The organism is Streptomyces sp. CA189 (assembly GCF_056428985.1).
The window spans coordinates 1-57,671 of record NZ_JBWJVM010000037.1; the positions used below are offsets into that span (position 1 = coordinate 1).

Sequence of the window (57,671 nt, forward strand, 5' to 3'; positions counted from 1 at the left end):
GCTCCCGCGCGGCCCTCTCGGCGTCGGTCAAACCGCCGCCCTGCGCGTACCTCACAGCATCAGGGCTACCGGAACGACCCGGACGCTGTCAGGCGAACAGCCCCGACATCACCCAATCAAGTTCAGTAGCCGACGGAAACAACCCGGTCGGGCCGACCGCCGTGGGCGATGGTCACTTCGTGGACCGCACCTCCCTCGGTCGTCATGCGAATCCGGTCGGGGCCCGTCCACACGGTCTCGCTGAGTTCGTTGTCCGTGGAGTCGCCGTTGAAGCAGCCGACACTCCGCCGGCGTTCCCGCGGTGGGTGCCCCTGATGGACGTAGACACACCAAACCGGGTCAAGGGAGCCGCTTTGTGTCACCACGACCAGCTTGCGGTTACCGCGGCCAGGGGCCGCTTCAGTCTTCAACGGCTCGTCCGAGCTACCGAACACCGCAGAGGCCCAGCCCCCCGATGAGCAGCATGGGGACACCGATGACGAGCAGCATGGTGACCAGGGGCACGCGCAGCGAGGACTCCGCCAGTCCCAAGAGGACCGACCCGGTTAGCGCGGCCAGGGCGAGCCATCCCAGCAGAAGGACGTATTCGTGGAGTCGGAGCAGTAGGACCAGCGCGCCGTCGTCCCCCGACGCAAGTCCGGCTAAGGCCGCGACGCCGAAGATGACTCCCACCGTCAGCAGCAGGAAGGCCGACGGTCTGCGATATCGAGTGAAGTTCATGATCCCCCGAACGATGTGAATCACGCAGTCTAAGGGGGAAGGCGGGGGCAGAGTTGGGTTGAAGGTCTCCGCATATCCCTTCAACGAGTCCGTCAATCCCGCTCGGTACAGCTGGATGCGGAAGTGCACCCGCACGAGCTAAGGGCTCGCTTCCATCCACTCGGCGGACGCACGGAACCGTGAGCTCCACAACGTCAGGCTTATCCACAGGCCGAATGGTCGGGTGCGTGTGGGGTGGGACGATCGTCCCCGATCTGGCAGAAGGAGGGTTGTTGATGTCTGCATCAGCGCTGATGGAGTTCGACCTTCAGTTGGACTCCGAGGACCCGGTCACGGTTCTGGCTGCGGCCTGGGACGTCTTTGGCATGACTACCAAGCTCGCAGACGACATCACGTTCGACGAGGGCAGTGACGAGCTGCAGGCGATGATCGCCGCACAGCAGTGTTCAGAGGGCCTCGATCGCCTTCCACTCCCGGAGACCGGAAGGCCAGTCACGACTCCGCCGCCAGAGCCGGGGGCCGCCGGTCTCACTCCGTACGTACGGCTGCTGGAGCACGTCAGCGCCGCGCTGACGCGACTGTCGGCCGGCCCAGTGGCAGACGAGGCATCGGCCCGCGCCCTGGTGAAGGGCGGAGAGCTGGCGTCCGGTGCGGCCGCGGCTCTGTCCTTCGTGCGGGAACAGTGAGCCGCATAGCCCGACGCCTGCCGCAGCCGTGCCGGCGAATGACTATCTGGCGGTGGTCTCCTCCACGACCCACGCGCTGTAGCCATCGGAGGCAGCGATCACGGGGAGCACGATCCACTCCGGTACGTCGTAGGAGTGCGTCTGCCCGACCCACTCCGCCAGAGCCGTCAGGCGGTCCTTCGTGGTCTTGAAGGACACGCGCCACTCTGTGGCCGTCTCGATGTTCTCCTTCCAGCGGTAGACCGCGGTGAGAGGAGCATCGATGTGCGCACACGCTGCCAGCCGGGCCCCCTACCGCGCCCTGCGCCAGTGCCCTCGCCCCTGCCTCGTCATCGATGGTGGTCTGTGCGATCACGATCTCGGTCGCCACGATGTCCTCCCGTGTCGTCTGCGTGTTGTGGTGTCCAAGGCCTACGACATCACAGGCTGCGGCCCGGCAGGGGTCGTGCGCAGATCACGCTCAACGTCCTGCCTGAACTCACTCAGTACGAGTTGTCGAGTTGGTCTACGAAGAATCGAAGCTCGCAAGCTCGGCGCCGGGACATGCCGTGTATCACGGCATCCAGGAACTCGCGTGCTTCGAAGGGGCTGCCGCAGCATTCCCACACACCGCAGCCGCCGTCCTCGTACTCACTCCAGAGGTTGCGGTACGGGTCCCGCACGAACTCGCGCCAAATCCTCACGGACTCGGCCGTGACGCCAGGCCACAGGTAGTTCCGGCTCCTCTCGACCCTGGCAACTTCGGCGAGAGCAGGCGGGGACAGGCCAGAAATAGGGGGTTGATAGGTGAGCCGGTGCCGCGGCCACTGCTCGGCGCGGACACGCCCGGGCCGTCTACGCGGCATGGGCCTTTCTGCAGAACATCATGGGGGTGATCCTGCCAGGACGGTTGCTCCAGGGCACCTGACTTGCAGCTCAGTCCCCGTTCGTCACGGCTTCGTCCCCTTCTTGTGGTGTGCGGGGCGGCTGTATGCCTCACCGGTGACGAGGACTCGTAGATGATCTTCCGATATGTCCCCTTCAACGAGCCCGTCGATCCGGCTTGGTACGGCTGGATGCGGAAGTGCACCCGCACGAGCGAAACGGCGCGCGTCCGCCAGCCGGCTCACGCGAGGAAGGGGCAGCTCCACAGCGCCGCGCTTATCCACAGGCGTGCCCACCGGGTGGTTGCGAGGTGGGACGATCGTCGCCATTCCGACATGAGAGAAGGGCTGTTGATGTCTGCATCGGTGCTACTGCGGCTGGACGAGCAGTTGGACTCGGAGGATGCCAGCGTCGTGCTGGCGGCGGCTTGGGACGTCTTCGGCATGATCAGCAAGCTCGCCCACAGCATCACCTTCGACGAAGGCAGTGACGAGCTGCAGGCGATGATCACCTCGCAACAGTGCTCGGAAGGACGCGACCGCCTTCCGCTGCCCGAGACAAGCCTGCTGGTCACGGCGCCGCCACCGGAACCGGGGGCCGCCGGTCTCACTCCGTACGTACGGCTGCTGGAGCACGTCAGCGCGGCCCTGACGCGGCTGTCGCGCGGCGAGGTGGCGGACGAGGCATCGGCCCGTGCCCTGGTGGAGGTCGGGGAACTGGCGTCCGGTGCGGCCGTGGCTCTGTCCTTCGTGCGGGGGCAGTGAGGTGGCGACGCTCGGGGAGCTGTTCGACGCCGCGATCGCACACCTGCAGGAGGTGGCGCAGACCCCGCTCGCGTCCGTCGCCTCCGATGAGCGTGCCGCTCTGGCCGACGAAGTCGACGGCCTGCTGTTACAGATGCAGAAGGGCCTTGGCCCCAGGGCGTACACCCCTGCTCCGACGACCTACGAAGACCAGCGGCGCCGGCGGGACCTGACCCAGGCGGAGCAGAACTTGGAGGACTGCCTGGGCGATGCGCGGAAGTCCCTGGGCACGGCGCGCCGGTACCTGGCCCCGCAGCCGGGGGAGGGCGGGCCGGCCGGCGAGCGGATCGCCTTGGCAGCACAGGCCGTGGGCGCCGTACGCGACACGATCAGCAGCCATCTCGGTCCCGACCGGGCCCCGCTGACGCCGTACGCCTACCTGCTGCGGCACCAGAAGGCGTTCGACTACCTCGCGCGGCGGTACTCCGAGGTCGCCTGGGAGGCAGGCCACGTCGTGCACCGGCTCTCCCAGGGCGCCGAGCATCCCGGCGCGGTCGACGCCTTCCAACAGGCCAGGACATCCCTCGACCACGCCTCCGTCTACGCGCGGGCGGCGACCCGCGACGCCGATCACGACCTGGCCTCCTTCCCTACGGCGCTACCCGTCGAACCGGTCCAAGCGGCGGCGACGGACGAAACCAGCGCCATCACCACCCGCCTCGCAGAGGACAGCGAGCGCCTCTCCCGCGCCGCGTACACCGCCCTGCACGACAGCGCGGAACACCGGCTCAGCGGCGCGGACCTCACCCAGATCTCCTCTTGGAACGCGATGAGCCGGCTGCTCGCTGGGCGGACCCTGATGCACGTCGCCGGGGAGATGACGGACGGCGCCGCAAAGGACGGTCTGAAGAGCGCTGCCCTGGCGCTTCGGGAGTCCTCGAGGGGCTGGGACAAGGCCGCCGACGCCTGGGGCAACGTCGTCGATACGGGCGATCCCCGGGAACACCCGCCGCTCCCGCCGCCGGGCTACGCGCAGGTCCGCCAGGGCAAGGCGGTGAAGATGCCGTCGACCGATCCCCATCCCGCGGTGGTGATCTCCCGTACCAGCGCGGTGCGCCTGGGCCAGCTGCTGTTCGGCCCCCAGTGGACGCCCAACCAGCCGCCGGGGCCGGCCAGGTCGGCCGCCGACATCGTCGCGGACGCCGGGGGAGCGGGAGCCCTCGCCGCGACCGCGTACCGGCTCTCCGCCACCGGCTGGCAGATGGCGGGCGCCGCCCCCTGGGTGGTCCGGCGCGCCGCGGCCGGCCTGGTGACCAACTCCGATCAGTACAGGCCCCGGGCTCTCGACAAGAGCCGGCCCTTCTACCCCGTCCACTCGCGGCAGGTCGAATCGCTGACCGGGGCCTACGCGGCGGTGATGGCCGCGGAGCAGAAGAGCGCAGCCGCGCTCCTGTCCGCCGCGCAGAGCGCGGGCACGCCCGTGCCGCGGGCGATGCTGGACGCTGCCGCGCACCGGTCGATCGCCCAGGAGCAGAAGTGGGCTCCCACGCAGCCGGTGCAGGCTCGGCAGCGGGTGCTGCCCCGGGCGTACGTCCCCACCGACCTGGCGATCGGGCGCCGTCCGGGACTGCGGCAGTGAGCCCGCTCGCGCACATGGGCAGTTCGGTGTCCGGACCCGCGAGAATCACCTCGTGAGTACACCAACGCAGTCCCAACGGATCGTCGGACGCGGCGTCAGCACCCTTATCCCGCAGAGCGCTACCGATCAGGCCATGGCCGCGCTCACCGGACTGGAGACCGTGCCCGTCCACATCGGACTCCTCCAGGCGGCCGCGCTCCTGCTGGAGGACGCCGCACGGACCGCTGCCGACGAGTCGACGAAGGCCGCCATGGCCAAGACGGCGGGGATGCTGCGGGCCGCCATGTAGCTATCCGTCGCTCGGGCACAGGTGTAGCCGTACCAGGTGGCAGGGTGACCGATAGGCGAACGGCGTGGTGGTCTGCGGTCTGGGCCAGTGCCTGGAAGGCCTGGACGTGGCCGGGGGCGAAGCGGGCGGCGCCGACGGCCGCCGTGACGAGGGCCTTGGCCCGCCCGGCAACGGTGCAGTACGGCCTACGGCCGGGCCCGGCTCGATGCCGTGCGGCAGCAATTGCTGCCCGGCGTCCCGGACCGACGTCATCCTGCGGTGGCGGGAGTAGGCCAGCTCCTGGCGGGACTGGTGATCCGCACCCGGAGGCGCGTCGCCACCTCCTCTGCGGCACGTACGGAGTCCTCTCGGGTGGCGTACGCCGTGCTGGAGTCATCCCCGCGTTCGCGGGGAGCAGGATTCGACGTCCAGGAGCGTGGTCCCGGCCGTGGAGTCATCCCCGCGTGCGCGGGGAGCAGAACCGGATCCGGTACAGCGCGCGGGCATCGGTGGGGTCATCCCCGCGTGCGCCGAGAGCAGCCGCAGTCGTAGCAGCGGGTCCGCTCGCGGGTGGGGTCATCCCCGCATGCGCGGGGAGCAGACCGTGACCGTCCGCGCCTCGTACACGGCGAAGGGGTCATCCCCGCGTGCGCGGGGAGCAGAATTGTCGCCTCTACGATGCGGCCTACTCCCCGGGGTCATCCCCGCGTGCGCGGGGAGCAGGGTCTTCAGGTCGCTGTAGCAGGCTTCGGTCGGGGGTCATCCCCGCGTGCGCGGGGAGCAGTGGTCCAGAGCCGCACCCAATTTGATGCACATGGGGTCATCCCCGCGTGCGCGGGGAGCAGTGCCCAAGAGCGTGGGGGCCAGCGCCGCCCGCGGGGTCATCCCCGCGTGCGCGGGGAGCAGCCGGTGAGTTCCCAGGCGGGCAACGGTTCGGGGGGGTCATCCCCGCGTGCGCGGGGAGCAGATCTGATCCGTGAGCGAGCGCGCCTGCACCTCGGGGTCATCCCCGCGTGCGCGGGGAGCAGCTCCGGCGCCTCTCGAACGAGGGTCACGTCCGGGGGTCATCCCCGCGTGCGCGGGGAGCAGTCCGTCCGAGTAGGACGACTTCCGCCACGTGCTGGGGTCATCCCCGCGTGCGCGGGGAGCAGGACGGCCTGGCATACGGCCGGTGGTCAGTGGAGGGGTCATCCCCGCGTGCGCGGGGAGCAGACTACGCACTCCAGGCCGGCCGCTCGGGATCCGGGGTCATCCCCGCGTGCGCGGGGAGCAGGTCACTTTCATGGCGACCGCTGACCTCGCGGCGGGGTCATCCCCGCGTGCGCGGGGAGCAGTGCACAGGGTGTGGTCGGCGGGTTCGGGGATCGGGGTCATCCCCGCGTGCGCGGGGAGCAGACTTACTGACCTGCGACTCCAGGTTGGCGGCAGCATGTTTTGAAGCACTTTCACCAACTCCGGCATATTTATCATTTTTCGCAATTCGGTCGACCAGGCCCACCGGGCCTCGCAATCAGGTTAGACACAGTGGGGGTCCTGGCCTCGGGTTGATTCGCATGACGTTGCCGCGACGGGTGCCAGCGGCCAACGATGGCTCCCCACCCCCTTCGGCAGCTTCTACAACACGCATTCCGGCCACTGCCTCGACCTGCCCGATGCCCGCCTCGACACCAGCACACAACTCCAACTGCAACGCCGTCAACGCACAAAGCCGACACCCCTCCGGCCTCGCCATACCCGTCGGAGCCACCGGCTAGCCCCCAGCCATTGACCCATGAACCTTTCTCCCTAGGAGAGGCCAGCGGTCTGCGTACCGGTGCCGGTGCCGGTACAGCATGTGCGCCACGTCCACCGAGGAGCATGCCGTTCTCCAGCTGGTGCAGACGATCACCTATGAAACATCGACATCGACGGCCGCTCCCTGCCGGCCCTGCGCGGCGGCGAGCCGGCGCTGGCCCGTGCCGGTGAGTTCTACGCTGCTCCAGGACCGTACGCTCCGGGCCAGCAGGCCGCCCTTCTCCAGCTGGGCAAGCTGGTACGCGACGGAGGAGCTCGAGCGAAGCCCGGCCATCACCCCGATCTCCCGGATGGTGGGGCCCCTCCCATGCGCCGCGATGTAGCCGGAGATGGACTCGAGGATCAAGATCCCGCGTCCTTTCAGCCGGATCACGCAGCCGCCTCCCAGTCGCACAAGCGGGCCCGACGCAGCAGCTCAGTGCGCGCAGCGGACGAGCGCCCGGGTACAGCCCAGTAGGGATGGGAGGCCAACGCGCCAGACAACTTGAGGAGCCGACGACGCAGCTCAGTAGAGCCCTGCCCGGGAACCAGCCGGGCGAGCGCCTCATAGGTGTGGATCCACTCGCTCTGGAGGCGGATCAGGTCGGAAGGGAAAAGCGGAGCCATTCCCTCAGTAGCTCACATGTTCGATTTTAATGCCAAGGCGAAGGCGACACCTCGACTGCACACCACTGTCCCGTCTCAGTGGTCCTTGACCGATCTCACCGAGGTTTGACCACCGGCCGGTTCGTCTCACCGAACTTTGGTCTCCTCGGAACCCTGCAGGTCAAATACGGTGCGGGCAAAGACGCCAGGACTGCCCTTCCCGACGTCGCCCTGACTGCTCAGGGCGCGGGCGAATCACGTATGCGCCCGGACCGGTGGGGTGCGAACATGCCGCATGAGCAGCTTCCTTCCCACCCTCACCGAACGCCGATCGCCCTGGGTCACCTTTACCTCCTCGGCCGATCCCTGGGTCGCTGCGGCCGAGGCCGAGCTGCGAGCCCGGGGTGGGATTGTGCTGCGGTTGGACGGCAAGGAGCTGCACGAGAAGGGATGCATGTTCCGGGCATTCGCCCGTGAGCTGGGCTTCCCCGGCTACTTCGGGCACAACTGGAACGCCTTGGTGGACTGCCTCGGCGACTGGCACGGGCCCGGGCACGGCAAACAGGACGTGGCGGTGTTGATCGACGGCGCAGACACACTGCTGGACGTGGAGTTCCTCGGTGTCCTCGTTTCGGTCTTGTGTGATGGCGCCTGGCGAGCCAACTTCATGGTCGACCTTGATGGTGAGCCGCACTCGTACGGTTCCCCTTTCGCGCTCCACTTCGTCTTCCTCCTCGACCACGTCGCGCCCGCCGATTTCACCGAGGCCGCAGCCGCAGACGAGGACGTGTCCGCGGCCGTAGTGGACGGCAGGCTGGTCCTCACCCTGACCGCGTGGGGCGGAGACCCTGTCTGGCCGCCGGCTGGTTACGACTCCCGGACGCCCTGAGCGGATACGGCGAAGCGCGCTGGCTGAAGCGCTACGTGCTCCGCTCGTAGACGCTGAACGACCCCGGTCTGGCGGTCAAGGTTCGGTGAGGGTTGCGACTCACACAATCACGGGGGTTTCTGCCACCCAGACCACCCGGCTGCCCCAGACAGCGGGGAAGCGCGGACAGGGAGGTCTCCACGCCACGGCCGTCGTTGTTCCAGTTCAGGCAAGGGCCTCTCGCCGTTGGGGACCAGCGGTGCAGCCGCCGGATCGACAGGGCGTGCCGGGGCAACTACTGCCCGGCACGGACAGGCTCCGACCTCTGAGGCCACGCTGAACGGCCGTGAACCGGACCGGCTACACCGCCGCCCGTGGGGTGCGGGTCGCTGTAGGCGGGGAAACCGCGACCCGGGGTACCGAGGACGCCGACTTCTGCGCCGGCGTTGCCGTGCCGGGTGGCAGGGTGACCGAGAGGCGGGCGGCGTGGTGGTCTGCGGTCTGGGCCAGCGCCTGGAGGGCTTGGAGGTCGCCGGGGGCGAAGCGGGCGGCGCCGACTGCTGCCGTGACGAGAGCCTTGGCCCGCTCGGCGACGTTGCCGTACGGGCCGACAGCCGGGCCGGGGCCGCTTCCGTGCGGTGGCAGCTGCTGCCAGGCGTCGCGGAGATCGGCCACTCTGCGGTGGTCGGAAGTGACCAGCTCCTGGCCCATGGGACTGGCGATCCAGTCCTGGAAGCGCTTCGTCACCTCCTCGGCCGCCCGTACGGAGTCTTCACGGGTGGCGTACGCCGTGGGGGGCTTCCGTTCGACGAGCCGCTGCATCGGCGCCTCGGCGGAGACGGCGGTCTCCTTGGCCGACGTCGCGGCGGGTGCCGGGGCGGGCTCGGCCCTGGCGGCGACGTCGCTGTAGGTGAGGGTCGCATCGGAGAGCTTGAGTAGGGCGTCGGCGGCGGGGAGGTCGCCCTGGAGGTGGCGGGCCAGTGCCGACGCGGAGGCCGAGATCGCCTCGCAGGCCCGGATGGACGCGGTCTTCCAGAAGCCCTGGAACCGGACGTCGGCCTTCAGGTTCTCCCAGTAGGGGCCGGCCTTCTCCTTCATCACGTCCCAGACGTGCCCCAGGGCACCTCGGACGGTCTGGATCCGCTGCCACTCCGGGTGGTTCTTGAGCCTGTCGGTGTGGGTGGCGGTGCCGGCCAGAGCCGTTGCGACGCCCGCTCCCGCCTCTGAAGCCGTCGGCGCCACAACCGGTGGTTCGGCAGGCGGCGCAGGGGCAGCTGCCGGCTTCGGAACTCCAGGGGCACCGGCGGCGGCCGGGTCGGACTCGGCAGCTGCCCGCGCACCGGGCTGCAGGACGGCCAGGTCTTTGGCTACGGCGGCCCGGATCTCGGCTGCGGGGACGGCGGGGACGAGGTCGTCCCAGGCGGCCATCGCCTCTTCGAACTCCGGCCAGTCGTTGGCCTCCGAAAGCTCGGACGGGTCGAAGCCGGCGGTGCCGCGTGATGCGAAGAGGACCTTGGGACTCACCTCCAACCCTTCCACAGGGTGGCCGGGCTCCACCCACAGGGGCATGGCGCCCGCTCCGGTATGGGCGGCGTCTGCGGCAGGGGTGGGGCCGGTTGCCTGGTCCGCTGGTGTTGCCATCGCGGGTACCTCCTTGGTGTCGTGTGGCGCCGCGGCAGGCGGCGGCGTAAGCAGCTGCTGTGCGGCGGGGCAGGGCCCTCTACAGCGGCTCGTTCAGTTCGGCTTCGCGGCGGCCGAGCTCGGCCGCCGCCGGGTGGACCGTGGCGGCGCTCGTCGTGTCGGAGAGCCTCACGTACAGGTCGAAGGCCTCGTCGCGGTCGGCCGGCGGCGGGACGATGAGCGGCGGCGGCTGGTGGGTGCCGGCCGCGCAGGCGGCGAGCTGGAGGCGGGGGATGAGGGCGTGGAGGGTGTTGATCCAGTCGGCTTCGGCGAGCTCGCGGCCGGGTTCTTCCTCCCCGGCGTACGTGCGGATCCAGCCGACGTAGAGGGCGGTGAGGTGTTCGACGACGGCGGAGTGCCGGTACCAGCAGTGCGTGATCGTGTTGTGGAGCTCGAACGCGGTACGGAGCCAGTCCACCCAGCAGCCGAGTTCCCGCATCCGCATCTGCCGCTCCTGGGGTTCCATGGCAACCCACACCCAGCGTTGCGGCTCGGCCTTCTTCGCGGCGGCGGCTCCGGGTGGTGACGGCCAGAGATCTGCCGGGTTCAGCGGGTCGGGCACGGATGCCTCCTGGGCTCGGTCATCGTCGTCTGTCTCCCTACTTCTTGGCGGGGGCGGCCTCGGGGGCCGTGAGGAGCTGCTTGAGGTCCTTGTCACGGAAGGTGAGGCGCATCTTCACCTTGATCGGCGGCAGGTTGGTGTACTGGGCGATCGCGGTGAAGTCGGGGAGTTGCTGGAGGGAGTGGACCGGGGCGAGGTCGGTCTCCGTGGCCTGGGTGTTCGTGGAGTGCTCGCCGCGGGAGCGGCCGTGGCTGGTCTTCATGACCTCGGTGCGCCCGTACAGCCCGGAGAAGTAGCGCAGGGTCTCCAGGTCTCCGCAGCCGGGCAGCAGCATGCGCAGGCCGCTCGCCGACAGGACGGTGTTGGCCTTCTGCACGCCGAGGGATTCGCGGAGCTGGGAGAGGTCGTGCCAGACCGTCAGCATGGCGATGCCCATGCCGCGGCCGGTGGTGAGGATGGCGGGCAGGCGCGGGTAGCGGAGCATGTTGCCGGCTTCGTCGACGAGGAAGCCGACGGCCGGGTCGATGGGCTTGCCGGTGGAGTTGTAGCGGGATTCGGCGGCGTGGATCGCGCCCGCGATCAGGGAACTGATCAGCGGGGCGAAACGGTCGGCGTCGGCTTCGGAGGCGATGACGCAGATGGTGCCCCGCCGTTCGAGCCACTCCTCGAAGGTGAAGTCGGAGCGGGCGCAGGTCTCGCGTACCTCCTCGTCGGCGAAGACGCGGGCCAGGACGTTGAGGCTGAACTGGATGGAGCCGACGCCGTCCTCGTGCAGCCGCAGCCAGGGGGAGGCGTAGTCCTCGGCCACGTCGGTGAAACCGTGCGCGAGGAGGACGGCGCGTACGTGGTCCACGGCGTCCTTGCCGAGGGAGATCCAGCGGCGCAGGTCGGCGATGCCGCCGCCGGAGAGGTGGGCGGCGAGCAGGATGCCCTTGAGGACGCTCTTGGCCTGGTCGACCCAGGGTGCCCCCCGCTTGTCGCCACCGGAGGCGGAAGCCTCGGCGAGCCAGGCCGCCATCCGGTCCGCGGCCTTCGCGTCGGCGCAGTACGCGACCGGGGACCAGTGGTCGCCCGCGCGGCCGGGGATGCCGGCCGGGGCGATGACCCAGACGGGGCCGATGGCCCGGCGGCGGGCGTGGATGACGTCCAGGTCGGCGGCCTTGGTCGTGGTCACCACCAGGGGGCCCTGCCACTCGGCGGCGTTCGGCAGGACCAGGCCGGTCGTCTTCGAGGAGCCGGGTACGCCGAACACGGTCGCGGAGATGTTGGGCTGTGCGGCGACGATGTTCTTGGTGCGCAGGCCTCGGCCGGCGGTGATGCGGTTGACCCGCTTGGTCGGCTCGTTCGCCGCGTACATCTTCCGCTCGACCTTCGCGCCGCCCCACTGGGCTCCGCCGGAGCGGGCGCCGAAACCCGACAGGGCGCTGGAGACTTTGACGATCACGGCGCCCAGGGCTAGGACGAAGAACACCGTGAGCGCGTAGAACAGCCACGTCGGAGGCGCCGGGTGGTAGACGGAGCCCGGGCCTTTGACGAGGGCCGACAGCACCGTGACGGGAACGCTGTCCGTGCTGCCGATCCAGCCGTTGCCGGACAGGAGTCCGGCGAGCGGGCCGGCCAGCAGGACCGAGCTGCCGACGGTGACGACCAGGCCGGCGCCGTACGCGGCGAGCAGCGTGTTGTCGTCCAGCCCCGGGGCGGACGGGCCGGAGCCGCGCTCGGGCACGTCAGATCACCATCTTCTCGTCGGTCTCGAAGAGGCGTTCCTCGGTGCGGGAGAGCATCAGTTGGACGGCGTGCGAGCCGCCCCCGCGCCCGACCTTCCACAGCGCGCGGCCGCGTTGCCCCGCGCCCCAGGAGCCGATGAGGCCGCATTCGGAGTCGGTCAGGCCGATGGCCTCGCGGGTGATCTGGAGGGGCCGGGTGTCCTGGGCGAGCTGGATGCGGGTCTCGCAGGAGGCGATGAGGTCGCGGGCGATCGCGACGGCCTCGGAGCCGGCCGCGCCCACACTTTCGAAGTCGGAGAGGCGGTGGGTGGCCAGTACCTGGATGGTGCCGGTCGCCCGGGACAGGCGCAGGTCGGCGTCGATCTTCTTCACCATCGTCGCGCCGCCGGATCGCATCTGCCGCCACAGTTCGTCGCGTACGACGATCCACGGCCGCTGACCGGGCTGGTCGATGGCCGACTGAGCCCACGTGGAGACACAGGACAGGACCATGGCGACGGTCTCGTCGCCGTACTCCTGGAGCGCCGAGATGTCGACGGACTGGATGGGGGCGTCCCAGTCCAGGTCGATGGAGGTGGCCTCGTCGAAGAGCCCGCCGAGGTGGCCGGTGACCATGCCGCCGAGGGCGGAGCGGATGGAGGCCATCTGTTCGCGGGCCCGCTGGATGTCGCCGTCGCGGATGCGGAGCTCGCGGGCCATGACGTCGGTGGGGTCGCGCAGGCGGTCGTAGACGAGGGGGAGGGTGGGGACGGCGAAGCGGGTGGTGCCGTGCAGCTCGCCCGTGACCTCGCGTACGGCTACGTCGAGGGCTTCCTCCTCCTGGGGCTGGAGGGTGCGGCGGAGCTGGAGTTCGAGGAGCGCCTTGAGGAGGGTCAGGCGCCGGCGGTGGATCTCGGTGAGGCGGGATTTGAGTTCGGCCGGGTCCTTGATGAGGTCGAGGCCGGCGCCGAGGGGTCCCGCGTCCAGGGGGTTGAGGCGGCCGGGGAGGCCGGGGCCGAGGCGTACGGGTTCCACGCCGAGGTGGCGGCACATCGCCTGGTACTCGCCCTTGACGTCCCCGGCGATGAGCGTGCGGTGCCCGAACGCCATCAGGCGCAGGGAGAGGGCTTTGACGTGCGCGGACTTGCCCGAGCCGGGGATGCCGGTCAGCATCACGTTGGGGTTGGTGCACAGGCCCTCCTTCACCCAGACCGCCGGGTGGGCGCTGAAGGCCTCGGTGGTCAGGACGTTGCGGCCGATGTACGCGCCGATGGGCGGCAGGCTCGCGGCGTGCAGGTACGGGTACATCCCGGCGGCGTTCGCGGTGTCCGCGCGGACGACCTCGGTACGGGGGAGGGCGGCGGCCCGGCCCGCGAAGGGCTGGGTCCAGCCCTTCCTCGGAGCCAGGCGCATCGCGGTGTCGGGGTCTTCGAGGAGGCGGGCCCGGCGCTGTTCTCGGGCGGTGCGCTGGACCGGAACGGGTACGGGCGGGCGGTCGGCGATGCCGGCGGCCTCCTCGATGCCGATGGCGTCGAGGAGGGTGTCCCCGGGGGAGCGGCGGCGGGAGAGGAAGCCCATCTCAGAACCCCATCCGGCGGTCGGGCAGGCCCTGGCCGAGCGGGAGGGCGCCGGTGGCGAAGCCGGTGTCCTGGGCGCCCCACATGCGGCGGACCTCCAGCCCGGAGGCGGCGGCGTCCGCCTGGAGTTCGGCGCAGGCGGTCTCCAGCTCGCCGAGCTCGGTGACGGTGACGGTGAGGACGGCCGTCATCCGCAGGACGCCCTGGCCGGCGGCGCGGGCTACGTCCTGCTGGCGGGAGATGGCCTCCTCGCGGCGCTCGTCCTCGCTCTCGTCGCGGCCCGACTTGGCGCGCAGGTGGCGGGCGGAGCTGCGCTTGGCCTTGTCGCGGGCCAGTTCCTGGCGGGCCCGGCGCGGGCCGATCGGCTCGTAGAGGAGGGTCATCGCGCGGCGGGCGTTCTGCCGGGGGCGCAGGAGCGGCTGGAGGATGGTCGCGTAGACGGCGGCCTGCGGCCAGGTGCGGACCTGGTACGAGACCGACCAGGCGCCGTCGTGCCGGTAGACGCCCCAGGCCGTCTCGGTCGCCGCCGGACCGGCGAGATCCACGTCGAGTCCGGGCTCGGTGCCCGTCCAGCCGGGTGCCTGGGCGGCGGCGCCCCGGGTGGCGAGCATCTGCTGGGCCTCGGGGTCGTACGCGGTGCGCACGGTCGCCGCCACCTTGCGGGGCGGCAGCCACTCGACGACCTGCAGGCTCGCGGTGGACAGGGCCTGGCCCATGGCGTGCAGTTCGCGTACGAGGACGGCCGCGGCGCCGACCTGGCCGCCTCCCGCGCCCTTGACCGCGAGGCGGGCCCGGGCTGCGGAGAGGGTCACCGTCAGGTAGGTCTCGCGGGTGGCCGCGGCCGGGCCCGCTCCGTCCATCAGCTCGGCCAGGGCCGTGACGGCCGCGGCCGGGGCGTCGGGGGTGACGTGGCGGGCGGTCCAGGAGGCGAGGGCCGCGCCGTCGTCGGGCAGGCACCGCTGGTGGACGGCGATGCGGGTGACGGGGGAGTCCTCGGTGCAGTACGAGCGCAGGAAGGCAGCCCAGGAGGCCACGCGTGCGGCCTGCTGGTCGGTGTCGACGAGGGCGAGGCCGGGGAAGGTGATGCGGGCGATCGCGCTGTAGGTGCCGGCCACGGGGTCGTGGACGACCCCGAGCTGCCCGCCGAGCCCGTCGGGGGCGTCGAGGATGCGCAGGCGGGCCAGGATGCCGGGGAGGTCCATCGGCTGGCGGCCGGTCTTGGCGGAGCGGGGGGCGAAGGCGCCGGAGAGGAAGAGGTTGCGTCGGGTGGCCACGGAGATCTGGTGCCTTACTGCGAGGGAGATCCATTCGTCGGCGCTGAGCCCCGCGACCCGGCCGAAGGCGAGGGCGAGCAGCAGCAGCGCGAGCGGCACGCATACGAGCGCCGCCTGCCAGCCGACGTTGAACGGCAGGAGCGCGAGGAGCGAGGCGGCGGCCACCATGGCGAAGCCGGGGCCCGAGAGGCGGCCAATGAAGCCGGTCGTCTCGGACTGCCAGCCTCCGTAGGAGACGGGTTGCGACATGTCATCTCTCGCTTCAGGGGGCCGGGTCGGTGGGGGCCTTGGGCTGGTCGGTCGGGGCCTTGGCCAGGGCGGTGGGGGCCTTGGCCGGGTCGGTCGGGGCCTCGGCCCGGTCGGTCGGGGCCTCGGCCGGCGCCCCGACGGGAACGGGCTCGGGGGCAGGTGCTCGACGCGGGGCGATCACGACGTGCCGTCCGCCGCCGCCTCCGCTCTGGTCGAGGCCGGCGTGGGCGGCCGTACTGGACAGCCCGGACTCCAGCGAGTCCTTGCCGGCGGCCACGACCTGCAGGCCGAAGGCGGCCACGCCGAGCGCCTTGCCGCCGAAGCGGGCGGCCGATTTGGCTGCCCCGCCGCCGCCACCACCGGGCGCCGAAGCGGCGGCCGTGGGCGTGGAGTTCTCGGACTCCAGGGCCTTGGTGTAGCCAGAGCCTCCACCGACGGATCCGGCGCCGCTGGGGTCGGGCCGGTAGCCGCCGGTCGAGGAGGAGGCGGAGGAGCCGATCGAGCTGATCCACCCGGAGGCCATGGCGCTGCCCGCGCCGCTGGTGGTGAAGACCATGAACTTCGCCAGGACCGGCCAGCAGAAGCAGGCCGCGAGGAACATGACGAAGCCGACGAGCATGTTCTGCACGCCCTTGCCCTCGGACATCGCGAAGAAGCCGATGGAGAACACGCCGACGATCGCGGGCTTCATCAGGACCAGGGCGATGAAAGCGTTGCGGGCCTTGGGCCACCACTCGGCGGTGGTGTCGGAGAGCTGCCCGGCGAGGGTGATGGGCATCGTCGCGATGATGAGCACGATGCCGACCTGGCGCATGAGCATCTCCACCCACAGGGCGGCGACCGCCAGGATGCAGACGATGCCCATGACGATGACCACGCCGACCGCTGAGGTGGCCACCGTCTCGCCTGAGATGATGGCCCCACCGATGGTCGCGGTGCCGCCGCCTCCGCTGATCAGTCCGCCGAAGAGCGTGCCGAGCTGCTGCTCCATGGCCTTCGTCGCGGAGTCGTGGCCGCTCCCGCCGCCGTCGAAGGTGTAGTTGATGATCCACGTCGAGACGGCGTCGGACCAGTCCAGCGCGGTCTGCGCGACGACCAGGTAGACGGAGGAGATGACGGCCCACTTGGCCAGCCCGATCAGCGCGGTCGCAGCCGGCCCGCCGTTGTGGCTGACCGCCACCTTCCCGAACTGGAGCAGCATGAGGAAGACGGCCAGGGACGCGGACAGCGCGGTCATCAGGGCGGTGAATTTCCCGGTGCCGGTCTCGCTCAGCTTGATGGAGGAGACCTCGTTGAAGAGTTTTGCGAACTCCGACAGCAACCAGACGACCGACTTCCCGATGTAGGAGGCGGCCTCTTTCAGGGCGTTCGAGGCGAACTCGGAGAACTTGCCGGCGACCCACTGCACCGGCCCGTCGTAGGAATCCGGGAACTTCTTCTCGCCGTAGTACAGGCATGCCGTAAACGGCTTCTTCTTCACCACCACACAGTTGGTGACGTACTCGTTGAGCTGCTCATAGTTCTTCGCCTGCTTGTCGGGAAAGCCCTTGCGCCATCTCTCCAGGTGGCGGACCTCGGCTTCGTTCTGGTCCTCCGGAGTGCAGTCCCGGGAACCGTTGCCGTCGGCGCCCTCGCAGATCGGAAGGGTGCCGGGCAGCTCAGCCGCGTCCGCCCGCCGGCACAGAGCCCGGTCATCAATCCGGTCGACCAGGCAGTACTTTCCCTTCGGATCGAGGCCGACCGTCTCCTGCTCCCAGCCCTTGGGGATGGGATCGGGCGGTCCGACGGAGGAGTGGTGCTTCGGATCATCGGCAGCGACGGCAACGGACACGGAGGCGCCCGCGCCCAGGAAGGAGAGCAGGACGCAGAACAAGACGAGGGCGCGGGAGGTCCGCTGGAACCGGTCAGTCGACATGGCGGACCTGGACCCACCCGTCATTCCAGGCGAAGCGGCTGGTGGGCTCGTATGCGACGGGGAAGGACCGCAGGGAGTCGAACTCGTCGGTGAACCTCCAAGCTCCGTCCTGCCACTTCACGATGAAATCGACCATGTCTCCGCGCAACGGATTCTCGTCACGGCCGCCCTTGGGGCCGGTGGCGAAGCGGTCGTAGGAGAGCCAGACCTGCATGACGTCACCAACCGGAAGGCCCGGAACCTTGACGGTGGTGGCCCGCGTAGCGTTGACAGCCGTGGTGAAGGTGATGTCGGCCGAGATCCCCCCGGAAGGAGGCAGACCGAGCGCCTCACGCATCCTGCGGATCTCGGAGACCCGCTTGTCGACGTAGCCCGGTGAGTCCTTGGAGGCGACGGCTGTGAGCTGCTGGGCGGCCTTCTCGTCGTCGAGCCAGTCGTACTCCTCCCAGAAGTAGACGACGGCCGAGATCCCACCACTGGGCGAACCGGGAAAGCCGGTGGACACGCCGTCCTTGTGGCCCGTGGGCTTCCGGAGCGTTGTCTTCTTTCCCTTCTCTGGGGTCATCGGGCCGTCGGCGGACGGACCCGTGCTCGTCAGCGCGGGCCTGGTGGTGGACGGGCGGGCTTCAGCCTGCTGCTTTCCCTTGGCGTCGTCGTGCATCAGGGTGGCCGCGGTGAATCCGCCGGCGACCAACAACGCGGCCACGGCGACGACGACGGCAGCGAGGACGAATCGAGCTCTACGAGCCTTGAGCCCGTTCGACGAGTCCACGGAGTCCACGGAGTCCACGCTCAGGCGCTCGTCATGGTGAATACGGCCAGCACCAGCGAGGACGTCAGCCCGATGCCGCCCGCGCCGATCAGGCTCCATAGCACGCTCTGCTTGCCCCGGGCCGCCATGGGGGCGCGCTCCGTGTTGTGGCCGATCGCGACCAGGGCCCAGCCGCTGAGCCCGCCGAGGACGGCGAGCGCGAGGCCGCCACCGGCGGTCCACGCCAGGATCGTCTTGACCGGGGTGTTGACCTCCTTCGGCAGCGCCGGCTTGAAGTCGGGGACGGGCCCGACAGCGTCCGCGAGGACGGTCACGCCGGGGTCTGCGGCAAGGGCGTACAGGCTCGTCAGGAGCTGGCTCATGTGCGGTGATTCCTCGTCAGACGGCAGGAGCAGGAACAGTGGGAACAGGGACTGGGACTGGTACGGGGATGGGGACTGCGGCAGCCATCGGCGCGGGCCGCGGAGCAGCTGGCAGCGGGTCGCCGAAGGATGCGCGGGCGGCGGCGAACACGGCGGCGGCCAGCTCGCGGGCTGCCTGGCGGGTGCCCGGGCGGATCCGGGCCGGCTGGGCCTGGAGTCCGTAGGCGCGGATGTCCGCGTCGTGGGGCAGGTGGAGTACGGCGGCCACGCGGGCGGAGAGCATGGTGGCCGCGGCCCGGACCACCGCGGGCGGCCGTCCGTCGGCGGTGGCGGCCAGGACGACCACGGTCCGCTGGAGCGGCAGGCCCTCGGCGTGCAGCACCATCACGGCCTGCTGGAGACTCTGCACGCCCTCGGCGGTGGCCTGCGCGCACAGCACCGGCACGCTGAACGGCAGATCGCACCAGGCCCGGGTCAGGCCCGGTGACCCGTCGCACCGGGCCGCGAGGAGGTCGTGCGCCACGGGATGGGTGGTGTCCGCGATGACGGCCCGCCATCCGCCGACGGCGGCGAGCTGGTACCAGGCGGCCGGTTCGGGCGGAAGCCTCAGCGGGGCGGCGTGCCATGCGCGCCCGTCGGTCAGTACGTGCCAGGAGCCATCGGTGGCCTTGCGGGCTGCCGCGGCCGCTCGCGCGTCGGCCCGGGTCAGGGGCAGGTCGGGCGGGAGGGCGGCGAGCCCGCCCTCCTCCGCCAACCCCTGGGTCCATAACGGCCAGGGGGATACGAGGCGGGGCGCCGGGTCCATGACGACGGTGTCCACCGTCGCGGCCAGTTCGTTGGCGAGGAGGAACGCAACGGTGGACCGCGCACTGCCTCCGGCCGCCGCCACGACGGGTACGACGAGACGGGCGCCCTCGGGCAGCTCCCACCCCGCCGGGTCACCCCTCCTACTCACGGATCCCCCCGAGAACGCCGCCATGCAAGACCGTCACTAATGTGAATTTCACACGACCCGCAGGACTCAGCACAACGAAACGCAGCAGCACCCTACACCCGGGACAATCCAGAGCAACTGACGGATATTCAGCCTCGATCCACACACCGAACATGCCCTAATGTCGCCATCTGCCACGCACATTCCGCGCTGAGCAGTTACCAGCCAAGTCGGCTTGATTGCTCCTTCGTGGACGCAAAGCAAGCTGATCGACGCAGGGGGGCTGGATGTGGGCGAAGCGATGGCTGTGGGTGACCGCTGCCGGGGTAGCCGCGACCCCTCTGGCCCTGGCGCTGGGCGTTGTCCTTCTCGTCGCCGCGCTCGCGGAGGACGACAGCAAGAGCCGCTACGTCGACGACGCCTGGCCGACGGCCGGGTCGCTGAGGATCGGCGGCGCGGGCGGCGTGCCCGCCCAGTACGCCCCGCTCATCCTGGCCGCGGCCGCCGCGTGCGATCAGGGCCTGCCGCCCGCGATCCTGGCGGCGCAGCTGTGGGCCGAGTCGGGCTTCGATCCCGGCGCCGTCTCCAGGGACTCCGCCGGGCGGCCGATCGCGTACGGGATCGCTCAGTTCATCCCGGGGACCTGGGCCGCGCAGGGGATCGACGGGGACGGTGACGGCGACCGCGACGTCCTGGACCCGGCGGACGCCATCCCCTCCCAGGGGCGCATGATGTGCGGCCTGCTGCGTACCGCCAAGGCGCACCCGGAGTACGCCGGATCACCCGTCGAGCTGGCGCTGGCGGGCTACAACGCGGGGTGGGGGCGGGTCGAGCAGTTCCACGGGGTCCCTCCGGCCGGCTTCGCGCGCGGGGAGACGTACCGCTACGTGAGGGCGATCCTGGCGCGGTCGGCGCAGTACACCGCGCCCGGGCGCGGACCCGGGGGAGACCCCGTCACTCTCCCGGCGAACTTCGAGCTGCCGGCCGACACCCCGTCCCAGGTGCGCACCGCGGTGGCCTGGGCGCTGGGCCGGCGGGGCGGCTGGTACCAGCTCGGCGGGGACTGCACGGAGGCGCTGGGTCCGAACCCGCGGCAGTGGTGCGACTGCTCGTCCCTCATGCAGCAGGCGTACCGGGCGGCCGGCATCACCATCCCGCGCGTGACGTACGACCAGATCAAGCTGCCCGTCCAGGTCGACCTGGACGACCCGAAGCCGGGCGACCTCGTCTTCAACGCGGGATCCAACGGTTCGGCGGCCAGCCCGGGGCACGTCGGGATGTACGTCGGGTCCGGCATGCTCATCGAGGCACCGCGCACGGGGGTCCGTACGCGGATCGTCCCGTACGCCAGTTGGCGCCACTCGACGAACTACATGACCCGGGTGACGGGCATCCGCCGGGTGGTGAGCTGGTGAACCGCTTGACCGGCACGAGGACGAGCACGGGGACTCACATGAACGACCAGGACCACAACGCCCTCTTCCGCCCCTGGGGCATCGTCGACCCGCGGTTCTGGGCGGGCGCGGAGCCTGAGGAGACGGAGGCTTCCGTCTCCTCCTCCCCGGTCGAGGTCCCCGTCGCGGCCGGGGTCGCCCCCGTGAGCGGAGACGTTGCGCTCCAACTGACCGCCATCCAGAGAGCCGCCTCGGTCGACCTCACCCGCGCGCACGCCCTCGCCGAAGAACTCGATGCGACGCTCACCGCCGCGCACGGCGAAAGGCACATCGAGACGGTCAGGGTCCGGGAAGTCCGGGCCTACCTCGCGCATCTGACCGGCGCTCACCCTGACGTCGCGGTGAACTGGTACCTCCACGTCGTCCGCCTGCACGCCAACCTCCACGGGCCGGAACACCCGGAGACGGCCCTCGCCATCCGCCGGGCGTACAGCCTGTGGAAGGAACTCCCACCCCCGGACGCGGTCCGCCTCGCCGGGAACCTGATCGACCCCTTCAGCGAGCTGCGGGGTGCGGGAACGGAGGCGGTCCTGCGCATGCGGGCGCACCTGCGGCGGCTTCGGGGCCAGGAACCCGGCGCCGACGCTGTCGTCACGACAGTCCAGAAGGCCTGACAACGCCGAGGTGATGACGATTCCGACGGCCCTGACGGGCAGTCCAGGCAGTCACCACCGGTTGAGCCCGGCGGGTGCGGGGGACCGGGACAATCGGTATGCGGCCGCCGCCGGGTTCGAGGGGCCATCCCCGCGGGGCGCGGGGAGCAGCACGAGAAGAACCACGCCTACTTCTGGATGTCGGGGTCATCCCCGCGTGCGCGGGGAGCAGCGGCCCTTGACCTGGGCGGTGGTGTCCGCCCGGGGGGCATCCCCGCGTGCGCGGGGAGCAGTCACCGATGAGGTAGTAGCCGAAGTCGACGAAGGGGTCATCCCCGCGTGCGCGGGGAGCAGCAGCCGGGAGCTACGGGGCTGGACATGCCGCCGGGGTCATCCCCGCGGGCGCAGGGAGCAGTACCACGGTGCAGTGACGCACTGCCCGACGGTGAGGTCATCCCCGCATGTGCGGGGAGCAGGCCTCGACCTCGGCGCGGAGCCACTCGATCGCAGGGTCATCCCCGCGCGTGCGGGGAGCAGGCGTCACCTATGTCCCAGGGCGAGTTCCTGCCGGGGTCATCCCCGCGCGTGCGGGGAGCAGCCATGGCGATCTTCTCGGGATCGCTCCAGTCCAGGGTCATCCCCGCGCGTGCGGGGAGCAGGCGTCTGCGGCCACCAGCCTCGCGGCGGACACGGGGTCATCCCCGCGCGTGCGGGGAGCAGACTTACTGACCAGCCACTTTAGGTGGAGAGCTCGCCGCTATCGAGCACTTTCACCGAAACCGGCATACGGCGCACCTCATCCCGGATAGCCCCATCTCACCGGTAGAGGAGCACCCGTGCCGACCTGCCAGTCAGAAGGGCGAGAACACCAGGCCGAAACCTCCCTTACGGGCCCAACCAGCCCCCGCCTACGCAGCCGCAGCCTTCTGGATCGCGAGGGTCCGGACCCGCTCGCCGAGGCGGCGGACTGTGCCGTTGCCGGGCTGGGACTTGATGTGGGTGCTCAGGGTCGCGAAGTGTTCGTCGCCGCGTGCGGTGGACAGGGTGGCGTAGTCGTCGAGGAACACCTCCCACGTCGCGCACGCCGCGTCGAGGTGGCCGAGTTGCCACTGCCGTGCGGCCAGGATGCCGTTCGCGTGGACTCGACCCTGGCGTTCGCCTGCGGGCCGGGCCCGGTTCGAGCGGTGCATCGCCTGGATGGAGCCGGGCAGGTCGCCGAGTTCGTAGAGGACGTGCGCGACGTGGAACTCGTACGCGGCCCGGTCGTAGCCGCCGACCGCGTCATTGCGGCCGTCGGCGCGGGAGAGGGCGTCCTCTGTCTCCCGCAGGCGGGTGAAGGCCTGCCTGCGGTCCTTGACCATGGCCGCTCCGTGGGCCTGCTGGCCGCGCAGGAAGGCGGTCAGGCGCGGGCCGGCGGCGGGGGCGGCCTCGGCGGCGGAGTCGGCGAGTTCCAGGGCTTTGGGGCCGTAGCCGAGGTTGGAGGCCTGGAGTGCCATCCCGCGCAGGGTCCGGCAGTAGGTGAGGTGGTCCTGGGCGTCGTTGGCCAGGCCCAGGGCCCGTACGAAGTACTCCTGGCCCAGCCCGTGCGCCCGCTCGTACATGGCCATCCACCCGGTGAGGTAGACGAGGTCGGCAGAGGCGGCGAGCAGGTCCTTCCGTACGGCGGGACTGGCTTCGGCCTTGATCCAGGGCATCACGGTATTGGCGAGGAAGGCCGCGGCCATCGGGCGGGCGTGTCCGCCGCCGAGCTCGTCGAGGATGCCGGCGATGTGGTCGGTCATCCGGATGACCGTGGCGACCTCGCCGGCGCCGACGCGGGCGGTGCGCCCGGCTTTGACATCCTGGTCGGCCGCGTCGAGGCGGGTGCCGAGGTCGGAGTAGACCGGCACCATGAGGGCCGCGGAGTACAGTCCGGCGCTCAGTACGCGCCGTCGTGATGGGTCCATGTCGTCCCTTACGAGGTCGGACAGGTCGGCGACCGTGTCCGTGCCGACGCCGGGGTACCCGGCTTCGGCGCACGCTATCGGGCGCCCGATGCGCCGGGAGAGCGCTTCGGCGATGACCTGGGGGACGCCCGGCCGGGGCATCGAGCCCCGCAGCCAGTACGTCACCGTGCTCGCCGAGTAGTTCAGGTCCATGCCCGCCTCGGCCCCCACGCGGTTCACGGCCCGCGCGAGCTGCCCGTTTCCCCAGTCGGCCTCGGCCAGCAGGGCGGCGAGCGATGTGTTCGGTGTGCGTCCCATATCCAGCTCCCCTGGCATTCAACGCATTTAACGAGCAACCCAGGATGGCCTGTTCTCCCAATCGGTGTACCCCCGTTGAATGAGTACCAGCCATCCGGCACCCTCCCGGCACACACCACATGCCCCTGGGGCAGGGGGTGCCCGGTCGTGCCGCGACCGGCCCCGGTCCCGCACGCCCCGTCGTGGCCGGCTGCCGTCGAGGACCCCCGTACGAAGGAGCTCGCCGTGACTCGCCATACCCATCCCCACCCCCGCCCCCGTCCCCATCAGCGCCAGGCCGTCCCCGGGTGGGTCAGCGAAGGCTCGCGCGTCTTCGACCCGCTGGAGGGCAAGCAGGGCGTTGTGCAGTTCATCGGCGAATGGGAACACCCGGCCACCCGGATCTCCTACGCCAACGCCGTCTTCGTGCGACCCGAGGGCGGCGGCACGGAGTGGGTCGTCAAGGACCCGTCCAGCCTTGAGCGGGTCTGACCACAGGCCGCCTTGCGGCGGGGGCCTGCCCGTCTGCGTGCGGGCGTGCGGGCATCCGGCTGGAGACGCACCCGTCCACGGCGTGCGCCTCTCTGCCCCGCGACTGCTGGGGGGCCTGGGTGTCCTGACTCCTTGAATGTCCGGCTTTCCCCTTCGCGGCGACCGCCGTCCCGGCGGCCGCCCGCACGGCCGCACCCGGCGGGCCGACTCATCTGAAACCACACGGGAGGGAACACCATGGACCTGCCACTCACCGTCATCGACCAGCTCACTCCCGAGCAGGAGGAGTTCTGGGACGGCTTCTACAACGCCGAGGACTCCGACCGGCCGCGGTACGTCGAACAGGGCATCTGGCGGCGCAGCCAGGAGCCGTACAACCACAACGAGTCCCGCTGGACCGGTGACGGCGACGCCCGCCGGCGGGTCGTCCACTACTGGATCGAGTACGGCAAGCACGCGACGCCAGGCGCGGCGGCGATCGGCGTGAAGAAGCTGTTCGTCTACCTGTCCGCCGCGGCACCGGCCGCCGAGATCGGCGACTTCGAGGAGAAGATCCTCGAAGCCCTCTCCATGGGTGGCTGGAAGGACTACCGCGACGGGCTCGTGTGGCAGAGGGGAGACCTGCGCTGCACCCTGACCGCCTACAAGCGCCACCCCGAGGACCGCCTGGCCGGGCGGACGCTCCCGGACGGCTACCGGTGCCTGGACGTCAGCATCACCTCGACCAACCTCACCCCCCAGCACGCGATGCGCCACCTCCCCTGGAAGGTGCTCGCCGAAGGCGTCCGCGAGAAAGACCGGAGGGGGAACCCGACCTACGTCGCGGACCTGTCGATCCTCGCCGACCGCGACCGTGCCTCCGACTCCGGACTCGACCCCGACCCCGACATCTGCCGCAGCCTCACCCCCTTCCAGGTCGAGCTGGGCTGCGGGCCCTCCACCGAGGCCGGCATCCCGCCCCTGCACCGCCTCCACGAGGTGTGGCGGGTCACCGCCCGCCGGGGCGACGACCCGGGCCGCCACGCCTTCACCCTCTCCCCTGCCGACGACCCGCTGCTCCCCGAGCTCCTGACCTCGCCCGAGGACAAGTTCGAGGAGGTCGTCGAGCAGTTCCGGGCCTGCTTCCTCGCCGAGCCGACCCCTGCCTACCGTGCGCTGAAGCAGCTCGCCGACGCCGGCCACCTGGTCGGCGGCATCGGCACCAACAATTGGGACGCCCTCGCCGCCCGCCTCGGCCTGCGCGAGCAGTACCTGCGCCGCTACGACGAGAAGGTCCCCCGCTTCGACTTCGTCGACGGCGCGAAGGCCCTGCTGGTCGTCGGCCTCCACGCCGACCGGCGCAAGGTCGCCCCCCGCGCCCGCGAACGCGGCATGAAGGTGATCTACCTCGACCCCGAAGGGTTCACCACCCCCGAGGGCGTCTTCGTTCCGTACCCGCTCGAAGGGCCGCAGGACGGCGACTACGTGTGCAACCTGCCCGCCGCCCAGGCCCTTCCCCACCTCGTCAACCTCCTGACCAGCCCCGAGAACTGACCCACCTGCACACTGCCGGCCCGCCAGGTCGCGGGGCACTACGTTGGCCCCCGCGACCGGCCCCGACCCCATCCCATCGGATCAGATCCCCTCCGATCCGGACGGCCGGCAGGAAGGAGCCCCACCACCATGCGCGTATCCGTCATCGGCTGCGGCCACCTGGGAATCCCCCACGCGGCGGCGATGGCCGCCATCGGCCACGAAGTCCTCGGCGTCGACATCGACCCCGTCAAGATCGACCGGCTCAACCGCGGCGAGTGCCCCATCCACGAGGACGGCCTCCCCGAGCTGCTCGCCGAGCACACCGCCTCCGGCCGCCTGCGGTTCACCACCGACATCGCCGAGGCCGCCGCCTTCGCCGACGTCCACTTCCTCGGCGTCGGCACACCCATCGACGCCGACGGCCGTACGTACGACATGGGCCAGGTGTACGGCGCCGCGCGCGCCCTGGCCCCGTACCTGGACCGGCCCTGCACCATCATCGGCAAGTCCACCGTCACCGTCGGCACCACACAGAAGCTGGCCGAGCTCGTCGCCCGCCTCGCCCCCGCCGGTCATGACGTCGAGGTCATCTGGAACCCGGAGTTCCTCCGCGAGGGCCACGCCATCGAGGACACCCTGCGCCCGGACCGCATCGTCGTCGGTCTCACCTCCCAGCGCGCCGAGGACACGGTCCGGGAGGTCTACGCCCCGCTGATCGGCGGCAGCGGCGCCGCCGGCGTCAAGCTCGTCGTCACCGATCCCGCGACCGCCGAAGTCCTCAAGGGCTCCGCGAACGCCTTCCTCGGCATGAAGATCTCCTTCATCAACGCCGTCGCCGACATGTGCGAAGCCTCCGGAGCCGACATCGTCCAGGTCGCCGACGCCATCGGCCTGGACCCGCGCATCGGCCGCGGCGGCCTGTCCGCGGGCCCCGGCTACGGAGGCGGCTGCCTCCCCAAGGACGTCCGCGCCTTCACCGCCTCCGCCCAGGCCCTCGGCGCCACGGAAGCCGCGACATTCCTGCGCGCCGGGGAGAAGGTCAACGAGTCCCGTGCCACTGCTGCCCTGGCGCTGATCGAAAAGACACTCGGCCGCCGCCCCCTGACCGGCTGCGCGGTCACGGTGTGGGGCGCTGCCTTCAAGGCAGGCACCAACGACGTACGCGAATCACCCGCGCTCAACGTCGCCGCCCTGCTCCACCAGCGCGGGGCCAAGGTCACCGTCCACGACCCGTACGCCATGTCGACGGCCATCACCCGCCACCCCGAGCTCGACTTCGCCGACGACATGGAGCAGTCGGTCACCGGCGCCGAGCTCGTGGTCCTGGCCACCGAATGGCCCGAATTCCGCGACGCCGACCCCAAGGCCCTGATCCGCCTGACGGCCGACGCCCCGGTCATGGTCGACCTCCGCAACACGCTCCCCGCGGACGCCTGGCGCATGGCCGGCTGGACGGTCAAGCAGCTCGGCCGCCCCGTCCCCGTGACCGTCTAGCCGCCCGCCGGCAGCCCCCGTGCGGCGGCGCGGACCCCCACGCCTCACGCTCCGCGCCGCCGCGCCCAGCCGTACGGGCAGGGCCATCAGGGGAGGTCAGGGGGACATCACACGAGAGCAGCAAGGAAGGGAAGGAACCACCTTGAAGGTACTGATCGCGGGCGGCGCCGGTTTCATCGGCAGCACCATCGCCTCGGCGTGCATGGACAACGGCATCACCCCCGTCATCCTGGACAACCTCGCCACCGGCCGCCGCGAGTTCACCGAGGGCCGGGCCTTTTACGAGGGCGACATCGCCGACGGGCCGCTCATCGACCGCATCTTCACCGAGCACCCCGACATCCGGGCCGCCATCGACTGCGCGGCCCTCATCGTCGTCCCCGACTCGGTCGCCAACCCCCTCGCCTACTACCGCGAGAACCTCGCCAAGGGCATCGCCTTCCTCGACCACCTGACCCGCAACGGATGCCGGCGCCTCCTCTTCAGCAGCAGCGCCTCCATCTACGGGTCCGATGCCGGCGACCACTCCGTCGAGGAGACCTCGCCGATCGAGCCCCTGAGCCCGTACGCCCGTACCAAGGCCATGTTCGAGGACGTCCTCCGCGACGTCGCCCACGCCACCCCCAGCGACCTCCGGGTCATCTCCCTGCGCTACTTCAACCCCATCGGCGCGGACCCACAGCTCCGCACCGGCCTCCAGATCCGTACGCCCACCCACGCCCTCGGCAAGCTCATCGACGTCCACCACACCGGGCAGCCCTTCACCATCACCGGCACCGACTACCCGACCGTGGACGGCACCGGCATCCGCGACTACATCCACGTATGGGACCTCGCCACCGCCCACATCAAGGCCATCACCAAGTTCGACCAGGTGACCCGCACCGAGCCCTACCGCGTCATCAACCTCGGCACCGGCCAAGGCACCACCGTCCGCGAACTCGTCACCGCGTTCGAAACCGTCACGGGCACCCCGCTCCCCACCCTCGACACCGCCCGCAGGCCCGGCGACTCCGTCGGCGCCTACGCCCGCGTCGGCCTCGCCCAGGAACTCCTCGCCTGGAAGGCAGAGCACTCCATCGAGGAGGGCATCCACGACTCCCTCCGCTGGTACGCCCAGCGCGACACGGTGCTGGGGGGCTGACTACGGCTGGGGCATGGCCGGAAAGTTCGCGCGGGCCAAGCAGCTCCGGCCCCGCCGAGGGGTCATCCCCGCGCGTGCGGGGAGCAGTCGGCCGGGCTGGCCACCTCTCTCTACTACCCGGGGTCATCCCCGCATGCGCGGCGGAGCAGGAACGCCCAGGTGCCCGTGTACCAGGCGTAGCCGGGGTCATCCCCGCGCGCGGGAGCAGCTGACCGGGTTGATCGAGCAGATCACCACGATGGGGCCATCCCCGCGTGCGCGGGGAGCAGGCTCACTGACCTGCCACTTTAGGCGGGAAGACGGGCGTTCTGAAGCACTTTCGCCGAAAACGACATCTCCGGCATGTCGCATCCATAGGACAAGATCGTCTACCGCCCTTACACGGCTAGCCTCAGCCGGGCACGAAGCCGCGGCCAGCGCCGCCTCTCGGTCGCCCGGACACCGTCTCCCCTCCGACGGGGAGGCCAGAGGAGCCACCTGTAGATTCCGAGCCGCATCATCATCATCGGCAAGGCAACGGCAGCGGTCCGCGGCTGCCGTCTCGCCCCACTGCGCCGCAGCCTCCTACGGCGGACCGCAGTGCCACGCGTGTAGCCGGGACCTCTCGCCCGCCCCGCACCCGGGCGCGTACGCGGATGTCCCCGCCAGTCGTAGCCCGCATAGGCCCCGCGCAGGACACCCCATGCGCCCGGTGGGGACCGTACGCGCGTCTGCGGTACCGGGGACGGGCGGGACGCGGGATAATCGGGTTCATGGTCATGCTCTCCTCCAGCAGTGCGGCGCCCTCGGCGGCCGAGGTGCTCCACGCCCGGTACGCCGGCCGGCTGCCCGCCTCCTTGGAGAAGCTCGCTGGGCCCCGCCACGGCGTGGTCGAGCTGCCGCTGCACGTGGCCTGGTCCGGCTTGCGTTCCTACGACCTGGACCGCCCGCGCCTGCGCATGGGCCTCTACCGCACCGTCCTGGCCGAGGGGCAGCACGAGGACCTCGTCACCCTCCTGAACCACGACCTCCTCCTCGCGCAGTGGCCCGTCCTGCGCACCCTGGTCAGCCGACACCTACGCGAGGTCTGGGAAGACGCGTTCCCCGAGCTGCTCACGGCGACGGGATCCGCCGCCGCGTGAAGCTGACCGACCTGCACCGCCGGCTCCTCGCCGCCGTGATCGACATCGGCGCCCCGTACCCGCTCGTGATCACCGGCGGGTACGCCGTCCAGGCCCACGGCCTCGTCGAGCGCCTCAGCCAGGACCTCGACGTCGCCACCGAGAACCCGGCCCCGATGGCGGAGATCGTCTCCGGGCTGGAGCAGGGCCTGGCGGACCGGGGCTGGCAGGTGCGCGTGATCGCCGTGGACCCGCTGTCGGCCCGGCTGATGGTCGTCGACCCGGACACCGGGGAGGAGTGCGAGGTCGACGTCCTCAAGGAGCACTTCTGGAACCCGCCGGCCCAGACCGAGTACGGGCCGGTACTCGCCTTCGACTCCGTCATCGGTACGAAGGTCCGCGCCCTGGCCGACCGCGGAGCCGTCCGCGACTTCATCGACGTCCACGCGGCCTCCCGCCACCGAGCTCGAACGCCTCGGCGAGCGGCACGGCCGCGACGAGTTCCGACTCCAGGACCTGCGCGACCGCCTGGCCGGCGCGGACTGGGCGGACGACGACGAGTTCGCCGCGTACGGACTCACCGAGGACGAGACCGCCGAGCTGCGCACCTGGGCCCGCCGCTGGACGGACGACCTCGACCAGCGGCTGCACGAGCACAACCAAGGCCTCGAAGACGACGCCTGAGGCAGCGCTCTCGCCCCGGCCGCCGGACGATCCTGGTGGCGGGCGGAGGAGCCATCCCGCGGGCGCCGGGGCGGGCTCACCGGGCCGGCCTGCTCGTCCGGACGCAGACGTCCCCGTGAGAGCGGGGAACAGGCGAAGCCGCCGGTACTCCAAGGACACGGGGGACGAACCCGTGGCATAGCACTGCGGCATCCTCGTCCGGGCCGTCAGACCACGTTACCGACGGCTCGCCTGGACCGTCCTGGACTGTCACGGAGCGGCCTTGCCGCCTCGGTCGAGATCCGTGAGGAACTGTCGCTGGCCGTCCAGGAATCCGTCCGCGAAGAGCGAGCGGGGCGAGAAGAGTGCGGTGAGCGTGATCTTGAGGTCTGACTGCTCGATGGACTGCTTGAGCAATGAATGGGTCGCGTCCGGATAGCGCTTGACCGTCATCGCCCCGGCCGCGTCCAGCACCTCGCGGTAGACGCGCTCCGTGTCGGCGGTGTCTACGTTGATGTCATGGCCCGCGAGGACCAACAGGAGCGGTACGCCGCGCAAGGCGGGAAGGTCTTGCGTGGCGTCCGCGGTGTAGTTCTTGGAGATGAAGCCCCAGCGGTCGGCGGTCATGCCGTCCGCGTCGCCGCCCATGGCCTGGGTGTACTCCTCGAAGGTCGCGTGCCGTTCCAGCAGCCGTCGGGTGGTGTCGCTCTTGGCGATCGCCGTGCTCGTACGGGCTGCTGACGCGCCGTCGGCGCGCAGCTCGGCGAGGAGGTTGTAGCGGCCCTGCTGGAGCCAGTTGATCGCGGGCGAGACGGCGATGACGAAGCTCACGGGTGTCTTGGCGGCGACCTTGGGCAGGACCCAGCCCGCCTGGCTGGCGCCCCAGAGCCCGATCCGGTCGCCGTCGATGTCCGGGCGGGCGCGCGCCCAGGCGATGGCGGCGGCCGCCTCGTCGGCCCGGTCGTCCATGGACTGGCCGAGCCAGTTCCCGGGCGCGCCCGCCACGCCGGGCTTGTCCCAGGACAGGGAGGCGTAGCCGGCCTTGGCGTTCGCTTCCCACAGGGGCTTGTAGCCGTCGTCATGGGTGGCGTCGACGGGGCCGTCGCCGTGTACGTACACGACCAGGCCGTGGCGCTTGCGGCTGTCCTTGGGGGTGGCCAGTACTGCGTTGAGGGTGTGGCTGCCGTGGCGGATCGACACCCGCTGCTCGTCCATGGCGTAGGAGTGCTGCCACAGCACCACACCGCCGAGACCGGCGGCCACGACCAGGGCCGTGACGAGTGACCACACGGCTATGCGGAGCCCGCGCCATCGGGGCTGGATCTTTGGGTGCATGGGATCTGACCGTCTCCCTCTGGTCGGGTGAGCCAACCTGAAACTAACAGACTGAACACGACCGTCGTAAGAATGATAGTTTTGAGTTTCGGTTTGCAGCGGGAGAAGGGGGCACGGCATGGGACTGGACGCGACGGGCACCGGTACTGGCACTGGTACGGGACCGGTGACGGTCCGGCGGGGTCTTCCGCCCGGCGCCGAGCGGCGGGCGGCCGAGATGTACTGGGACGCCTTCGGCCGCAAACTCGGCCCCGCACTGAACCCGCCGGGCAAGGCGGTGCCCTTCATCGCCGCCCACCTGAACGCCGATCGCGCGGTGTGCGCGCTCCTCGACGGGCAGCTCGTCGGCCTCGCCGGCTACCAACTCGACGGCCGTGCCCTCACCGGCGGATCGGCCGCCGCCGTGCTGCGCGCGTACGGACACCTGCGCGGACTGCCCAGACTCGTGCTCCTCGCCCTGTTCGAACGCCACCCGGCCCCCGGACAGCTCGTCATGGACGGCATCGCCGTGGACCCGGCCATGCGCGGCAGTGGCGTCGGAAGCCTGCTCATCGAGGAAGTGGCCGCCGTCGCGGCGGAGCACCACTGCCGGGAGATCAGACTGGATGTCATCGACACCAATTCGCGCGCCAGGGCCCTGTACGAACGGCGCGGCTTCACGGCCGTGCGGACCGAGCGCACGCCCTACCTGCGCGGGCTGCTGGGATTCGGCACGGTGACCACCATGCGTCGCGCCGTCGCCACGAGAGGGGCAGGAGAACGGTGAGCACCACGACGGAGGACCACGTCGAAGTCCCCACCCGCATGCTCGTCCACGCCCTGATCCGCGAGGACGGCACCGTCGGCGCGGACGAGCTCTACACCGTCGCCAACACCCTGGGCATGAGCGACCAGCAGGTGCGGCTGTGCGTCAAACGCCTCGTGGCCGAGGGCCGGTTCACCCACGAGGGCCGCGGCCGCAAGGCAGAGCTGCACGCGACCGCGGACACCACGCGCGCCCTGGCTCCCAACGCGGACTTCCTCCGCCACGCGTTCCAGCAGGACGCCGGGCTCGCTCCCTGGGACGGTGTCTGGCACCTGGCCGCCTTCGCGGTGCCCGAATCGGCGCGCACGACCCGGGACGCCCTGCGCGAGACGCTCGTCCACCTCGGCGGCGCCCCGCTCCAGGGCGGACTGTACGTATGCGCCAACGCCTGGGAACCGTACGTCGAAGAGGCGGCCCACCGCCTCGGCGCCCAAAGTGCCCTCACCCTTCTCACCACGACCGACCTGCGCAAGGGCGATACCCGCGAGCCCGTCGAACTCGCCCGCCGACTGTGGCCCCTGCCGGAGATCGCCGATCGCTACCACCGCCTCAGCCGAATCGCCCGGCCCCGCCTCGCCCGGCTCACCAGCCCTGCCGGACTCTCCCCATCCGCACTCCTCACCATCGCGGTCGAGCTTGCCGCCGAACTCACCCGCGCCCTGGAACCCGACCCGCTGCTGCCGCCTCAGCTCCTGCCCCAGCCCTGGCCCGGCACCCAGGCCCGAGAGGTCGTCGCCCGGTGCTGGGCAGCCCTGCGCGAACGAGACGGCGGCGAAGCCCGCCCAGTCCTCTTCCGCCTCTACGCCGACATCACCCGACAAGCTGCGGACCGAGCCACGCGCTGAAGGCAGGAGAGAAGACAGGACGAAAGAGCAGGACAGAGGGCGTGCACTGTGACTCGTGCCGCCCGGTGCATGTTCGGGTGCACGCCGACACAGAGTGGATCGGCGCTGATCAGCTGCACTGCCAGGTGAACATCGCTCGGTCGAAGCGGCACTCGGCCAGGTCCTGGGGGCGGATGAGCCAGTACAGAACGCCGCCATCGCCCCACATCATGTCGGCAGCGTCATCGCTGTCGAACTGAGCGAGCAGCACCCAGTTGCCGATCTCCTTGTCCAGGGCCGGGTCGCCCCAAGACACATCCCCGTCCAGGACTGCTTCCGCGATCTCGATCTCCACCGGGTTCTGTATCGAGTGGGCATGACCGCCGATCTGGTGGCCTGCCTCTTCGTCGAGCGCCCACATCGCGTCGAGGAAATCCTGCGCGCAGACCGCATGGTCGTACCGGTTGCTCAGCGGAGCTCTGGGGGCGAAGGCATCACGGACCTGAGGATGCCAGGGTTCGGCCGCGGTCCTACCGGGCCGGGCAGCCAGCGGAACCCTGGGATACGGCCGGAGGCCTGCGGGCGCGTCACGCTCACTGCAGGTCTCCTCGGACGGCGTGTAGAGGACGCGTGCTCCTGCCCAACTGGCTCGATCCTCAGCCAGTACGAGGGCCTCGCCGTCGTCCAACTGACCGTCGAAGTAGAAGAAGGACAGAGTCCCCGAGGCAGGGAGCGTGATGTCCACTGCACCTGCAGGCAGCATGGCGCAGTCCACTGAGGCGATGAACGAGAGCGGCCCGTGGCCTTCCCACGACGGCCACTCCGCATCTGCCGACAGTTTCGGCAGTCCACCGATCTGGCCCACTGCCATGTCCGTGGCCGCGCCCGTCTCCAAGCGGACGGCCGGGCGGAGCAGGGCAATCCATTTCTCCGCGACCGGAGAAGGCAAGTGCTGGTGGGCAAGGGCGCTCAGGGCTTCGGCGGATCCATGTGTCATGCGCTCGATCATGCCCTGGCACACGTGGGTGGTGACTTCTTCGTCCCCACCCTGGCACTGGGTGTTGTGCGGGTGGCGGTCCTCACGGAGCAGGTAGTTGAAGCGGCGAGTATCACGGTTCGGACACCTCACCCCATGCGCACCCATGTGCCCATACGGTGACCTGATTCGCACCAGTCCTGTGGGGGTTCCGCATGTCCAACCAGTTCCCGCCGCCCGGCCAGCCCGGCCAGCAGCCCCAGCCGGGGTACGGGTACCCGCAGCCTGGACCGCCTCAGCAGCCCGGCTGGGGCTACCCGCCCCCTCCCCAGCAGCCTAAGAAGAACAGCGTCGGAAAGATCGTCGGGTTCTCGTGCCTCGGCATCGTCGGCCTCGTCGTGCTCCTCGGCATCGCCGGTGCGCTGCTCGGCGGCGAGAGCAGCCCGAAGGCGGGGAAGGAACCCGCCTCCCAGGCACCGGCCCCGGCCGCGTCGTCCGCGCCGGCCAAGGCCCCAGAGACCGCGCCGTCGGCGAAGCCCGAGAAGAAGTCCGCGGTCATCGTGGTCGCGAAGAACACGAAGTTCAAGAAGAGCATCCTGGCGGACAGCAGCGAGTACACGAGCCTGTCGGTGACGATCACCAACAACAGCTCGAAGGCGATCAGCGTGAACCCGCTGTACTTCGCGATCACCGACACCAACGGCACCAAGCACGTGGCCGAGCTGGCGGTCGACGAGAACCAGATCGACACCGTCGAGCTGGCGCCGGGCGAGAATATCACCGGCGTCATCACCGGCAAGGGTGTTTTCACGGCGAAGACGGTCACGTACACCGACGGACTGATCGGGGACAGCGTCCGCGCCGACGTGTCCTGACCGCTCCGCCTACTGCTGCGCCCCGCCTCCCGCCGTACGAGAGGTGGGGCGCAGCTGTGTTCAGGCTGCGACCACGCCCGTCTCCGTCCACAGCGTCCCCCTCAGCCCGTGCAGCCCGTGCAGCGCGCACAGGGTCACGCCGGCCCCTGACCCAGGAGGCCGGTGCCCTCCGCAACATGCCCGCCGTCAGCTGCCGGAGAGGCGGGAACCGCGGTCGTCCTCGCCTGCGACCAGCGCGCGCCGGGGGCGCAGCAGCGCGGCCGGAGCAGTGTCAGCAGCAGGAGCGGCACCCGCGGGTCCGGGCGCAGCCTCCTTCGGGCCGACGCTCAAGGCTGCGGCTCGTTCCTCGGCCTCGCGGGCATGCCGTACGGGGGCCGCAGCGCGCATCTCCTCGCGCAGGGCCGCCTCCCGGCGCATCGCGGTCGCGCGCTCGTGGTGCCGTACGGCCGTGCCGCGCTGCGCCGACGCTTCGGTACGCAGTTGCCGGGCGTCTTCGGCGATCCCGGCGTCCGCACGGGCGGCCAGCACCGGGACGCGCTGCCGCATCGCCTCCAGGACGGCCGCCAACTCCTGCGCGTCCCTGGGCGGGACCCAGCTCCCGCCCGGCGCGAGCAGGGAGGCGTGAGGGTGCGCGGCGAGGGTCCGACCGGCCTCGTGCAGCGCCTCGGCCGAGGCACCCGATGCCCGGGCGGCCTCCGCGACCGCGGCCTCGTACTGCTGTTGGTAGTGGGCGGTGAGCGCGAGGGTTTCCCTCCTGCTGGTGCCGGCCAGGCGGAGCGCGAGCCGGCCCTTCTGCCCGGACGCCTCGATGCGCTCGCGGATGCGGCGTACGGACTCCGCGTGCCGCCGCGCCGCCATGGCGCGGCCGGCCTCCTCCCGCGCCAGGTCGGCCCGGGCCGAGGCCGCGGCGAGTACCTCGTACGCGGCCATGGCGAAGGCCCCGCCCGGGGTGGGGACGCCATCCAGCTTCCCCAGCTGCTTCGCAGCCCGGTGCTCGCAGGAGTCCGCGAGCTGCTCGGCCCGCTGCGCCGCCGCGCGCTCGTCGGCCTGCCGGGCCATCAGGTACTGCGCGGAGAGGTGACCGTACGGACGCTCGCGCCAGGAGGCGTAAGCCGGTTCCTGCGCGGGGGCCGGGATCCGGGTGAGCTCGTCGGTGACCATGACGTCGCCGGTGTCCGCCCGCAGGACGCGCCCGTACGCGGCGACCGCGCGCTCCAGGCGTTCGGCGCCCGAGCGGACCGGCCCGAGGGCGGCGCGAGTGGGGTGGTCCTCCAGCTCGTCCAGCGGGAGGTGGAGGTGGCTCTCCCGGCGGGCTCGGGACAGGGCCGGGTAGAGGGTGCGGGAGTCGGCGTGCAGTCCGTAGGCGATGGCGACTTCGGCCGTCAGACCCTGAGCGGAGGCGACCGTCATCGCGTACGCGTGGGTGAGACGGCCCTCGGCGATGTCGCGGACGGACATCCAGGCCTCGTGCGTGGCGAACCCGCCGGCCACCCGGCCGGGCCTGCGCCACTGGACCCGTACGCCCCTGCGCTCGTCCAGCGCCAGGACCACACCGCGGAACCCGTTGAGGACGTCGACCGCGGACGCGTCGCGCCGGCTGCGGTAGTCGTTGCGGCGGATGTGGACCAGGTCCCCGGGGGCGAAAGCGATCCGCTCCCCGGCGGGTCCGGCCCCGCCCGCGACCGCGTACGTACGCCCCTGCGCCAGTTCCCCGGAGGCTACGAGGGCTGCCCGGGCCCCGGCGTTGAGGGCGGCGACGTCCGCGCGGCGGGCGGCGAGCAGCAGGAGCTCGGCGACCTGACCGTGCGGGTCGCCCGCCCACCGGCTCCGGGCTTCGTTCCAGGTGCCGAGCATCGCGGTCAGTGCCCCGGCGGCGGTGTCCTCGACGTGCACGCGGCCGTGCGCGGCGAAGGCGGCGAGCGCGCTCGTACGGGCTCCGGTCCGCCAGTCCTGGAGCGCGGCCCGCTCCACGACGTCGCGCTGGCGGCGGTTCTCGGTGAGCTCCAGGCCGTCGACGAGCTGGTGGATCCGGGCGAAGCCGCCGCCGATGCCGACCGCGCGCAGCTGGAGCGGGTCGCCGACGGCGACGACCTTGGTGCCGGTGGTGGCGGCGTGCCGCAGCAGGGCGGCGAGCGCGCGGTCGTCGACCATCGCGGCCTCGTCGACGACGAGTACGCCAACCCCGTCCAGGCCCCGGCTGTGGCCACGGCCGTGGCCCCGGCCCCCGCCGAGCTCCCGGGTCCAGGCGGCGACGGTCCGGGACTCGATGCCCGCCTCGGCGGCCAGGTTCGCGGCGGCGACCGCGGCCGTGGAGGCTCCGACGACGCGCAGCCCCGCGGCCTCCCACCCGGTCCGGGCGGCCTGCATGAGGGTGGTCTTGCCCGCGCCGGCCACGCCGATGACGGCGTCGACCGCGTGCCCGGCGGTCAACAGCCGCATCAGCACGGCACGCTGCTCGGCGCTGAAGACGAAGGGACGGCCCTCGGAGGAGTTGGCGACTTCGACCGCCGCGAGCGTCATCTCGGCGGCCTCGCCGGTGAGCCGGGCCAGGCCCCGGTCCAGTCCGGCCGTGGCGCACTCGATCACCGCCTGCTCGGCGGCCACGACGGTGGTGTGCGTGTACCGCTGGCGGTGGGTGTGGTGCCCGCGGTTGGAATCCGCCAGCCGGACCGCGTGCCCGCCCACGGCGAGGACCTCGTCCGTGAGCGCCGTCAGCTCCGCGACCGACCGGAGCCGCGGCAGCGTCTTGGCGACGGCAGCCAGCACGTGCGTGTGCGAGACGGCCTTGCGCGAAGCGGTGAGCCCGCGCTCGGCATCCCAGACCTGAGCCGCGATCTCCTCGGGCCCCGGCATCCGGGGACCACCGGCCTCGGCCGGCGGCACGGGTCCGCCCCACCCGGGCAGCGCGGCCGCGACCATGGCATCGACCGCACGCCCGCCACCACCGAGCAGTGCAGCGGCCCGCGTACGCCAGGCCTCCCGCGGCACACCCGGACCGGCGTCCTCCTTGGCCTCCGCGCTCCTGCGGGCCGCCGTCTTCTGCCGCTCGCGCGAGGCGCCTGCCCCCGCCAGCTCCACGACCTGCCGGTGCCTGCGCGAGAAGGCCTCCCGCACGCTGCCCTCGATCCCGGCCAGCTCCCACGCCCCGGTCCGTTCCGACCGCGCGAACGTGGCCCCGTACGACTCCTCCAGGCGCGCCCGCAGCCGCCCCTCGGCGATCTCGTTGACGAGGTGCGCATAACGGTGCAGGTCCTCGCCACCGCCCGCGATCGTGCGCCACTTGCCGTCCGCGCACTTCGCCAAGTGCGCGACGTTCACATGCACATGCAGGTGCGGATCGCCGGGCGAACCGTCCACCGGACGCGCGGAACGGTGCAGCGTCGTCCAGCCGATCAGCCCAGACGTCTCGACCCGCTCGGCCCTCTGCCCGTCCCCGTGGTGCCCGGCCATCCCGTACGCCGCCCACTGCTCCAGCGCCGTGACGGCCTCGCCTACGGAGGCCAGCCAGTCCTCCTCGATCCGCCGGGCGAGCTCCGCCCCGGCCAACCCGTAGCCCGCCGAAACGCTCTTCGGGAGATCGAGGGTGATGTCCACACCGCGCAGCCCGACATCGACGCGGTGCCGCATCCACCTCCGCGCCTCGGCCACCGCGTCGGCCCCGTACAGCCCGTCCAGGTCCAACCCCGCGGCCGCGGCCAACTGCTCGGCATCGGCCAGCGGCAGCAGGTGCGCCTCGCCGTCCCGCAGGATCCCGCGCTCGGCACGGGCGAACCTCTTCGCGAGCGCGGGCCGGCCCAGGTACTCCGCAACCGTCCTTCCGGCCCCGGCGGCCGCCTCGCCCAGTGCGTCGACGAGCATCCGCGCGGCGACCTTCCCGCGCGGATCGAGCGCCTTCTTCCGTACGACGAGCTGCTCCCCGGTACGCCAGTCCCGCCCGTCCATCAGCGCGTGCGCGGCAACGGCATCCACCCGCTCCCCGGCCACCAGCCCGAGCTCCCCGAGCCCGCCACCGATCCACCGCAGCGTGCTCTCGCCGGCGAGCCGGTACTCGACCTGGGCATCCTCAGCCCGGTCGCATCCGCAGTCTTCGCTGAGTCGGTAATCGACCTGCTCGGGGGCGTAGATGGGCGTCGCGTAACCCACCTGGCCACCCCCTCTCGTGCTTCAGCTCCAGCCTGCTCATGATCGTGTATCAAAGATACCTGGAGTGCTAACGAGATTGGCAGGAATCCTCTCCAACACTCGGCAGGTCCTGGACTTTTGTCCGCGGACAAAAGTCCAGGACGACAGTTGTCGTCTGCCGTCAGAACGTCAGTGGGTTCTGCCACTGGATGTCAGGAGCTCTGCCATGAGTTCTGTCGGTAGGCAGTGGTGTCGTCGCAGTCCGTAAAGCGGAGGCTGTACAGGACGTCGTCGGACAGGGTGAGGCCCAGTGGTTCGATGACGCCATTCCGGACTGCCTGGCGGGATTCGGTCATCGAAGGCTGTTCCTATGGCCCCCGTCCGCATAGGCGGCGATGTTGTAGTCGTACACGTCGCACTTGGTGACGTGTACGGCGAAGGCAGGGGGAGAAGATCCGATGGACACCCGGGATGTCATACGCCTAGTGGGACGCCGGGCCGCGCTGCGGTACGGGCTGGCCGGATTCGCGGCCGCCACAATGGCCGCCTGCTCGCGTAGCGGCGACTCCACCAGCATCAAGTTCCAGACCCTGGATGCGTTCCTCCAAGGAAGTTGGGACTTCGAGGCAGAGACTGGCGACAGGGCCAAAATCACGGTGTCGCAAGGCGGGAGCTGGGTGGTGACAGGAGGCGAGGTGGACAACCCGTGGTCAGAGGAAGGCACGTGGTCCCTCTCTGCTGGCAACCTCTCGATGGCCATCAAGCGGCGCAAGCCCTACGTAGTCCACGACGTGCCCAAGGATGTGGAGAAGGTGCTGGCAGGCTCGTACACCATCTCGGGCGGCCAAGACGAGGGCTACCGCAGAATGCAGATCAGCTACAGCAAGGACAAGGTGGTGCTGACGTTCCCCGACTACGTGGCGAGAGGGCGGACTCGGGTGGTCACCTGCACCAGGGCCCCCGAGGCTCCCTGACGAATCCTTCTCCCGTGAGGGCGGGGAGCGCGACGGCCGCCCTCATCCGTACGACCTGCTGACGCCTCCGGTGGCAGGTCACTGACGCTCGCGTGGCAGACGACAGACGCTCGCCCGTGCGTCCCGGAATCGGTCGATTCCGGGACGGCCGCCCGCTGCGGCGGCCGGAGCGCGGGAGGCGTCCCGAAACCGGCGGGCGCGACGGAGAAGCGGGATGGGTATTCGGGACGGCCGCATCGAGCGGCCGGACGGGAGGGGAACACGTGAGCGGCGACCTTGACGAGACCGCCCGCGCAGAGCTCGTCGAGCGCGAACCGTGTCCGCGCTGCGGGGCGGCACCCGGATCGGCGTGCTGAGCCAACTCCGGCGTCGTCGCCGTCGACTACCACACCGGCCGGTACGCGAAGATCCCCGGGCTGAAGTCCGGTCCCGCGATCCGCATCCCAGCCGCCCGCGGCCCGGGCAGGCCCTGGCAGCCGGGCCCCGAGCCCGACCCGGGCCTGCTCGCCGCGCTGGAGCGCACCGGCGACCGCGTTGGCTACGCCCGCGTCTCCAGCAAGGGCCAGGACCTCGCCGGGCAGGTCCGCGCTGAAAGAAGCCGAGTGCGTACGCATCTACGTCGAGAAGGTCGGCACCCGGGAGAAGATCCGACCCGAGTACAACGCCGCCCTCGCCGACCTCCGGCCGGCCGACACCCTGACCGTCACCATGCTCGACCGCCTCGGCCGCAACATGATCGAGCTCATCACCAGCGCGCAGGACCTCGCCGAACGCGGCCACCGCCGACCCTCACGGCGCGGACAGGGTCCTCTCCGTCGTGTTCGCCGCGATGGCAGAGGTCGAGCGGGAGTTCATCCACGAGCGGACCCTGGTCGGCCTGAACCCACCGCGGCAAACGGCAAGCACGGCGGCCGCCCGCCGGCCGTCGACGGCGACATGCTTGCCGTCGCCCTGCGCCGCCGCGACGCGAAGGAGTCCGTCACCGCCATCGCCGGGCACCTCGGGGTCGGCCGCTCCACCCTCTACCGCACCTTCGCCGCGGACGACGAAGCCATCGCCACCGGCCGGGAACCGGCGGGGTGACCCACAGACGTTTTCAGCCTGAACGTCGAGCTGACCTGCTGGCGGCAGCCTCGCTGGTTGAGGGCACGGGTCAGGTCGCGGTTCGCCGCCCGCGCCGCGAACCGCCGACTGTCCGACAGCCGCTCCACCCATCATGCAACCATCGACTCGTCCAGAGCCTCACGCGCGAGAGGAACCAAGCGCCGCCGTATGTCCTCCACGAGAAAGCCGGTTTCCTCAGCTGAGGAGCGATAGCGGTCCTTCTGCTCATCAGTCAGCGGCCCCTTGCTCAGTTCCATCAGGTACTGAATGGGCGGGTGGATGTGCCGATCCACGGCCTCCGCGTACTCGGCGGCAGTCAGCGCCACACCAGCGGGTCCTTCGAGCTCAACCGTGGTCGCAGCCTGTCGAGTCGCCCGTACCGCGTCGATGGCTGCACCACGCCATGTGTCATAGCGATGCTGGTCGTAGGGCTCCAGCGTCAGCCGTGCCAGTTGCCAGATGGCCCCCTGTGCTTCATGCGCCGCATCCATCAAGCCCTGGTAGGCGGCTTGTCGGCGATCCCGGCGCCATTTCTGGTGCTCGGCCCGTAGTTCACGAAGCTGAGTGCGATCCTGTGCGGCCTCTTGTCGTATCTGCTGCCGTTCCAGAGCCTCATTCTTCCGCCGCTCAGTCCGAGCGGTCACAAACGCCGTCAGTCCGCTGCCCAGCAGCGTGCCCATGATCGCGATGGCCGTGGTCATCCAGGTGCTCGTCACAGGCAGACATTGTGATGCACGCTCTCGAACCCGCACCTCGCCCCGCAGATCACACTGCACGCCAACAACAAACCCTGAGAGCAAGCCCGATACTTACACGGCACCTGTCACGCAGAACCAGCCAACAGCTCCATCCTGCTGACCAGGCACAACCTGGAACCAGCGCGAATCCCTACGCATCAGTAGCCGTACAGAAGGACCCCCTCGCGCTCCCCCTGATCGCGCAGGTGCCGCTTGGGGTCGCCCGCTACAACCGTGACGGTAGCTTCGCGGTGCGGGGTGCCAACCGACCCTTCACGCTGGTCGTGATCACCGGCTCAATCGCCGGGGCCGTGCTGGGCGGGCTGCGGCTCGGGGTGTTTTCGGACCTGGTGCTCATCCCCGCACTGACCGTGATCCTGCTCGTCCCCGCGGTCGAGCTCGCCCGTCACACGTGACTCGGCCAACACGAACTACCGATAGCCCTCCCACTGACAAAAGCCTGCGCCGTACTGACATCCACTCTGCGCACGACTTTTGTCCGCGGACAAAAGTCCAGGACGACAGAGGAACGTCAGTGGCTGACGACAGGAAGTGTTAGTGCTCGGCGACATGGCGGATGTCAGTAGGGATTGACGTCGTCGGTGTCGATGGCGCGGAGGCTGTACCGGACGTCATCGGCCAGGGTGGTGTCGCCATCGGTGGTGACTGTGAGGTATCCGGCATCGATGAGGCCGGCGACGGCGTGGGCCCAGGGTCCGTCCTCGTCGCCCTCGCGCGGACGAGCCGTCAGCGGATGGATGTCTTCCGGCCCGTGCCGGATGAGAGACCGAGACGGTCAGGACACCGCCGGGCCCCAGGCGGCGGGAAATGGCAGCGAGCAGAAGCTCGGGGGCGACGAGGCCGACGGCGCCTGAAGACGGAGTAGATCCCCATCGAGACGCAACCAGTTGCTGACTGTGCCTGACCGCTTCAGCTGAAGCGGTCAGGTTGACTTGGGGATCGCTTCTCCAGTTCGGCGGCAGCTACGCCGTGGAGGCGGGTCGCTACACGGCCGAACATTCGAGGATGCGGCCGTCGCTGGTGCCGATGAGGAACCGGCCGGTGGCTGTGACTGTGAGAGCGGTCGGTACGGCGGAGACCGAACCGACGGTGAGGTACTGGCGCCAGCGCACCGTGCCGTCACCCAGGTCGAGCGCAACCACCTCGCCATCGTCGTACCCGATGTAGACGGTGGCCGCGTCAGCGTCCAGTGCGGTGGCTTTCCGGTCGGTACGGAACACCCACCGCGGGCGGCCGTCGGTCGTCTCGCGCCGGACGACGAACGACCCGCCGGGCTGGAGCCCTTGGCCGTGGTACACGGTTCCGGCGTGGACCAGGGTTCCGTCCTCGACCTCGACCCCCGGACCGCCGAAATGTGTCTCCCCAGGCTCCCAGGAGTACCGGAACATCCGCCGGGCCGACTGAGCGAGGGGTACGACCGGCCTCGCGGTCGCGGGCCCTTGCAGGTCCATGGCCGCGGCCCAAGACTCGCCTTCGTAGGAGTTCGGCTGACCCGAGGGCCGGAGGACCGACCGGAAGTAGATGCGGCGTCCACCCCGGATGGGGAGCCGACTGCGGTCACTACCGCGCCCATCCGGCGACAAGGCCGGCCGCCCGTCAGCACAGCGCACCAGCGAGACGAACGACGACGGGACGATGCTGTCGAGTTGTTCCCCGTCCACGAGGGAGAGCAGGACGACCGACTGCGGGACGGAGTCGCGCGCACCGCGGCGGCGTATGAGCCCGACCCACGCGGATGCTTCATCCGTGGCGATGGCGATCTCGCGCCCGCCCTCCTCGTCCGGAACCATCCACGACCGCTCCCCCGAGGGCAGCCAGGATTCCAGCTGCGCTCCGTCGAGCGTGGCCAGGATCCGGCCGTCCGAAAGCGCTTCGACCGCACGGACATTGCGGCGTTCACCAAACAGCGACCTGGCGCAACCACGGCGGGCCCCAGGGGGCGCCTTGAGCGGTGGCCATGCTCTATCGAACCGGACCGCACTCATCGACCAACACAGGCGGCTCCGACAGGAACACGTCCGGCTCAACGGGCCCATAAGCAACATTGAGCGTGTCGAGCCAGTACGACCAGTCCCCGCGCCCGATGCCACTGAACCGGTAGTTCAACTGCCAGCGGACCCACTGGCCCGGGCTCAGGCGCACTGCTGGTGGCCTGCGCGACCGGGACGGCATACCGTACACGCGCTCCTCACGCGCCAGCACCCGCAGCCGGTCGCCCTCGTCGCGCAAGTCGACCCCGCCTTCGCCAAGGTCCTTCATCGACTCATGTGGGACGAAGCCGTCCCACTCCGACATCTCAACGAAGTGCGCGAACGAAGGCGGCACCTGCGATACCGGGAAGCCAGTCGGCACCGCGTTCCTGCGGGCAGCAGCGTCCCCGCCCCGGGAAAGCTTCGTCCAGGACGTCCTGACCCACTGCACCGTGATCTCCACTGCAACCGCCTTTCGCCCACTACGGTGAGCTCACCCTGACAGTCATCCCGTTACGACACGGCCGGCCGATCTCGGTTCCTAGCAACATTGCGCAGGGAACACCGGGCCAAACCGCTCTCGGTTCGCGCCTACAAGCGCTCTCCGACTTCACCTACGCAGCCACGCCCGGCCTTCTACGGGAGCCCGTGACCACGTTTTGTCCGTGGACTTTTGTCCGCGGACAAAAGTCCGGGCCGCTTTGCCCGGGCTCTACTAGGGACACGGCAGGAACCATCCCCGTGTGCGCGGGAGTACCCGTGACGCTTTCGTGAGTTGCCCTCGCTCGGCGCGGTGATCCCCGCGTGCGCAGGGAGCAGGACGACGGGTCTGATCGGGTCGTCCCCCTTGTGGGGTCATCCCCGCCTGCGCGGGGAGCAGTGCACCACGGCTGGCACGCCCTATAAGGCGGAGGGGCCATCCCCACATGCGCGGGGAGCAGTAGGTGCCGACCGCGACCAGCCCGGCCCAGCAGGGATCATCATCGCGTGCGCGGTGAGCAGGATCGGGAGACGAACCGCACGTCGCCGTGCAGGGGTCATCCCTGCGTGCGCGGGGAGCAGGCCCGCATCAGCCACGGCGTCCTACGCGGCCTGGGGTCATCCCCGCTTGCGCGGGGAGCAGGGCGCCGCCCCGTGGGGTGCGGTGGTTTCCGGGGGATCATCCCCGCGTACGCCGGGAGCAGGCATTCAGAAGCCCCTGCGCCATCGCCATGCCGGGGCCATCCCCGCGTGCGCGGGAGCAGAGGTGGTGCAGGGCGACCGATCGGTCCTGGATGGGGTCATCCCCGCGTGCGCAGGGAGCGGACTGACTGACCTGGCACGCTACAGCGGACAGAGGCCCATTTTCATCGCTTCTCAAGATTCGGGCATCCAAGACATTAAGGATGCTCCACTCCCTGATGGCCGCAGTCGCGCCATCCAGACTCCGACTGTGCAGCGAGCAGCTCGCCCTCAGCCAGGACGGCCCCGTGACGAGTTCCAGCCATCGGCCCGAGGTCCCTCACCAGCGTCCGTCCGTGCCCACCTGCTCCGCGACGGGCCCAGAGTCGGCCGAAGTTGCTGCGGGGAAGGACGGGAGGAGCCCCTGGGGAGGGCGCCGTACGGGAGCCAGCGCTTGAAACTCGGTTACCGCGCGTGCGTGCCTGCCTGTCGTCCGTCTTGCCCGGGGCACGCCAGTCCTCGACCTTTGTCCGCGGACAAAGGTCGAGGACTGGCGTCGGCTTTGTCCGCGGGACTCCTTCGGCGGCGGGTGACGGGGCTCTCTGTTCGGGAGAGGGGCTGTGGAGCTGTGGGCCGGGGCGTTACGGTCGCAGCGTCGGGTGATGAACGAGCGAGGGGACGGCGGATGTTGACGGAGGCATTGACCGCGCTGGCAGCGGTGGGGGGCACCGCGGTGGTGCAGGCCGCGGGAACCAGTGCCTGGCAGGGGCTGCGGCAGGTAGTGGCCGGGTGGTTCGGTCACGAGGACGAGGAGCGCGTACGCATCGCGCTGGACCGTAGTGCGCAGGCACTGGTCACTGCCGACGGGGCCGAGGCGGACGTCGTGCGCCGCGGCGAACAGGCCGCGTGGCAGGCACGTTTCGAAGCGGCCCTCACTGCGCTCGGTGAGCACGAGCGGAGGTCTGCCGCCGAGGCACTGCGCGCCCTGCTCGACACACACGCGCCTGCTCGGGCCGGCGGGGTGTCCTCGACGGGCGACGGACTCGCGGTCGGCGGTGACGTCGAGATCCGGGCCGACCACGGCTCTGTGGCCGCCCTGCGCATCGGGAACGTCTCGATGGGAAACCCTCCGCAGCCGGGCCCGCCCCAGGGCTGAGCGCGCCCGGCGCCGCCCCAGCCCCACCCGCAACCGCCCGGACCTCTATCACCGCCTCCGGGGGTGGCCTCGCGGTCGGGTACGCCGACCAGGTCAACTACTACGTCCTGACGACGCCGGGGTCCGGCGATGTCGCCCCCGGGCACGACGTACTGCTGGCTTCGTATCTGCGTGCCGCCGCGCGCAGTGCCGGCCGGCACCCCTACCCCGGCCTTGCCGAGGGCCCCGGCCCGTTCCCGCTCACCGAGGTCTACGTGCGCCAGCTCGCCGAGGACCAGCGGGCCGGCGCTCCGGACCTGGGCGGCGATCCCGACGCGCGTGCGCCGGGCGACGTGCCTGGTGACGTGCCTGGTGACGTGCCTGGTGACGTGCCCGGTGACGTGCCCGGCTCGGCCAGCGAACGGGTGCCCGCCGAGATCGTGTTCACCGGGGCCGACCGCATCCGGCTGCTCCTGGCCACAGCGGGTGGCGGCAAGTCCGTACTGCTGCGCCGCCATCTCTCCGACAGGGCCGCCCTCCTGCTGGCGGGCGGGGAGCACAATCCGTCGGATCAATCCGTCCCGGTCCTGATCCGCGCGACCACCCTGGCCACCGAGCCCCTCCTGGCCAAGGCCCTCGTATCCGCTGTCATCGAGGAACTCCGCCCGTACGGACTGCGCGAGGCACCGACCGCGGACTTCTTCACCCGGCCGCCGGCCTCCGGCACACCCTGGTTGATCATGGTCGACGGCCTCGACGAGGTCTCCGACCGCGCCACCCGTGTCGCCCTGCTGGAGCGCCTGGCCCTGGAGGGCGGCGAGGAGCCGTCGACGTACCGCTTCGTCGTCGCGACCCGCCCCCTGCCCGACGGCGAGCTGGCCCGGCTGGGACCCGGCGTCGGACGCTTCGAGCTCCTGCCCTTCACCGAGGACGACCTGGATACCTACGCCCTACGGTGCTTCCGCCGACTGCCCGAACGCCGTCTGCACGCCCGTCGCTTCACCGCAGGACTGAAGGCATCAGGTCTGCACGAGCTGGCCCGCACCCCGCTGATGGCTTCCATGCTGTCTCCGCTGTACGCGGCGAACCCGGCTCGGTCCCTGCCCGAGGGACGCACCGGGGCCTACCGGTCCTTCGTCGAGCTGCTCTACGAGCAGAACACCCACAAGAGCATCCGCGCCACCCACGCCGAGGCGATCCGTGTCCTCACCGAGCGGCACCAGATCCCCCGCGACCAGCAGGCGGCCGAGCAGGCCGCGCGCCTGGTCCGTGACGAACTGCCTGAGCTCATAGACCACGTGGCACACGAAAGGCTCAACGGGAACACCGCCCCGGTCATCGAGATCCTCGCCGCCCATCTGCACGTCCAGCGCCCGGAGAAGGTCAGGCCCGCGCTCTGGAACGCGTTCCTGGGTGATCTCCTGCGGCCCACCGGCCTCCTGGCCGAGCGTGCGGGAGACTTCCACTTCCTCCACCACACCCTGCTCGAGTACCACGCCGCCCGGCACGCCACCCGCGACGTCCGGGCCCGCGCCGAGCTGTTCGCGCGGCTGTTCCCCCGCCGGCCCGTCCCCGCCGGAGACGACGGGGCCGAAGGCGCCGTGGCCCCCTCCCACGTACCCGCGCCGTCCGTCCGGCGTCCCGCCGTCGACCCGTCCTACCTGGGCTTCCTCCTGCACGGGCTCCTCGCCCCCGGCGACCACATCGCGACCAATACCGTGCGGGTCCTGGACGAACTGGCCGCTCGCAACCCGGTTGCCGCCGTACGACTCTTCTCCCAGCAGACCATGCTGCGGACCGGTCTGCCCGATGACGTCACGGCCCGTCATTGCGCAGCCCTTTCACGGAACAAGGAGCTGGCCGGCTACCGGATCGTGGCCGCCTTGTGCCTGGCCATGGTCACCGGGCACCGGCCGGAGGGCGCCGAGCTGCTCACCGGGCTCGTCGACGACACCGCCCTGACGTTCGAGAACCGGGTACGGGCGGCCGAGCAACTGGCGCGATTGAAGGACTACAGGCCCGCGGCCGCGGGCCTCCTGCTCCGCCTGGCAGGCGACAGCGCGCTTCCTCACAAGGACCGCCTGAAGGCCGGACGGGCCCTCGGCGGACTGACCGAGTACCGGCACGAGGCCGTCGCGCTGTTCACCTCTCTCCTCGATCTCGACCCTCTCCCCCTCTACGGCGATTTCTACGAGCGCATGGACTACGCAACGCTCCTGGCCGGCTGGGGCGAAGAACGGGGCACGAGGCTGCTCTTGCGCCTGACCGAGAACAGGGCCCTGTCCGTTCGCCGCCGTGCGAGGGCCGCCCACGGCCTGGCCTGGCTCGACGACGAACGCGTGGCCGGGCCGCTCGCCGCGATGTCGGTGTACGACGACCCCGAGGACGACATCTACGGTCCCGTGCTGGCGGCCCGCGCCCTCGCCCGGCTATCCAGGCACCGTGAGGAGGGCGCCCGGGCCCTGGCCAGGATCGCCAGTGACCCCGATGCCTGGGACAGCGCCGCCCGTGTGGATGCCGCCGAATTCCTGGCCGAGGTGGACGGGCACCGCGGCGAGGCCGTCGAACTCCTCACCCGCCTCGCCCAAGCCGGCCCCACCACGACACGCGCCGCCAAGGCACTCGCCAGACTCCGCAACCGCCGCCCGACCGCGTGAACCCCGGGCCGCTACCGCCCGAACTGGGCTGGAGGACGGAACGCTCCAGCTCCTTCAGTACGGGAGGCCCTGGGCCACGTTTTGTCCGTGGACTTTTGTCCGCGGACAAAAGTCCACGGCCGCCGTGCTTGCTGCCCTTCTCGGGACACGGCAAAAGACATCCCCGCGTACGCGGGGACCCGACATCACCGGCCGCGCCGAACAGCATCTGCGCGGGGCCATCCCCACTTACACGGGGAACAGAGCCGGCCTGCGCCTTCTGACGCCGTGTAGGCGGAGTCATCCCCGCGTGCGCGGGGAGCAGCAGATCACCTCGGGTGGAGCCCGCCCTGTCCTGGGGTCATCCCCGCGTGCGCGGGTAGCAGGCGTTTACGGTGAGCTTCCTCCAACGGGGCCGGGGGTCATCCCGGCGTGCGCGGGGAGCAGAGTTCCGTGGACGTGCCGAGCGGGGTGCCCGTGGGGTCATCCCCGCGTGCGCAGGGAGCAGTTCACCCAAACTCCGCCGAAGGACAGTTCGGCGGGCTCATCCCCGCGTGCGCGGGGAGCAGACCATCGGCTGGATCGGCTGGGCCGCCTTCACGGGGTCATCCCCGCGTGCGCGGGGAGCAGACCTCCGTCGGGTGGTTGGTCGCGTCGTACGCGGGGTCATCCCCGCGTGCGCGGGGAGCAGACTGCCTGACCTGGCACGTTACAGCGACCGCGGGCCCATTTTCATCACTTCCCAAGATTCGGGCATGCAAGGCATTCAGGAGATTCCACTCCCAGGCGGGCCGCAGTCAGGCGCTCTCCCGACGCCGGCTGTTGCAGAAGCCAGCTCGGCCTCAGCCAAGGGACGGCCCCGTGCCGAGGGCCGCCCGTTGATGGGGATCTCGGAAAACGGCCAGAGCTACTCACGGTTCCCCGCTCCGTCCGGCCTTCAACTGAGTGGGGAGTCTCAGGGTTCTGACCGCGCTTCCGTGACAACTGCGCCAGAAAGAAGGCCCATGTCCAGGGCGGGCAGCCAGCCTGAGCGTCTCCCAACTCGACGCCATGGCCTGCTGCGGGCCTGTCACTGCTCCTGGTAAGCTCATCGATCTCGATCCGCAGCCTTGGTTCTGCGTCCACACGGCACGGTAGAAGCCGTCCGCGCCCGAGCCAGGTGCAAGATCCACGCTCACGCGTCGAAAGGTCTTGCTGTGAAAGAGATCGGGCAGAACGAGACGGTGCCGAATACCGAAGGCGTCTATCTGCTGACCGCCGTCAGCCCGCGTAAGGACGAAGGCAACAGCCCGACCGGGATTGTCGGCCGGTGCCTGGCACGACAACTGTTGACCTCGGGCCGGCATGTGCGGGTGATCGCCGAGCCGGACCAGTGCGGCGGCTGGCCTGACACGGTCGAAGTGGTCGAAGGCTCCATCACCCGGCCGCTGGAGTGCTCCCGAGCCTTCGACGGTATCGAGGCCGCTTTCCTTGCCGGCGCCCTTCCGTCCACGGTCCAGGACGCCCTGACCCTGATGCGGAACGCCGCCGCGAGGAAGATCGTCCTGTTGTCGTCTCATGGACCGGAATATGAGGAGGCGAATCCGCCGGAGACCTGGTTCTGGCTGGCGATCGAGAAGGCGGTGGAACACTCGGACATCGTCTGGACGCACATCCGGCCGTCGGCTGTGATGGGCGCCGTCATCGAGGGGACCTATCCGGCGACAGGGTCAGACTGGCCTGACACCGTCCGCGCCGACGGGGTGGTCCGTGAGGCTTTCCTCAACCAGGGCCACTACCCATTCATCCACGAGGAGGACCTCGCCGCCGTAGCGGCTGCGGCCCTGACCAGCGACGACTACGCTGGGACGGTCATCGAGGCGGTGGGCCCGCCGCTGAGCACGCGTTCACGCATACGGAGCATCGCCGCCGCTCTCAGCCGCGACATCGATACCGTTGAGCTGACGCCAGACGAGAGCCGGACGATCTGGCAGCATCTTGGCTGGCCTGGCGGTGCGATCGACGTGACGCTGTACGCCCTTGAAGAGTACGGCGCCCGATTCGCCGAACTCGCTCAGTGGACAGCCGACCAGCAGCCGTCCGTGCAGGACATCACTGGCCGTCCGCTGCGCACCTACGACGACTGGGTATGCGAGAACATCGACTCATTTCGCTGACCTCGGCACGTCGCAATAGCCGTCTGCGGGGGCCTTCGGACCCTGGTCGACTTCTCGCGAAGACCCGGCAAGGTCAGCGGGTCCCCCGTTACCCTCCGGGCCACCTCAAGCGTTCAGCCCGGCCAAGTGGCACGGGCGCGCCTCATTCGCTCCGCCAAGAGCCGCATCGTTCTTCAGCCGTAGTCATCACGGAAGCACGGTCAGAACCAGTCTCAGCGAGCATCACGAGCATCGTGGGCCGGGGCCGCCCGCTCGTGCAGTGTGCGGGCCTGCCGGCCGGGCAAGGGCGCCTGCGGCGGCGCTGCGCGCTGGCCGTCGGCCACCCTGGACAGTCCGTCCCGCCCCTGGACCTGGCCGTCTATCGGGCGGCCCCTCCTGAGCGGCGTCCGTCCGCAGCTCAGTGCGCCGCAGGCTGGGGAATCTCGTGAGCAGGTGTGGGGAGCGCCCGAGCACGGGGTGGGGAAATCCAGGGAGCCTCATCACCGTCAGTCGGAGACCTCACCGGCACCAGTCCGTGCCCACCTGCTCCGCGACGGGCCCGGGGTCGGCCGGAGTTGCTGCGTCAGGAGACGGGAGGAGTTCCGTGGGGAGGGTCGGTACGGGGAGCCAGCGCTTGAGTCCGCGGTGGCTGGCGCCCGCCATGAGGACGAGCAGGCCCCAGGTCAGCGGCTCCGGCAGGTTGAGGAGGGACAGCAGCTTGCCGACCACGATCAGGCCGGCGACGAAGAGGCCGTAGCCGAGGAGCTTCGCGCCGATCGTCTCGTTGCGCCAGCGGCGGGCCTTCCCAGCTGGGGTCCGCCGTTAGCAGCTCCGCCGAGGCCAAGGGCCCGGGGCTCAGGTGGGTCGGGGCCACCGTGCGGGCGAGGAGCGAGCCGAGGATGGCGAACAGGTTGGTGAGCGCGGCCTGGTTGGCCTCGACGAGCCGCACCTTGGCCGCGTGGAGGTTGCATACCTCGTCGTGCTCGGTCACCGGCACCATCCGGCACCTCGACGGCTCCGACGACCACCACGGTCGTGTACTCGAGGGGCAGGGAGCGGCTCAGCATGCGCCGGTCGGCCTCGGCGAGTACGCCGATTCCGGCGATCGCTACCACCAGCAGCGGCGTCCCCCACGGATACCCATCCTCGGCGTGGCTGTTCAGGGCGAGGAACACGGGCACGAGCGGCCCGAGCCAGGCGAACGTCCAGAGCAGCAGGATGGACAGGACCTAGCAGCGGCAGTGCTCCAGGCGCTGTTCGAGGCGCCTGATCTCGGGGAGCTCCACGCCGGCCGGCGCGTCTGCGCTCAGCGCAGCGACCGTGCGGACCGCCTGGAGGGTGACCGACTTGGCCACCGCCGCCGGCCGGAAGAGGCGGAACACCCCTCCCCCGCGGCATCCGCATCCGTGTGGTCCACCAGGGGAGCAACGAACCAGAAGGCGACCGCGGTGCGGAGACCGGTCGCCCAGACGAGGCCCGTGAAGTGATAGTTCAGTGGGGATGGTGCCGCCCCGCACTGACGTCGTGGCGCCGAACGGCCTCGGTTTCACGCCCGTGGCCCCGCCTCCCTGACACGGAACACAGGTCCGGGGAATTACGGCGCCCGCATCCGGGCTGCGGCGAATATACTGAGCCCACCAAGTTGCTCAGGCACGAATGGCCCCCACCATCGGTGGGGGCCATTCGCATGTCCGCAGGCGGACGCCGAGACCTCAGGCGACCTGCAGCTTCGGCCTGCCGGCCGCGGCGGGCGGGGCCTGGTGGTACGTGGGCAGCTTCAGGTTCGGCAGGTCCCCCGCCTGGATGCGGATGAGGGCCGCGCGGAACGCCGCCTCCATGGCATCCGGGGACTCGTACTTCGCCGCCAGCGGGTGGAGCCGGTACGAGTTGCCCGTACGCTCCTCGCTGCGCGGCCGCAGCACGATGTTCAGGTCGCAGAGCGGCGCCATGAGCCCGCTGATGGCCTGGGGGGTGACCCCGTACTCGGCCGCCATGTCCTTCTGCCGGACCGGCAGCGTTCCCCCGAAGTCGCTGCGGGAGACCAGGTACTGGAGGAACTTGACGGCGGACCCTGACAGCGGCAGGGCCCAGATGCGCTCCGCGACGATCGGAGACATGACGTTAGCCATGGGGGGACAGCCTTCCTCGTGAACGGTCGCCTGTGTACGGGCCGTACTGGCCTGGCAGCGCTATCACCCGGTTCTCTTCCTCGTATTCGTACCAAAGCTCTCCTCGACCCCGAAGTCGAGATCCAGCTCCTCCTGATGGGCGCCTTCCGGCCCCATCGCGTACGGGAACGCCTCCGGGTCGTAGTCGTGCTTCTCGGCGATGTCGGCGAGCACCTCGTGCTGCGCCGTGCTGTTGCCGTGGAACCACAGACGCACGTTGATCTGGATCCGGCCGTTGCCGGCCTTCTCCACCCAGTTGTAGCCGCACAGCGCCTGGACGGCACGGTTTACCGTCGAACGCGTGATCATCTTGCCGCCCTTCTGGGCAGCGACCTTGTTCAGTCCGTCCGTGATCTCCTGCTGCGTGTACGGGGTGATGCCGGTGCCCGGCACCTGTCCCCCGGCCACGAAGAGGAAGACGCACAGCTGCGACTTGGTGATGCTGTTCGCGACGGCCAGCTGAGCGAGCAGCTGCGTGAACCAGTTGCTGGCCAGGCTGTATCCGGCGCCCCCGGCCATATCGTGGACGGCCTTCGGGTCCGCGGCGTACTCGAAGTGGACGCCCTTGAGCCGGCGACGGCCGCTGGGGTCGGTGGCCTCGGCCACCTTCTCTCCGAGCTGCTGACCGAGTACGGCCAGGATGTCGCCGTACTCCGCTTCGTTCCCCTCGGCGGTGGGGACGGGGACAGGCCGGGGCCCGCGCCGACGACGGGCGGGCGGATCAGATGTCACAGGACCTCCTTGTTGCTCAGGCGGTCCGAGAGTATCCAAAAAATCAAGCAGTGCTTGTCTTTTGACGCGTCGGCGCGTCGGAAGTAGCCCCTGCGTGGAGTCCCTGTGGGGTCCTGTTCGACCGGCGAGCCAAAAGTACACGGTACGTGAAGTTATTTTTCGAGCAAGCCCCGAAAGTCCACGGCTCCTTGATTTATGTGTGTCGCGATGGCGACACATTCGGGCTTCCCGGCGTTCGAGCCGAGGGTCGATCCGCCGATCGGTCCGACTCTCTGACCTGCGGCGATCCAGGGCCCGTTGGCGCGTCCAGAAACTACACCGCTGCTTGAGTTTTCCGCGAAATGTGCTCGCCAGATACACATTCCGGAGCACCAAATGTGTCCTGGGGGACACATACCCCTCGACAAACCCGCAGGTCAGAGGCTTAAAAACGCCGAGCCCTCTTATTAAAGAGCGCAACTGGAGCGACGGCCTCAGCGCCCACCCAGCCTGCGCAGCGTCAGCTGCGGGACGTGCCGTCTGGTGGTGCATCAGCAGCGAACCGCTCCTCACGACACACTTCTGCTGCCCAGGACGACGGGTACCCCAGGCCCCGTTCCTGAGGGGTGTGACCGCTCGGTTCTCGCTCGCTCCGACCTTCCGCCGCTCCGACCCTTCTCCGACCGGTACCACGGAACGTCAGCCACGACGATGCGGTGGGTAGGACGATCACGCGCGCGTGTGCACGGCAACCCATCCCCGGTCTCTGCCACGTTGCGATGTCTTGCACTCCACCGAACCGCCGGTCGCCGACGTTGCTCAGCCACCCCGTCGGGGCACCGCAAGCCCGCCAGGGCTGAGGAGCTGCCGACCCCCGCGCACCTCGAACGGAGGGGGCGTGGGGTGCTGGTTCGGTCATTCCGGACGAGATCATCCAAAAACCGACCCACAGAACGGGGCCTAGAGGGCCCGATCTCGTACACCCTCAGGTGATGTGACCTTCCCTCCGCTCAAAGCTCGCCAGCGGGGCGCTGACGGCCTCACGGCCCTTGGGAGGTGCTCCTAACCGCTCGTGACTCACTCGATCGGAAGAGCTGTGGACTGAGCGTTTCAGTTGGCCCCTGACCGTTGTACTTGACCCGGCTGAGCCTGACGGTTGGCCCGGCCGTCCGCGGGTGGCGCTCCGCCGATCTGTTCGGCTGCAGCGTCATGGGTTTCTCGTTGCTCCACAGCGCGGCCGATGAGTTCGTGGCTCGCGGCCAGTCCAAGCTCGTGACAGCCCAGGAAAGGACACCGCCATGTCGGAGCTTCTCGTCGACTTCATCACCTCCCTCGACGGCCACGCATCGGGAGAGGGATGGCCCGGGTTCTGGGGCCTCGAGGGCCCGGAGTACCTCGCATGGCTCGGCGAGCAGCCCCCAGCCACCTACCTGATGGGAGCGAACACCTACCGCCTCATGTCGGGCTTCGCAGCAGGCCAGGTCCCCAATGGCCAAGACGAGTTCAGGCCCGAAGAAGAAGCGTCCGTCGACGAGCTCACGCAAGCGTCCAAGGTGGTGTTCTCCTCCTCACTCGAGGAGCCACTGACATGGGCCAACTCCACGCTCGTCCGCGACGACGCCGTCGAGGCGGTCCGCGCCATGAAGTCGAGCGGCTCGGGCCTCCTCAGCACGATCGGCAGCCTCAGCCTGTCCCGGTCACTGCTACGAGCCGGACTCGTCGACCGCTTCCGGGTCGTCATGTTCCCCGTGATCACCGGGGCCACCGGCGAAGAACGCATCTACGACGGCTATCCCGACGTCGCCCTCGAGATGACCCAGCACCGCACCTTCGACGGCCGCATCCAACTGGTCGAGTACAAGCCCCGCGTACTCGACCACCCGCCCCTCGGCATCCCTGCCTGACCGTCGCCCCCTCCACCGGTCTCGACAGCCGCCAGCCCGGCGCCGCCGGGTCCGGAGCAAGACCTAACAGAGGCACCGGCCAGCGGCTGCAGACCGCAGTCTCCGCAAAGATCAACCTTCCGGATCGGATGCGCCGCTGGACGCTTCCCTGGGCAGAGCCTCGCGGCCTGAGCGCCCTACATGGCCGATGGGGCCAACTGAATCGCTCAGTCACAAGAATTGAGACTTGGCGTTCCACTCGGCCCCACAAGGCGACGTCAGCCACGGTCATTGCTGGGAAGGGATGGCCGAGTCACTGGTCTGCTCCGGCCTGTCGGCCTACTTGGAGCAGGTCTGGTCAGTGGCGGGCAGCTTGCCGGTGGCCAGGTACCGGTTGACCTTGTCGTCGACGCAGGCGTTCTCGTAGAGGCCGTAGACCGCGTGCCGGTTGGCGTCCTTCAGGGTGAGCAGCTTGGAGCTGGGCAGCAGGCCGTGCAGGGCGACGGCCCCCGTGTGCGGGGTGCGCGGGTCTCCGGTGGCGGACACGATCAGCATCTTGGCGTCGCGCTTCACCTCGGTGGGCTCCTCGCGGGGCCGGTCCCAGAAGGCGCACGGACCGATGTTGTTCACCAGCGGACCGAGGCGCGGGTGCGCGGCACGGCTCCGCTCGATGTCGCGCCAGTAGACCTCGGGGTCGCTCGGGGCCGCTACGTCCCCGCAGATGACCGCGGACTGGACACTGCCGTGGTGCGACTGCTCGCCGGTCGTCACGAGACGGAGGATCCCCGCGAACTGCGGCGACAGTTCCGTTGGCTGCCCTGCAGCAGCTCGGTTCAGTACGAACACCTGCTCACCGAGGGCCGCCCGGGACGCGTCGGTGTCGCTGTCGATCCCGGCGACGAGAACGAACGGGACCAGGGTGTCGTCGAGGTGGAAGGTGTCCGGGCCGGTGCCGACGGTGATCGGGCGGCGTGCGGATTGCTCGATGAGGCGGTCGATCGTCGCGAGGACCTCGTCGCGGGTGCGGCCGAGGCCGTAGGTGTCATTGCGGACCGCAGCCCACGCGGCCCAGCCGGCGAGCGCCTGCTCGTTCTCACCAACGGCCTCCCGCAGCAACCGGGGGCCGAACTTGCGCGGATCGATGGCTCCGTCCAGGACCATGCGGTCGGTTCGGCCCGGGAACATCTGGGTGTAGACGGTGCCCAGGTAGGTGCCGTACGAGTAGCCGAAGTAGGAGATCTTCCGCTCGCCGAGCGCCCCGCGGATGACGTCCATGTCGCGGGCCGTGTTGCGGGTGCTGACGTGCGGCAGCACGGCGGCGGTGTTGGTGCCGTCGGTGGCACTGCACTTGGCGGCCAGGTCCTTCTGGAGGACGACCTGGCGCTCGAAGGCTGCCCGGTCGAGACCGGCCGACGAGAGACTGGTGCCGACGGGCCAGCCGCAGTCCAGCGGGGTGCTCCGGCCGACGAAGCGCGGGTCGAAACCGACGATGTCATACCGCGGTCCCGTCTTCTTCATCCAGGCGTGGAACTCCGGCGGGGATTCGAAAGCGGTGCCGCCGGGACCGCCGTTGTTGAGCAGGATCGAGCCGATGCGGTGGCGGGTGTCGGTGGCTTTGAGCCGGGATATCGCGACGGTGATCGTACGTCCCCGGGGGGCGGTGTAGTCGAGCGGCACGGTGACGTCCGCGCACTGCACGCCGGCTGCGTCCAGACCACGGCCCACGGTGTCGTCCGGGCCTTCGGCGCAGCTGCCCCAGCCCAGTCGCTGGTTGTAGAAGCGGTCGAGTCCGGAGGCGGACTTCGGCGCGCCGGGAACCGCCGTGGCCGTGGCGGGGGCGACCCCGAGGCAGACGGCGAGAGCGAGGCCCACGGCGGAGGCGCGGCGCATGGCCGAGGTGCGGCGCATGGCCGAGGCCACGGTCATCACGAGGTCTCCTCGGGGCGGTGGGAGGGGGGCGTCGCGGTCGGGGGTGCCAGTCGTATGTGTCTCACCCGTCAGACGCTAGGCGGAGCAGCCGACCCCCTCACTACGGGTGACCTCCCAATTCCCAGGGGGTAACCCCCACCTACGGTCCGCGACTGCGCCGACGGCACGGGAACACGCGGCTGGTGAAGCAAGGGGAATCAAGGGGTGCATCCGCCAAGCCGAGGCCGGTCTGGAGCACGTCCAGCGTGGAGATCTCCACCGCCGGGTGAACCGTCCCCCGCTCCCCCTGGGTCCC

46 protein-coding genes, 1 pseudogene and 1 CRISPR repeat array are annotated in these 57,671 nt (G+C 70.4%); of the genes and pseudogenes, 23 read left to right on the forward strand and 24 right to left on the reverse strand.

What is annotated here, in order from left to right; genetic code table 11:
• Window positions 1–423 precede the first annotated feature (423 nt).
• Entirely contained in the window at window positions 424–720 is a 297-nt protein-coding gene (locus AC061S_RS25120; RefSeq protein ID WP_478688157.1) for a hypothetical protein, read from the reverse strand.
• A gap of 275 nt (window positions 721–995) precedes the next feature.
• Between AC061S_RS25120 and AC061S_RS25125 the strand changes: the two genes are divergently transcribed.
• A complete protein-coding gene (locus AC061S_RS25125) occupies window positions 996–1,406 on the forward strand; it encodes a hypothetical protein (protein WP_478688158.1) in 411 nt (136 codons plus the stop codon).
• Between the two features lie 42 nt (window positions 1,407–1,448).
• Here AC061S_RS25125 and cutA read toward each other — a convergent pair whose 3' ends face one another.
• On the reverse strand, window positions 1,449–1,688 hold the full coding sequence (gene cutA / locus AC061S_RS25130; RefSeq protein ID WP_478688214.1) for a divalent-cation tolerance protein CutA: 240 nt from the start codon (window positions 1,686–1,688) through the stop codon (window positions 1,449–1,451).
• A gap of 935 nt (window positions 1,689–2,623) precedes the next feature.
• On the opposite strand from cutA, the gene AC061S_RS25135 reads away from it, so the two are divergent.
• Genes AC061S_RS25135 through AC061S_RS25145 form a run of 3 tightly spaced genes read left to right on the forward strand, consistent with a single transcriptional unit; the run spans window position 2,624 to window position 4,941 of the window.
• Window positions 2,624–3,034, forward strand: a complete 411-nt coding sequence (locus tag AC061S_RS25135; protein WP_478688159.1) for a hypothetical protein — start codon at window positions 2,624–2,626, stop codon at window positions 3,032–3,034.
• 1 nt (window position 3,035) lies between these two features.
• On the forward strand, window positions 3,036–4,652 hold the full coding sequence (locus tag AC061S_RS25140) for a hypothetical protein (protein ID WP_478688160.1): 1,617 nt from the start codon (window positions 3,036–3,038) through the stop codon (window positions 4,650–4,652).
• Window positions 4,653–4,704: 52 nt separating this feature from the next.
• Window positions 4,705–4,941, forward strand: coding sequence for a hypothetical protein (locus AC061S_RS25145; protein ID WP_478688161.1), 237 nt, complete (start codon window positions 4,705–4,707; stop codon window positions 4,939–4,941).
• A gap of 368 nt (window positions 4,942–5,309) precedes the next feature.
• Window positions 5,310–6,315: a CRISPR direct-repeat array (repeat unit 29 nt; unit sequence GGGGTCATCCCCGCGTGCGCGGGGAGCAG).
• Window positions 6,316–6,808: 493 nt separating this feature from the next.
• Here AC061S_RS25145 and AC061S_RS25150 read toward each other — a convergent pair.
• Window positions 6,809–7,060, reverse strand: a complete 252-nt coding sequence (locus tag AC061S_RS25150) for a LexA family protein (protein ID WP_478688162.1) — start codon at window positions 7,058–7,060, stop codon at window positions 6,809–6,811.
• Between the two features lie 534 nt (window positions 7,061–7,594).
• Here AC061S_RS25150 and AC061S_RS25155 point away from each other — a divergent pair.
• Complete coding sequence (locus tag AC061S_RS25155; protein ID WP_478688163.1) at window positions 7,595–8,188, forward strand: barstar family protein; 594 nt, start codon at window positions 7,595–7,597, stop codon at window positions 8,186–8,188.
• Between the two features lie 339 nt (window positions 8,189–8,527).
• Here AC061S_RS25155 and AC061S_RS25160 read toward each other — a convergent pair whose 3' ends face one another.
• The 9 genes from AC061S_RS25160 to AC061S_RS25200 form a co-directional block, all read right to left on the reverse strand.
• Window positions 8,528–9,808, reverse strand: a complete 1,281-nt coding sequence (locus AC061S_RS25160) for a hypothetical protein (protein WP_478688164.1) — start codon at window positions 9,806–9,808, stop codon at window positions 8,528–8,530.
• A 79-nt stretch (window positions 9,809–9,887) separates the two neighbouring features.
• The gene (locus AC061S_RS25165) at window positions 9,888–10,409 is read right to left on the reverse strand and encodes a hypothetical protein (RefSeq protein ID WP_478688165.1); all 522 of its coding nucleotides are present in this window, start codon (window positions 10,407–10,409) and stop codon (window positions 9,888–9,890) included.
• Window positions 10,410–10,446: 37 nt separating this feature from the next.
• Window positions 10,447–12,135, reverse strand: coding sequence for a type IV secretory system conjugative DNA transfer family protein (locus AC061S_RS25170; RefSeq protein ID WP_478688166.1), 1,689 nt, complete (start codon window positions 12,133–12,135; stop codon window positions 10,447–10,449).
• 1 nt (window position 12,136) lies between these two features.
• Window positions 12,137–13,693 (reverse strand): type VI secretion protein, encoded by a 1,557-nt coding sequence (locus AC061S_RS25175; RefSeq protein WP_478688167.1) that lies wholly within the window; start codon window positions 13,691–13,693, stop codon window positions 12,137–12,139.
• Between the two features lies 1 nt (window position 13,694).
• Entirely contained in the window at window positions 13,695–15,215 is a 1,521-nt protein-coding gene (locus tag AC061S_RS25180; protein ID WP_478688168.1) for an SCO6880 family protein, read from the reverse strand.
• A 13-nt stretch (window positions 15,216–15,228) separates the two neighbouring features.
• Window positions 15,229–17,130, reverse strand: coding sequence for a hypothetical protein (locus AC061S_RS25185; RefSeq protein ID WP_478688169.1), 1,902 nt, complete (start codon window positions 17,128–17,130; stop codon window positions 15,229–15,231).
• Window positions 17,120–17,911 (reverse strand): hypothetical protein, encoded by a 792-nt coding sequence (locus AC061S_RS25190; RefSeq protein ID WP_478688170.1) that lies wholly within the window; start codon window positions 17,909–17,911, stop codon window positions 17,120–17,122. The genes AC061S_RS25185 and AC061S_RS25190 overlap by 11 nt, the downstream gene beginning before the upstream one ends.
• Window positions 17,912–17,922: 11 nt before the next feature.
• Complete coding sequence (locus AC061S_RS25195; protein WP_478688171.1) at window positions 17,923–18,264, reverse strand: hypothetical protein; 342 nt, start codon at window positions 18,262–18,264, stop codon at window positions 17,923–17,925.
• Between the two features lie 16 nt (window positions 18,265–18,280).
• Window positions 18,281–19,219, reverse strand: a complete 939-nt coding sequence (locus tag AC061S_RS25200) for a hypothetical protein (RefSeq protein ID WP_478688172.1) — start codon at window positions 19,217–19,219, stop codon at window positions 18,281–18,283.
• 266 nt (window positions 19,220–19,485) lie between these two features.
• Between AC061S_RS25200 and AC061S_RS25205 the strand changes: the two genes are divergently transcribed.
• Together AC061S_RS25205 and AC061S_RS25210 are read left to right on the forward strand one after the other, a co-directional pair.
• Window positions 19,486–20,613, forward strand: a complete 1,128-nt coding sequence (locus AC061S_RS25205) for a C40 family peptidase (protein ID WP_478688173.1) — start codon at window positions 19,486–19,488, stop codon at window positions 20,611–20,613.
• A gap of 38 nt (window positions 20,614–20,651) precedes the next feature.
• Window positions 20,652–21,266, forward strand: coding sequence for a hypothetical protein (locus AC061S_RS25210; protein ID WP_478688174.1), 615 nt, complete (start codon window positions 20,652–20,654; stop codon window positions 21,264–21,266).
• A gap of 887 nt (window positions 21,267–22,153) precedes the next feature.
• On the opposite strand, the gene AC061S_RS25215 is transcribed toward AC061S_RS25210, so the two are convergent.
• Window positions 22,154–23,488 (reverse strand): hypothetical protein, encoded by a 1,335-nt coding sequence (locus tag AC061S_RS25215; protein WP_478688175.1) that lies wholly within the window; start codon window positions 23,486–23,488, stop codon window positions 22,154–22,156.
• A gap of 225 nt (window positions 23,489–23,713) precedes the next feature.
• Here AC061S_RS25215 and AC061S_RS25220 point away from each other — a divergent pair, with 225 nt between their 5' ends.
• From AC061S_RS25220 to AC061S_RS25245, 6 genes and pseudogenes are all read left to right on the forward strand, one after another.
• Window positions 23,714–23,959, forward strand: a complete 246-nt coding sequence (locus tag AC061S_RS25220; RefSeq protein WP_478688176.1) for a hypothetical protein — start codon at window positions 23,714–23,716, stop codon at window positions 23,957–23,959.
• Between the two features lie 237 nt (window positions 23,960–24,196).
• Window positions 24,197–25,492: an SIR2 family protein gene (locus tag AC061S_RS25225; protein ID WP_478688177.1), complete on the forward strand. Its 1,296-nt coding sequence runs from the start codon at window positions 24,197–24,199 to the stop codon at window positions 25,490–25,492.
• Between the two features lie 129 nt (window positions 25,493–25,621).
• Window positions 25,622–26,968: a UDP-glucose dehydrogenase family protein gene (locus AC061S_RS25230; protein WP_478688178.1), complete on the forward strand. Its 1,347-nt coding sequence runs from the start codon at window positions 25,622–25,624 to the stop codon at window positions 26,966–26,968.
• A 142-nt stretch (window positions 26,969–27,110) separates the two neighbouring features.
• Window positions 27,111–28,112, forward strand: coding sequence for a UDP-glucose 4-epimerase GalE (gene galE / locus AC061S_RS25235; protein WP_478688179.1), 1,002 nt, complete (start codon window positions 27,111–27,113; stop codon window positions 28,110–28,112).
• A 752-nt stretch (window positions 28,113–28,864) separates the two neighbouring features.
• Window positions 28,865–29,233, forward strand: a complete 369-nt coding sequence (locus tag AC061S_RS25240) for a hypothetical protein (protein WP_478688180.1) — start codon at window positions 28,865–28,867, stop codon at window positions 29,231–29,233.
• Window positions 29,230–29,896: pseudogene (locus AC061S_RS25245) on the forward strand (nucleotidyl transferase AbiEii/AbiGii toxin family protein). Before AC061S_RS25240 ends, AC061S_RS25245 begins: the two are co-directional and overlap by 4 nt.
• 249 nt (window positions 29,897–30,145) lie before the next feature.
• Here the strand turns inward: AC061S_RS25245 and AC061S_RS25250 are convergent.
• Window positions 30,146–31,210: an alpha/beta hydrolase family protein gene (locus AC061S_RS25250; RefSeq protein ID WP_478688181.1), complete on the reverse strand. Its 1,065-nt coding sequence runs from the start codon at window positions 31,208–31,210 to the stop codon at window positions 30,146–30,148.
• A gap of 118 nt (window positions 31,211–31,328) precedes the next feature.
• Between AC061S_RS25250 and AC061S_RS25255 the strand changes: the two genes are divergently transcribed.
• Both AC061S_RS25255 and AC061S_RS25260 read left to right on the forward strand, forming a co-directional pair.
• The gene (locus tag AC061S_RS25255; RefSeq protein WP_478688182.1) at window positions 31,329–31,976 is read left to right on the forward strand and encodes a GNAT family N-acetyltransferase; all 648 of its coding nucleotides are present in this window, start codon (window positions 31,329–31,331) and stop codon (window positions 31,974–31,976) included.
• A gap of 38 nt (window positions 31,977–32,014) precedes the next feature.
• Window positions 32,015–32,860: a PaaX family transcriptional regulator C-terminal domain-containing protein gene (locus tag AC061S_RS25260; protein WP_478688215.1), complete on the forward strand. Its 846-nt coding sequence runs from the start codon at window positions 32,015–32,017 to the stop codon at window positions 32,858–32,860.
• A gap of 109 nt (window positions 32,861–32,969) precedes the next feature.
• Here AC061S_RS25260 and AC061S_RS25265 read toward each other — a convergent pair whose 3' ends face one another.
• Window positions 32,970–33,848 carry a YwqG family protein gene (locus AC061S_RS25265; protein ID WP_478688183.1) on the reverse strand — a complete coding sequence of 293 codons (879 nt, stop codon included), beginning with the start codon at window positions 33,846–33,848 and terminating at the stop codon, window positions 32,970–32,972.
• Window positions 33,849–34,030: 182 nt separating this feature from the next.
• Between AC061S_RS25265 and AC061S_RS25270 the strand changes: the two genes are divergently transcribed.
• Entirely contained in the window at window positions 34,031–34,690 is a 660-nt protein-coding gene (locus AC061S_RS25270) for a DUF4352 domain-containing protein (protein WP_478688184.1), read from the forward strand.
• A 186-nt stretch (window positions 34,691–34,876) separates the two neighbouring features.
• Here AC061S_RS25270 and mobF read toward each other — a convergent pair whose 3' ends face one another.
• Window positions 34,877–38,833: a MobF family relaxase gene (mobF, locus tag AC061S_RS25275; RefSeq protein WP_478688185.1), complete on the reverse strand. Its 3,957-nt coding sequence runs from the start codon at window positions 38,831–38,833 to the stop codon at window positions 34,877–34,879.
• A gap of 437 nt (window positions 38,834–39,270) precedes the next feature.
• Between mobF and AC061S_RS25280 the strand changes: the two genes are divergently transcribed.
• Both AC061S_RS25280 and AC061S_RS25285 read left to right on the forward strand, forming a co-directional pair.
• On the forward strand, window positions 39,271–39,786 hold the full coding sequence (locus AC061S_RS25280; RefSeq protein WP_478688186.1) for a hypothetical protein: 516 nt from the start codon (window positions 39,271–39,273) through the stop codon (window positions 39,784–39,786).
• 534 nt (window positions 39,787–40,320) lie between these two features.
• The gene (locus AC061S_RS25285) at window positions 40,321–40,869 is read left to right on the forward strand and encodes a recombinase family protein (RefSeq protein ID WP_478688187.1); all 549 of its coding nucleotides are present in this window, start codon (window positions 40,321–40,323) and stop codon (window positions 40,867–40,869) included.
• Between the two features lie 131 nt (window positions 40,870–41,000).
• Here the strand turns inward: AC061S_RS25285 and AC061S_RS25290 are convergent, their stop codons facing one another.
• Entirely contained in the window at window positions 41,001–41,591 is a 591-nt protein-coding gene (locus AC061S_RS25290; protein ID WP_478688188.1) for a hypothetical protein, read from the reverse strand.
• 320 nt (window positions 41,592–41,911) lie between these two features.
• Here AC061S_RS25290 and AC061S_RS25295 point away from each other — a divergent pair, with 320 nt between their 5' ends.
• Entirely contained in the window at window positions 41,912–42,043 is a 132-nt protein-coding gene (locus AC061S_RS25295) for a hypothetical protein (RefSeq protein ID WP_478688189.1), read from the forward strand.
• A 588-nt stretch (window positions 42,044–42,631) separates the two neighbouring features.
• On the opposite strand, the gene AC061S_RS25300 is transcribed toward AC061S_RS25295, so the two are convergent.
• Complete coding sequence (locus AC061S_RS25300; protein ID WP_478688190.1) at window positions 42,632–43,438, reverse strand: outer membrane protein assembly factor BamB family protein; 807 nt, start codon at window positions 43,436–43,438, stop codon at window positions 42,632–42,634.
• Window positions 43,439–43,610: 172 nt separating this feature from the next.
• A complete protein-coding gene (locus AC061S_RS25305) occupies window positions 43,611–44,081 on the reverse strand; it encodes a hypothetical protein (protein ID WP_478688191.1) in 471 nt (156 codons plus the stop codon).
• A gap of 1,383 nt (window positions 44,082–45,464) precedes the next feature.
• On the opposite strand from AC061S_RS25305, the gene AC061S_RS25310 reads away from it, so the two are divergent.
• The 3 genes from AC061S_RS25310 (at window position 45,465) to AC061S_RS25320 (ending at window position 50,706) form a co-directional block, all read left to right on the forward strand.
• Window positions 45,465–45,935, forward strand: a complete 471-nt coding sequence (locus AC061S_RS25310; protein WP_478688192.1) for a hypothetical protein — start codon at window positions 45,465–45,467, stop codon at window positions 45,933–45,935.
• A gap of 254 nt (window positions 45,936–46,189) precedes the next feature.
• Window positions 46,190–48,571, forward strand: coding sequence for an NACHT domain-containing protein (locus AC061S_RS25315; protein WP_478688193.1), 2,382 nt, complete (start codon window positions 46,190–46,192; stop codon window positions 48,569–48,571).
• 1,175 nt (window positions 48,572–49,746) lie between these two features.
• On the forward strand, window positions 49,747–50,706 hold the full coding sequence (locus AC061S_RS25320) for an SDR family oxidoreductase (protein ID WP_478688194.1): 960 nt from the start codon (window positions 49,747–49,749) through the stop codon (window positions 50,704–50,706).
• Between the two features lie 498 nt (window positions 50,707–51,204).
• On the opposite strand, the gene AC061S_RS25325 is transcribed toward AC061S_RS25320, so the two are convergent.
• From AC061S_RS25325 to AC061S_RS25340, 4 genes are all read right to left on the reverse strand, one after another.
• A complete protein-coding gene (locus AC061S_RS25325; RefSeq protein ID WP_478688195.1) occupies window positions 51,205–51,414 on the reverse strand; it encodes a hypothetical protein in 210 nt (69 codons plus the stop codon).
• A 500-nt stretch (window positions 51,415–51,914) separates the two neighbouring features.
• Window positions 51,915–52,067, reverse strand: coding sequence for a hypothetical protein (locus tag AC061S_RS25330; RefSeq protein ID WP_478688196.1), 153 nt, complete (start codon window positions 52,065–52,067; stop codon window positions 51,915–51,917).
• A gap of 330 nt (window positions 52,068–52,397) precedes the next feature.
• Complete coding sequence (locus tag AC061S_RS25335; protein ID WP_478688197.1) at window positions 52,398–52,814, reverse strand: hypothetical protein; 417 nt, start codon at window positions 52,812–52,814, stop codon at window positions 52,398–52,400.
• Window positions 52,815–52,877: 63 nt separating this feature from the next.
• The gene (locus AC061S_RS25340; protein WP_478688198.1) at window positions 52,878–53,585 is read right to left on the reverse strand and encodes a hypothetical protein; all 708 of its coding nucleotides are present in this window, start codon (window positions 53,583–53,585) and stop codon (window positions 52,878–52,880) included.
• Window positions 53,586–54,862: 1,277 nt separating this feature from the next.
• On the opposite strand from AC061S_RS25340, the gene AC061S_RS25345 reads away from it, so the two are divergent.
• Window positions 54,863–55,468, forward strand: coding sequence for a dihydrofolate reductase family protein (locus tag AC061S_RS25345; RefSeq protein ID WP_478688199.1), 606 nt, complete (start codon window positions 54,863–54,865; stop codon window positions 55,466–55,468).
• Window positions 55,469–55,786: 318 nt separating this feature from the next.
• Here the strand turns inward: AC061S_RS25345 and AC061S_RS25350 are convergent, their stop codons facing one another.
• Window positions 55,787–57,373 carry an alpha/beta hydrolase gene (locus AC061S_RS25350; protein WP_478688200.1) on the reverse strand — a complete coding sequence of 529 codons (1,587 nt, stop codon included), beginning with the start codon at window positions 57,371–57,373 and terminating at the stop codon, window positions 55,787–55,789.
• Window positions 57,374–57,671 lie beyond the last annotated feature (298 nt).

Coding starts and splice junctions, on each gene's coding strand:
- AC061S_RS25120 (WP_478688157.1), bottom strand. CDS start 720: ATGAACTTCACTCGATATCGCAGACCGTCGGCCTTCCTGCTGCTGACG.
- AC061S_RS25125 (WP_478688158.1), top strand. CDS start 996: ATGTCTGCATCAGCGCTGATGGAGTTCGACCTTCAGTTGGACTCCGAG.
- AC061S_RS25135 (WP_478688159.1), top strand. CDS start 2,624: ATGTCTGCATCGGTGCTACTGCGGCTGGACGAGCAGTTGGACTCGGAG.
- AC061S_RS25155 (WP_478688163.1), top strand. CDS start 7,595: ATGAGCAGCTTCCTTCCCACCCTCACCGAACGCCGATCGCCCTGGGTC.
- AC061S_RS25160 (WP_478688164.1), bottom strand. CDS start 9,808: ATGGCAACACCAGCGGACCAGGCAACCGGCCCCACCCCTGCCGCAGAC.
- AC061S_RS25175 (WP_478688167.1), bottom strand. CDS start 13,693: ATGGGCTTCCTCTCCCGCCGCCGCTCCCCCGGGGACACCCTCCTCGAC.
- AC061S_RS25180 (WP_478688168.1), bottom strand. CDS start 15,215: ATGTCGCAACCCGTCTCCTACGGAGGCTGGCAGTCCGAGACGACCGGC.
- AC061S_RS25185 (WP_478688169.1), bottom strand. CDS start 17,130: ATGTCGACTGACCGGTTCCAGCGGACCTCCCGCGCCCTCGTCTTGTTC.
- AC061S_RS25195 (WP_478688171.1), bottom strand. CDS start 18,264: ATGAGCCAGCTCCTGACGAGCCTGTACGCCCTTGCCGCAGACCCCGGC.
- AC061S_RS25205 (WP_478688173.1), top strand. CDS start 19,486: ATGTGGGCGAAGCGATGGCTGTGGGTGACCGCTGCCGGGGTAGCCGCG.
- AC061S_RS25210 (WP_478688174.1), top strand. CDS start 20,652: ATGAACGACCAGGACCACAACGCCCTCTTCCGCCCCTGGGGCATCGTC.
- AC061S_RS25215 (WP_478688175.1), bottom strand. CDS start 23,488: ATGGGACGCACACCGAACACATCGCTCGCCGCCCTGCTGGCCGAGGCC.
- AC061S_RS25225 (WP_478688177.1), top strand. CDS start 24,197: ATGGACCTGCCACTCACCGTCATCGACCAGCTCACTCCCGAGCAGGAG.
- AC061S_RS25230 (WP_478688178.1), top strand. CDS start 25,622: ATGCGCGTATCCGTCATCGGCTGCGGCCACCTGGGAATCCCCCACGCG.
- AC061S_RS25240 (WP_478688180.1), top strand. CDS start 28,865: ATGGTCATGCTCTCCTCCAGCAGTGCGGCGCCCTCGGCGGCCGAGGTG.
- AC061S_RS25250 (WP_478688181.1), bottom strand. CDS start 31,210: ATGCACCCAAAGATCCAGCCCCGATGGCGCGGGCTCCGCATAGCCGTG.
- AC061S_RS25255 (WP_478688182.1), top strand. CDS start 31,329: ATGGGACTGGACGCGACGGGCACCGGTACTGGCACTGGTACGGGACCG.
- AC061S_RS25260 (WP_478688215.1), top strand. CDS start 32,015: ATGCTCGTCCACGCCCTGATCCGCGAGGACGGCACCGTCGGCGCGGAC.
- AC061S_RS25265 (WP_478688183.1), bottom strand. CDS start 33,848: ATGATCGAGCGCATGACACATGGATCCGCCGAAGCCCTGAGCGCCCTT.
- AC061S_RS25270 (WP_478688184.1), top strand. CDS start 34,031: ATGTCCAACCAGTTCCCGCCGCCCGGCCAGCCCGGCCAGCAGCCCCAG.
- AC061S_RS25280 (WP_478688186.1), top strand. CDS start 39,271: ATGGACACCCGGGATGTCATACGCCTAGTGGGACGCCGGGCCGCGCTG.
- AC061S_RS25290 (WP_478688188.1), bottom strand. CDS start 41,591: ATGACCACGGCCATCGCGATCATGGGCACGCTGCTGGGCAGCGGACTG.
- AC061S_RS25300 (WP_478688190.1), bottom strand. CDS start 43,438: ATGGTTCCGGACGAGGAGGGCGGGCGCGAGATCGCCATCGCCACGGAT.
- AC061S_RS25310 (WP_478688192.1), top strand. CDS start 45,465: ATGTTGACGGAGGCATTGACCGCGCTGGCAGCGGTGGGGGGCACCGCG.
- AC061S_RS25335 (WP_478688197.1), bottom strand. CDS start 52,814: ATGGCTAACGTCATGTCTCCGATCGTCGCGGAGCGCATCTGGGCCCTG.
- AC061S_RS25345 (WP_478688199.1), top strand. CDS start 54,863: ATGTCGGAGCTTCTCGTCGACTTCATCACCTCCCTCGACGGCCACGCA.
- AC061S_RS25350 (WP_478688200.1), bottom strand. CDS start 57,373: ATGACCGTGGCCTCGGCCATGCGCCGCACCTCGGCCATGCGCCGCGCC.